Source organism: Streptomyces sp. NPDC096310, assembly GCF_044763125.1.
GTDB lineage: Bacteria > Actinomycetota > Actinomycetes > Streptomycetales > Streptomycetaceae > Streptomyces.
Genome location: NZ_JBIWFO010000004.1, coordinates 1 through 57127 on the forward strand (window position 1 = coordinate 1; position 57127 = coordinate 57127).

The window sequence follows — 57127 nt, forward strand, 5'->3', positions numbered from 1 at the left end:
GATGGATCGGCAGCGGCATCAGCTCAGGAGTCTCGTCACAGGCGTACCCGAACATCAGACCCTGGTCACCGGCACCCTGCTTGTCCAGCTCGTCCCCTTCCTCACCTGTGGCGGCACCCTCGACCCGCTTCTCGTAGGCCGTGTCGACGCCCTGCGCGATGTCGGGCGACTGCGCGCCGATGGACACCGACACGCCGCAGGACGCGCCGTCGAAGCCCTTCTTCGACGAGTCGTAGCCGATCTCCAGGATCTTGTTCCGCACGAGCTGCGCGATCGGCGCGTACGCCTTGGTGGTCACCTCACCGGCGACATGCACCAGACCAGTGGTGATCAAGGTCTCCACGGCGACCCGGGAGGACGGATCCTCCTGGAGGAGCGCGTCAAGAATCGTGTCGCTGATCTGGTCAGCGATCTTGTCGGGGTGACCTTCGGTCACTGACTCCGAGGTGAAGAGACGGCGGGACATGGGTCTCCTGATCATCGACGGTGCGGGATTCGGGTTACAGGGAAGGGAAGCGGGCGGTGTCACGGGATCCGCTCGGGGGTCCGTGGACGACTCACCTGTGCCAGTTCCAGGCCACCGGTCTCCGGCGCCCAGGCGGCCGACACCAGAGCGCCCGCCACGGAGACGGCGCAGCCGAGCAGCATCACCGCGCCGACGCCCCAGGCCTGGAGCCCCAGCGGGACGAGGAAAGTGCCCAAGGCCGCTCCGATCCGGCTCACCGCGGCGGCGAACCCGATGCCGGTGGCCCTGATCTCCGTGGGGAACACCTCACTCGGATAGACGGCCTGGAGCACACTCGACCCCGCGTGGAACAGGGCGAAGACGCCGAAGCAGAGCGCGACGACCCCCTGGTCCGCCCGGGGCCACAGCCCGAGGACGAGGAGAGCCGCGGCCGTGACACAGAACGGCCAGATCAGCAAGGCCCGGCGCCCCACCCTGTCGATGACGGCCACGCCCGTCACACAGCCCAGCAGCAGAAAGACATTGAGCAGCAGCTCGCCGAGACCGTTGCCCGGGGCACCGAGCTGTCGCAGCACCTGGGGCGCGAAGGTGGAGATGGCGAAGAACGGGGTCACCTGGCAGAGCCAGAACACGCTGGTGAACAGGGTGCGCCGGAGATAGAAGGGGGAGAAGAGGGTCGTGTGGTGGGTGCGTACCGGCAGGTCGTCGGCCGCGGGCCGGTCGAGCCCGTGGCCGAGCCACCGCCGGCTGATCGCCTCGGCCTCCGCGTACCGGCCCTTGCTCACCAGCCAGCTCGGGGACTCGGGGGTGCCCAGCCGGAGGAGCAGCACCACGAGGGAGGGCAGTGCGCTGCTGGCGAGTATCCACCTCCATGCGGACGCGCTGTCGGTGAGGGAGGCCATCGCGCTGCCGAGGCCGGTCGCCAGGGTGTAGCCGACGTACCAGAAGACGATGAGAGAGGCCAGGAGGCGCCCTCGTCGCGCGGGCGCCGCGAACTCCGCGACCAGTGCGCCGGCGATGGCGTAGTCGGCACCCACCGCGGCGCCCATGACCAGCCGTACGGCGAACAGTTGGGCGGGGTCCTGGACCAGGAGTTGCAGCAGGGAGCCGAGAAGGAAGACCAGCAGGTCGATGAGGTACATCTTCTGGCGGCCCACCTTGTCGGTGAGCCATCCGAAGACCAGGCCGCCGAAGAAGAGGCCGATCAGGGACGCCGATCCGATCAGACCGACCCACAGGGGCGTGAGGTGGAGGTCGTCGCGCGCCAGCGGCAACGCCGCCCCGACGACGCCGAGCACCCACCCGTCGCAGACCTCGCCGCCACCCGCGCAGACGGCGATACGGGTCTCGAACCGGCGGACCCGCCTGTCCTCCCGCCCGCCGGGGACGGACCCGCCGCGGCGGCCGGACCTGCCGCCGGGAGCCGAGTACACCTTCACGGCTGACACGTACGCCCTCCTCCGTCGTGAGTGCCGTGACCGCCAATGGGCCCGCGGCGAAGACTGATTCCCGTACGGACTCCGTTATCGGCTCGCCATCAGGTCCATCGAGAGGGCCGCCCTGTCCTGGGTGACCACATCGAGTTCGGCGCTCTCCGTCAGTACGGCGGTCCGCAGCTTCCTGATGCGATGGCAGGGCTCGATACCGAGTTCTTCCGTGAGCGTTTCGTGGAGCCGGTGGTAGGCCTTGAGGGATTCCGCGGTACGGCCCGACCGGTACAAGGCGATCATGTACTGGGCATGAAGATTCTCGTGCACCGGGTGCCGGGAGACGAGCATGCTCAATTCCGAAAGCAGGCGATGGTGCATACCGAGCCGCAGTTCGGCTTCGATGCACTGTTCCAGCAGGGTCATACGAAGATCCTCCATTCCCGTCACATAGGAATAGATGTACGGCCCCTGCTGAATGTCCAGAAGGGTTCGGCCGCGCCACAGGCCGAGTGCGGAACGAAGTGACGCGGAAACGTTGATGTCATCTTTTCGCGCTTGCGCGCGACGGAACTCCGTCAGATGCGCTTCGAGCACGTCCCGGTCGAGGGAGCCTTCCTCGACCTGAAGCGAATAACCCTGGTGGTGCGTCTCCAGGATGCGCTTGCTCTCGTCCGTCGTCCGGCCGGCCAGGTCGCCGGACAGCGCCTGCCGGATATGGAAGACCCGGGCGTGCACGCTCTGCACCGCGCTGCGCGGCGAGGATTCGCCCCACAGTTCCTGGACGCAGGCGTCGAGCGTCACCAGGGAGTTCGCATGGATCAGCAGGAGGGCCAGGAGCTGACGCGTCTTGGGTGCGGTCGGGAGCAGGGAACCGTTTCCGTCCGTCAGGGACAGCGGGCCGAGAACTGCGAACTTCATTGAACTCCCTCTCGCACGGATGTCTGATCAAAAGAATCCCACGGCAAAGGTGATCGGTCGGGACACCGGTGCGATGCTCGTTTCCGAGCGACCGACATACGCCCCGGAATAAAGCTAGCCGCGCGGAGATGACCGGTCCAGGAAGGTCCGGAGACTCTGTCATGCGTGCCCGAATTGAACACTTATGACCGTGATTCCGGATGGCTCGGTATCGAGCGGTGAGCGAATCGTAAGAACGCTCTGATTCACTGACGATGTTCCGTCGCCGGAAGTTCCGAAATCCCGCGTCACCATCCGCACACACCGTGCCGGCACCGGCGCTCACGATCATGAAAGGGATCCTCATGACGAAGAGTCTGGTCATATTCGACTGCGACGGAGTTCTGGTCGACAGTGAAACACTGAGCGCACGGGTCATGCTGGAGATGTCTGCCGAACAGGGGCTTGACTTCTCTCCGGATGAGGCGTTGGAATTCATTCGTGGGCGGAAAGTCGCCGAATGGGTCGCGCAGTTGGAGACACTGCTGGGCCGGGCGCTGCCACCCCGATTCGTCCCGGATTTCCGCGACGGGTGCACGAAACTGTTCGCCGCCGAACTGGGGCCCGTTCCCCATGTGCGGGAGGTCGTGGAGGGGCTTGGGCTGCCCTTCTGCACAGCGTCCAGCGCACCTCGGGAGAAGATCCTCAACACCCTGGGCCTGACAGGTCTGTTGCCCCACTTCCAGGACCGCGTCTACAGCGCCTACGAGGTCGGCACATGGAAGCCGGACCCCGGCCTCTTTCTGCACGCGGCGGCCGATCTCGGAGCGCTCCCCGAGCACTGCGCGGTCGTCGAGGACAGCCTCGTCGGGGTCCGGGCGGGGATCGCGGCCGGCATGGCGGTGTTCGCCTACGCACCGCCGCGGAACGCGACGGCGGCGCGGCTCGCCGCCGAAGGGGCGGTGACCTTCAGCTCCATGAAGGAACTCCCCGCTCTGCTGGACAGATGGGCCGCCGGGCTCCCGGCCGTGAATGCCGCCGGGCTCCCGGCCGTGGACGCCGTCCGGCTCCCGGCCGCGGACGCCGTCCGGTGACCTCCGCCCTGCCCTCCTGAGTGACCGAGCTCGCCCACTTGAGAAACCGAGTCGGAAAGGCACGATCCGTATGCCGAGTGTTCTTCACGAGCTTCAGCAGGCCGGTGAGGCGGCAGAGATCTGGTGGGACTCCTCACCCCTCGACTTCCCCCGCTGGCGCCAACGCCAGTTGGCCACCGCACCCGACAAGGACACCAGGAACCGCTGGCAGGAACAGCTCGACCGGTTCCTGTGTCCCGCGACACCCGGCCAGTCCCTGGTCCGCGGCATCACGACCAACCCGTCCCTGGTCGCACAGAGCGTCCTGGCCTCCCCCGAGAGCTGGCGCCACGACATCCAGGAGCTCATCCGCTACCAGCTGAGCCCCGATGTCGAGAGCACCTTCTCGCTCGTCTACGAGGAGGCCCTGCGCCGAGCGGCAAGCGAGATGCTGCCGATGTGGCACGCCACCGACGGACAGTACGGCTGGGTGTCGGGCCAGCTCGACCCCCGCCATATGCTCGATGCCGGCCTCATGCTGGAACAGGCCCTGCGCATCGCCCGGATATCCCCGAACCTCATGGTCAAGGTCCCGGGAACCAAACAGGGTTACCAGGTCATCCGGCAGTTGGTGGCGCGTGGTATCTCCGTCAACTCCACCCTCTCCTACACCGTCCCCCAGTTCGCCGCCTGCGCCCGGGCCGTGGAGGAGGGGCTGGCCGAGGCGCGCTCCCGGGACATCGGCACCGACCGGTGGCGTGCCGTCTTCACCCACATGATCGGCCGTTTCGGGGCCAACAAGGATCTGCGGTACGAGGCGGCCATCCGCGACATCGAGCTCACCTGGTCCGATCTGCGCTGGGCCGAGATCGCCATTCTCAAGCGCATCCACCGGCTCGTCCGGGAGAACGGTCACCCGGTCAAGCCGCTGCTGTCCAGCCTTGAGGTCGACGAGCCCCGTCAGGGCGGCGGAACGCTGAGCATGCATCTGGAGGAGAGCGCCGGGGGCGCGGTCGCGTACACCTGCAAGCCGCAGTTCATCGCGGACGTCATGCGCCGCGAGAGCGAGCTGCCCGTCTTCGACTCCGCGGCCATCGACCGGGAGGTGCCGGCGGAGGTCCTGGAGAAGCTGATGTGGCTCCCGTCGTTCCACCGCGCGTACGACCCGGCGGGCATGCATCCCGAGGAGTTCGCCCACTACGGGTCGTTCGTCTCCACGTACGCCGAAGTCATGGCGAACACGCGGAAGTTGATCGACTTCGTCGCGCACCAGTTCCAGACCGTGACGGCCTCCGCGCGACCCCTGCTGCTGGTCTGAGGAGCCCTCGCCCCCGCCCCGGACCGCCCGGCGGGTCCCGCGCCGTCTGTCCCACCGTTCCTCCGATTCCTGTCACCGAGGAGGTGTCATGCACAAGTCCATCGCCCTCTGGAGTCATCCCAGGTCGATGTCGACCGCGTTGGAGCGCTCGTTCATCGAGCGGCGCGACTTCACGGTCTTCCACGAAGCCTTCGCCTACGTGTTCTTCATGCACGAGGAGCGGGCCGCCATCCCGCACAAGAACCCCGACCCGGGTCACCCGCGCACCTATCCGGACATCAAGCGGATGATGGAGACCGCGCGCCTCGAAGGCCCGGTGTTCCACAAGGACTTCCCCTACCACTGCCTCGACCAACTGCTGGACGACCCCGGCTACCTGCTGGGCCAGGTGAACACCTTCCTGATCCGCGACCCCGAGGAAGCCGTCCTCTCGCACGCGACGGTGCACCCCGAACTCACCCGGGAGGTGCTCGGATACGAGCAGCTCGCCAGGACGTTCGACTTCGTGCGGGAGCTGACGGGCAGCACACCGGTGGTCGTCAACGCCGCGGACCTCGCCGCCCGCCCGGAGGCCACTCTCGCGGCCTACTGCGACGCGGTCGGGATTCCCTTCCTTCCCGAAGCCCTGCGGTGGAACGCGGGCGAGCAGCCGCAGTGGACCACGTGGAGCGGCTGGCACACGGACGTGGCCGCCAGCAACAGCTTCAGCAGCCCCCGGCGCGCCTACCGCTTCACCTACGGGTCACGGCCCGACCTGCGCGAGTTCGAGCGTCACTGCCGCCCCTTCTACGAGCACCTGGACCAGTACCGGCTCCAGCCGGCCAAGGAGGCAACCGCATGAGCGTGACCACCGTCATCGTCACCGGCGGAGCCAGCGGCGTCGGCCGGGCTCTGGTGGGCCGGCTGCTGGACGCGGGCAAGACCGTCATCACCTGCGACATCGACGAGCCGGGCCTGAAGTCGCTCGCCGACCAGCACCGGGGCCGGGCGCTGGAGACACATGTCGCCGACGTCGCGTCGCACGAGGACTGCGACGCCTTCATGGACCGGGTCCTCGCCACGCACCCCGAAGTGGACGGCCTGGTCAACAACGCCGGCCTCTACCTCGGGCAGCCGGTCTGGGAGTACGACGACCCCACCATCGAGCGGGTCATCGCCGTGAACATCAAGGGCCCGGTGTGGCTCTCCCGCCGCTTCGCGGGCCACCTGCTGCCCCTTGAGCGGCGCGGCGCCATCGTGAACCTGGCCTCGGTCGCGGGCGAGGTGGGCAGCTCCGACGCGCTCTACGGAACGGTCAAGGCCGGCGTCATCGGCCTCACCAAGTCCAACGCCATGAACTTCGCCCCGTACATCCGGGTCAACGTCGTGTCGCCCGGCCTCATCGTCAACACGGCCATCGCCGACCGGATACCGGACTACCGCTACGCCGAGTACAAGCGCCAGGAACAGCTCGACGGCGACATCCTGCCCGAGTACGTGGCCGACGTCTGCGCCTACCTGCTCAGCGACCGGTCCAGGACCCTGACCGGCGCACTGCTGCGCGCCGACAACGGCTCCTACCCGCGCTGATCCGGCCCGGGTGCGCACGCTCCCCCGCGCGCCCGCGCCCCTCCCCCCCCTCCCCTCCCCCCACGGCTTTCCTTCCGTATGTCATGGAGGCACCTCTTGACTTCCTCAACCGAGGGTTCCGGCAAGCCCCTCATCATGCTGCTGGGCATGGGCGACCTGAGCGCCAAGGTGCTCACCATGCTCCTCTCCGACCCGGCGACCAACCGGATCGTGCTGGCCGGACGGGACGCCGAGACCATCCGCAGGCGCGGAAACCTGGCCCTGTTCACCGCCGCCAACCTCGGCCCGCACGGAACGGTCGACACCGTCCACGTCGATCTCCGCGACGTGGACGCCACGGCCGACACGCTCGCCCGGGTCCGGCCCGACATCATCTTCATGGGCGCTTCGCTCCAGTCCTGGCGGGTCATCACCGCCCTGCCCAAGGAGACCTTCGAGGAGCTGGACACCGCGCAGTTCGGGCCGTGGCTGCCGATGCACCTGACGCTCAACCACCTGCTGATGCAGGCGGTACGGGCCTCGGCCATCGACGCCAGGGTGGTGAACGCCGCGTTCCCCGACGCGGTCGGCCCCGTCCTCGCCACGGTGGGGCTGGCCCCCACCATCGGCGTGGGCAACGTCGCCAACATCGTTCCCGCACTCACCCTGGGCGCCGCGCACCTGCTGGACGCAGACCCCTCGCAGGTCGAGCTCCGGCTCACCGCTCAGCACTACTTCAGCCACTACGTGCCGCGCTTCGGCCACGCCGGAAAGGGCTCGTACCACCTCGCGGCGACGGTGCGGGGCCGCACCGGCGCCGCGAAGCTGGACCACAGCGCCCTCTTCGGGCAGCTCGACAACCGGCTGAAGCGGGTCGGCGGCATCGACGGCCAACTGCTCACCGCCTCCTCGGCCGTACGGGTGCTCAAGGGCATGGCGACCGACAGCGGTGTGATCGCGCACGCGCCCGCGCCGGACGGCCTGCCCGGCGGTTATCCGGTTCGCGTCCACCGGGGCGGCGGCACGCTCGACCTGCCGGCGGGTCTCGGGCGGGACGAGGCGATCCGGATCAACGAGGAATGCCAGCGCGCCGACGGCATCGACCGCATCGACGAGGACGGCACGGTGCACTTCGCCGAACCGGAGATGGCGGTCATGAAGCGGCTCCTCGGTTACGAGTGCCCGAGCATGAAGCTCGGCGACGCGGGCGAATGGGCCGGTGAACTCGCTCTGAAGTACGCGGCGTTCGCGGACAAGTACCGCTGAGCCCGGCCCGGTGAGGCGCGTACCGCCCGTACCGCGCGTACCGCCCCCGTACCGCCTGTACCGCGCGTACCGCCCCCGTACCGCAACCGTCCACGAGATCCGGAGGTTCATCATGACCACGCCCGTAACTCGGGTCAGCCGCGCGGCTCCCGTCCCACAACGCGCACCACTCGCACCGGGTTCACCGGGTTCCCCCGGCCCGCGGGGCGCGGCGAGCCCGCAGAGCGCCGCCCCGGACGACTTCGAAGGCCAGTACATCCCCACCCTCGTGGATCTCTGGGACCAACTGATCGACTGGGAGCGGCGGCGGGCGAGCGAGCAGGACTTCTTCGTGGACCTCCTGAACGGTGCCGGGGCCCGCCGGGTGCTGGACGTCGCCACGGGCACCGGCTACCACGCCGTCACCCTGGCACAGCGGGGTTTCGACGTCACCGCGGCCGACGGAAGCGCCCAGATGATCGAGCGCACCCGGCGCAACGCCGAGCGGCACGGGCAGTCCTTCACGGTCCTCCAGGCCGACTGGCGCAGCCTGCGCCGGCACATCGACGGACGCTACGACGCGATCGTCTGCCTGGGCAGTTCGTTCCCGCACCTCTTCCAGGAGGACGACCGCCGGGCGGTGCTCTCGGAGTTCTACGAAGCCCTCAACCCGGGGGGCGTCCTCATGGTCGACCACCGGAACTTCGACGCGATCCGCCGGCACCGCTACCAGAGCACCGGAAAGTACTACTACTGCGGGACCGGGGCGCGGGTGACCGTGGCACACGTCGACGAGAAGCTGTGCCGGTTCCAGTACGACTTCCAGGACGGCGGCACCCACCATCTGGAGGTGTACCCCGTCCTCTCGGCGGAGCTCTCCGCGCTGCTGGCCGATTCGGGATTCGACACCGTCCGGACCTTCGGCGACTTCCAGGAGTCATTCGACATCTCCGCGGTGGATTTCGTCATCCATGTGGCACGGAAGCCGTGAGCACCGAAACGCGCGTCCCGAGCCGGCGGAAATGAAGCGGGCAGAAAGGCCACAACGGCAGTGAATACCAAGCAGAGCAACGGCAACCGATCCCATGCGATTGCCGGATTCGCCACCACAGTGCTGCTGACCAGCTTTGTGGCGGCGACCTACGGATTCGGCTTCTACCTCTTCGCGCAACTCGTCACCGACATGCGCAGGGACCTCGGCTTCGACTACACGGTGGTCGGGACCATCACCGCGGCGGGACAACTCGGCTTTCTGGTGTTCGCCCTGCTCGGTACCTGGCTGTCGACCCGCATAGGCGGCGGTCAGGTGATGATCGGCTCGGTCGCCCTGTGCGGAGTGTGTCTGGTGCTGCTGCCGGTCACCGACAGCATCGTCCTGATCGCGGTCCTGCTGACGATCATGGGCGGTACGGCGGCCTCCGTGTACGTCCCGCTGGTGGAGGTCGTGGGCCGGGTCATCGACTTCCGGCACCGGGGCAAGGTGCTGGGGCTCGTGTCCAGCGGTACCAGTTACGGAGTCGTCGTCAACAGCATGCTCGTTCCGGGCTTCGTCCAGGACGACAACTGGCGGGGCCTGTGGTACTCGGTCGGTTTCGGCACGCTGATGGTGACCGCGGTGGCCGCCTTCACCTTCCACCGGCTCGGGCTCTTCCGCCGCGAGGAGGACGTGGCCACCGGTACGCCGGACGACGCCGGCAAGGACGACAGCGCCCGCGCCGGCTGGCGCATGGTGCTGGTGCGCTGGGTCGTCATCGTCTGGACGATCAAGTTCCTCAACGGCTTCGCCTGCATGCCGTTCCAGAACTATCTCTCGCCGTATCTGCGTGAGGGTCTGGGATTCGACATCGACTTCGCGGCCCAGGTCTGGGGAACCATCGGCGTCATCGGAATGTTCGCCGGCTTCGCCGTCGGCTGGCTTTCCGACCGGATCGGCGTGCGCGCCTCTCTGGTGATGTGCTACGCGCTCTTCTTCACCTCTTCCGTCCTGCTGGTTCTCGCCCCGGTGGGATTTCTCCCGATGGTCTCCGGCGTCCTGTTCGCCCTCGCGTTCTACCCGATCTACGGGCTGGTTCCCGCCTATGTGTCGAAGTCGGCATCGGGGGCGGCGGCCACTGTGATCTTCGGTGTCACCAATGTGACCCAGGGAGTCGGCGGAATCGTCGGGAACTATACGGCGGGATTCCTCAAGAACGTCACCGGCGATTTCATGTGGTACTACGTCGTCGTCGCGGTGGTCGCGGTGATTCTCGGTTTCCTCACCCTCCAACTGCCCCGTGAGGGATCGGAAGAGAGCGCCATCGGGAAAAAGGCCCCGACCACCGTACCCCGCAAGGAGGCCGCCCCGTCCGTCAGTTGAGACCCACTCGTACGCGACCGCAGTCGACTCGACCACGATCGGAAGGGATCCGATGGAACAGCAAGCCATCTGCACCTGCTGGCCAGGGGCCACGGTGTGGCTGACCGGACTGCCCAGTGCGGGCAAGACCACCCTCGCCCACGAACTCGCCGGGCGCTTGCGCGACGACGGCCGTCGCGTGGAAGTGCTGGACGGCGACGAGATACGTACGTTCCTCTCCGCCGGGCTCGGCTTCAGCCGCGCGGACCGGCACACCAACGTACAGCGCATAGGCCTGGTGGCCGAGGTACTGGCGCGCAACGGCATCCTCGCCCTGGTCCCCGTGATCGCCCCGTACGCGGACAGCCGGGAGGCGGTACGCAAGCGGCACCAGGGCAGCGACACGCCGTATCTGGAAGTGCATGTCGCCACGCCGGTCGAGGTGTGCTCCGTGCGCGATGTGAAGGGCCTGTACGCCAAGCAGGCGGCCGGCGAGCTGACCGGGCTGACCGGGGTCGACGACCCCTACGAGGCCCCCGAGAAGCCGGACCTGCGCATCGAGTCGCACACCCGGTCCGTCGAGGAGTCCGCGACCGCGCTCCACGCGCTGCTCACCGAGAGGGGTCTGGCATGACGACGGCCGTCACCACCGGCGAGGGGGTCGGCAGCCCCTTCGCCCTCAGCCACCTGGATTCCCTGGAGTCCGAGGCGGTCCATATCTTCCGTGAGGTCGCGGGCGAGTTCGAGCGGCCGGTGATCCTGTTCTCCGGCGGCAAGGACTCCATCGTCATGCTGCATCTGGCGTTGAAGGCCTTCGCGCCGGCGGCGGTGCCCTTCTCGCTGCTGCACGTGGACACCGGACACAACTTCCCCGAAGTGCTCCAGTACCGGGACCGGTCGGTGGCCCGGCACGGGCTGCGGCTGCACATCGCTTCCGTACAGGAGTACATCGACGCCGGGAAGCTGCGCGAGCGCCCGGACGGGACGCGCAACCCGCTCCAGACCGTGCCGCTGACGGAGAAGATCCAGGCCGAGCGGTTCGACGCGGTCTTCGGTGGCGGGCGGCGCGACGAGGAGAAGGCGCGTGCCAAGGAGCGGGTGTTCTCGCTGCGGGACGAGTTCTCGCAGTGGGACCCGCGCCGCCAGCGCCCCGAGCTGTGGCAGCTCTACAACGGGCGGCACGCCCCGGGTGAGCACGTCCGGGTCTTCCCGCTCTCCAACTGGACCGAGCTGGACGTCTGGCAGTACATCGCCCGCGAGGGCATCGAGCTGCCGGAGATCTACTTCGCGCACGAGCGCGAGGTGTTCAGCCGCAGTGGCATGTGGCTGACCGCCGGTGACTGGGGCGGTCCCAAGGAGTCCGAGACCGTCGAGAGGCGCCTCGTGCGCTACCGCACCGTCGGCGACATGTCCTGCACCGGCGCCGTCGACTCCGACGCCACCACGCTCGACGCGGTGATCACCGAGATCGCCGCCTCCCGGCTCACCGAGCGCGGCGCGACCCGCGCCGACGACAAGATGTCCGAGGCCGCGATGGAAGACCGCAAACGCGAAGGGTACTTCTAGAGATGACCATCGACACATTGCGATTCGCGACCGCCGGGTCCGTCGACGACGGCAAGTCCACCCTGGTGGGCCGGCTGCTCCACGACTCCAAGTCGGTCCTCACCGACCAGTTGGAGGCCGTCGAGCACGCCTCCCGCAACCGGGGCCAGGAAACCCCCGACCTCGCCCTGCTCACGGACGGGCTGCGCGCCGAGCGCCAGCAGGGCATCACCATCGATGTCGCCCACCGCTACTTCGCCACCGCCCGGCGGCGGTTCATCCTCGCCGACACCCCGGGCCATGTGCAGTACACCCGCAACATGGTCACCGGCGCGTCCACCGCCGAACTGGCCGTGGTCCTGGTCGACGCCCGCAACGGCGTCGTCGAACAGACCCGCCGGCACGCCGCCGTCGCCGCCCTCCTGCGCGTCCCCCACGTCGTCCTCGCCGTCAACAAGATGGACCTGGTCGACTACGCGGAGCCCGTCTTCGCCGCGATCGCCGAGAAATTCGCGGCGTACTCACGCGAGTTGGGCATCCCCGAGACCACCGCCATCCCGATCTCCGCGCTGGTCGGGGACAACGTGGTGGAGCCTTCCGCGCACATGGACTGGTACGGCGGCCCCACCGTCCTGGAACATCTGGAGACGGTGCCGGTCGCGCACGAACTCGCCACGGCCCAGGCGCGTTTCCCGGTCCAGTACGTCATCCGTCCGCAGTCCGCCGCACACCCCGACTACCGGGGCTACGCGGGGCAGATCGCGGCGGGCACGTTCCGGGTCGGCGAGCAGGTCACCGTACTGCCGTCGGGCCGCACCAGCACCATCGAGGCGATCGACGCGCTCGGGCGGTCGGTGGAAGCGGCCCGTGCGCCGCAGTCGGTGACCCTGCGGCTCCGCGACGGGATCGACATCGCGCGCGGCGACCTGATCGCCCCCAGCGCGGTGGCGCCCGCCACGTCGCGGGACGTCACCGCGCTGGTCTGTCACGTCGCCGACCAGCCGCTCTCGGTGGGACAACGGGTGCTGCTCAAGCACACCACCCGTACGGTCAAGGCGATCGTGAAGGACATCCCGTCCCGGCTCACCCTGGACGACCTCTCCCAGCACCCCGCGCCCGGGCAGCTCGTCGCCAACGACATCGGCCGGGTCGTCGTCCGCACGGCCGAGCCGCTGGCCCTCGACGACTACGCGGACTCACGGCGCACCGGATCGTTCCTGCTCATCGACCCCGCCGACGGCACCACGCTCGCCGCCGGCATGGCCGAGGGCGTCGGGTGAGCCATGGCTGAGGAGATATCGCGTGTCGTGGTCGTCGGCGCGGGTGCGGCCGGAACGCTGGTCTCGGCCCGGCTGCTGGACTCGGCCGTCCTGGCCGGCCGCCGGGTGTCGGTCGATCTGGTCGACCCGGCGCCCCGCGCGGGGCCGGGCCTTGCGTACGCCACGGCCGACCCACGGCATCTGCTGAACGTCCCGGCCGGGCGGATGAGCGCCCGGCCCACGGACGGGGACGACTTCGTACGGTGGCTCTCCCGTCGGACGGGCCACACCCGCGTCGTCGCCGTCGAAACGGCCGCCGGCGCCGGCTGGCCCCACGACGAACCGGGCGCTGACGGAATCGCTGCGGTCCGGGCGGCTGACGGTGCGGGCGGCCGAGGTCGTCACCGCGCGGGCGGGCGAGGACGGGCGAGGCGTCACGGTAGTCCTGTCCGACGGCTGCTCGGTCACCGTAGGCGCTGTGGTGAACTGCGCGGGCACCGAGAGCCGGACCCGCGAACTGGCCGATCCGCTCGTCCGCTCCCTGCTGGATACAGGGACCGCCGCGCCCGGTCCCCACGGGCTGGGCTTCGACACCACGGCCGGGGGGCGGCTCGTCCCCGCGCCCGGACACCGCGCGGCCCCGGTGTGGACACTGGGGCAGTTGCGGCGCGGAAACCTGTGGGAGACGACGGCCGTCCCGGAGATCCGCGTCCAGGCCGTGGAGGTGGCCGAGGGGATACTGGCCCACGCCCGCGCCTCCCTGCCCGTCTGACCCGCCCGGCCGGAAGCGGGCCGGGCGGGCAGGGGGCTCAGGTGCCGCCGCGCGCGGCGGAGGGTTCGGCGGTAGCCGCCACCGGCCGGGTTCCGTGGCCGCGTACCAGCACGTACAGGAGCGCGGCCACGAACTGGAGGGAGGCGATCGCCAGCAGCAGACCGGGGGCGCCCAGCGCGGCGGCCGCCCCGGTGAGCGCCGCGCCGCAGGCCGCCGCGGACATCTTCAGTCCCGCTCCGACCGTGAAGACCTGCGGCAGTACGGGGGGAGGCGCGTGCTCGGCGCGGATGCGCAGGGTGGCGCCGAGCAGCGGCCCGTCGCACAGGCCGGCGAAGGCGAACAGCGCGACGCGCGCGGGGAAGGAGGGTACGAGCGCGGCGGCGGCCAGTGTCACACCCGTGCCCAGCATGGCGCAGAGGGCGAGTCGTTGCACGGTCGCGAGCGGCTGCCACCGGGCGAGTACCAGGGAGCCGATCAGCCCGCCCAGGGCGAAGGCGGTCATCAGATAGCCGCCGCCGACATGGCCCTGCCCGCCCTCTGCCGCTGTGATCCCGCCGCCGGCCGTCGTACCCGGGCCGTCCACCAGGAGCACCGCCGTCATGGCGAGCCCTCCGATACCGCCGAAGGCGATGACGGTCGCCACGGTGATGGCCCGCAGCTCGACGATCCGCCATACGGCCAGCAGCCCGGACGCCAGATCCGCCACCAGCGAAGGCCTGTCGGCGGGCCGGACGACCGGCGCGTACGGCAGGACAGCCACCAGGAGGGCGGCCACCGCGGCCCCACCGCCCAGGAGAGCCGTGGCCACCACCGGTGTCGCCGCCCCCGCGACCAGCGTCACGGCCGCGGCCCCCGTGACCGCCGCCGCGTTGAAGGTCGCCGCGTCCAGGGCGTACCCCCGCCGCAGGGACACCCCTTCGGTCAACAGGCCGGACAGCAGGGCGGACAGCCCGCCGGTGACGATCGGTCCGCAACTGCCGCCTGCCAGCGCCACCGCGAAGGTCACCGCGAACGGAGCCCGGCCCACCGTCGGCGCGAGCACGAGGATCGACGTCGCGAACACGGCGAGGGCGCCCGAGTACAGGAGCCGTGGGCACCGCACCCGCGCGGCCAGGCTTCCGGTCAGCGGGCCGGTCAGTACGTGCGGTGCCATCCACGCGGTGAGGAGGTAGGCCCCCTCGGCCGCACTACCGGTGCGGTACAGCGCGAGCAGGGCCACCGCGATCGGCATCCCCTCGTCCGCGAAGCGGGCCAGATACGCGGTGGTCAGGTAGACCGGCACGCGTAAACGCCGCCGTACGCCCTGCCCGCACGCCCCCTTCCCCCGTGCGTGCCGTTCCGACAACTCCTCGTCCCCCTCGGGTGGGCCGCTCTCTCACTTCTGGTCCTGGTCCTCGTCGTCCTGGTCCTCGTCCTGGCCCTCTTCTTCCATCGCCTCTTCGTGGGTGCGGACGACCTCGCCCTCCCGGATCTCGCCGCGCCACGCCTCCGGCTCCTCGTCGGTGAGCGATACATACCGCTGGAAATTCTTGAAGTCCAGTCGCAGACGGCGGCCTTGAGCCCGCCAGATGTTGCCGGTCTTCTCGAAGAAGCCCGACGGGTAGTACTCGACCACGAGCACGATCCTGGTCAGGTTCGGCGCCATCTCGTGGAAGCTGACCGCCCCTTGCGTGGTGCCTTTCGAGCCCTCGGACGTCCATACGATCCGGTCGTCGGGTATCTGTTCCAGGGTGGTCGCCCGGAAGCTCCGGGAGGACAGGCCCACTTTGGTCTTCCAGGCGCTGCTGGTGTCGTCGTCGCCGTCCTTCGACACGTTCGACACGCCCTTGGTGAAGCCGGAGAATTTGTCGTACGCGGTCCAGTGGTCGTACGCCGTTCTCAACGGCACTCCCACATCGAGGACTTCGACGATGTTCGTCACCTTCACGTCCCCGCTGCCCGGCCGGCCGCCGCTGCCCGTCAGGTCCTTGGCCTTGTCCACCACGGTGTCCTTGACGGATTTCGCCTTCTCGGAGAACAGCGCGCCGACGGATGTGTCGCCGTGCGCGATGCGGGAGCCGATCGCGGGCAGTTGACCGCCGTTCTCCGCGATGTCCGTCAGGTGTCCCGTCAGGTCGGACAGTTTGTCGCCCACTCGGCCGACGGTACGTTCCAGTCGGAGGCCGGCGTAGTGCGCGAGCTCCTCGCGCAGCCGGCCGGCGTTCGAGGTCGCCGTCTCGGCGGTGTCCTTCCGCGTGCTGGTCATGCCGAGTCACCTCTGGCGGCTGGTGCGGGGAGATGCGGTCTTCTTCCCCTTCTTCGCGTGCTTCTCGGAGGCCGCGGTCTTCTTCCCGGCCGGCCTCTCGGCAGGGGCCTTCTTCGCCGATTTCGCCGATTTCGCCGACCCGCCGGAGGGGCGGGAGGCCCGCCGGCGCTTCGCGGGCGGCGGTTCCTCTTCTTCCTCTTCTCCCTCTTCTTCTTCCTCGTCCTTTTCCTCGTCTTCGGCTTCCCCGGCCGGCTCCTGATCCTCGCCGTCCTCTTCGCCCTCGTCGCCCTGCTGTCCGAGGCGGGCCGCCCGGGCGCTGATCGTGTCGGCCAGCGATCCCATCGCGCGGTCCGTGACGGCGGACAGCGCACTGCCGGCGGCCGTCATGCCCTGCTCACGGAACTGCTCCGTCACCTCCGCGACCTGGGGCACCTCCGCCAGGCGGCGCGCTCCCTCGGCGGCCAGTTCCTGGGGGCCGAAACCCAGTCCCTTCCCGGACACCGCCGTGGCCACCGTCAGGGCGAGCCGGCCCTTCTTGGTCCGGCCCAGTACGTAACCGCCGAGGACGGCGGCCGCCAGAGCGAGTTTCGTCTGTTCATCCATGGGTCATCCACCTTCGCCAGGTCTCGGCGTACGACCGGCGCATGCGAGCGACACACGCCATCCGGGCTACCGTGTGCGGGACGAACCGCCACTGTCGTCGTCGGTGTCGTCCGGACCGGTTACGTGAACGTCGAGCACCCCGATATTGACCTCGACGACATCGAGCCCGGTCATCCGCTCGACCGCGTCGCGGACGCCCGACCGGATCTCGTCGGTGGTCCGGGGAATCGGATACCCGTACTCCACCACCACGCCCACGTCGACGGCCGCCTGCTTCTCACCGACTTCCACCCGCACACCACGCGTGACGTCGTCGGACCGGGACATCCTGTCCCTGGCGGCGCCGAGCGTCCGGGACATTCCGCCGCCCATCGCGTAGACGCCGGACGCCTCACGCGTGGCGATACCGGCAATGGAGGCCACCACCGAATCCGCGATCGTGGTCTTTCCCTGGACTCCACCGTGGTGGCCGTTCGACATCATGGTCGATCCGGCTTCATTGACTGTCATGACCCACTCACCTTCCCGAAGACAGGGGGCTTCCGACAAGCGGAGGAGGGATGCCACCGGCGGGAGAGGATTCGACGGTTTTCTCGCGGCCGCGCCCCCTTATCCACTGTGCTCCGCGCATCCGCATAACGCCATTCGGGTGATCATCGCCCAGTACCGCTCGGTCCTTCGGGCGCGTTCCACCGGATGAGGCCCTGCTCTGCTCCTTCGCAACTCCCGCCCCCTGAGGCACTCTTGACCCTTGGAAGCGCTCTCAGATACCTTCGGCACCGCTCACGATCACGCACGCTCACACGCATCCGCAGCACCCCCTCGGGGGCAGTTCGGAGGGGTCATGAGGACAGCCGTGGACGCACCCGCCGCGTTACGCCCGTACGCGCCGTACGCCCCACCCCCACACATGCCGCACATACCGCACATACCGCACATGCCGTCCGCGCCGTGCGGGCCCGCGGGCGGATGAGCGGGCCCACGGCGCCGGCCGAGGACGCCGGGACGGCCGAGGCCGTCTCGCGGACACGGGCCGTGACCGGCGGACTGCCCGGCGGGTTCGGGTGGTTCTGGTGCGGGCAGACGATGAGCGGTCTCGGGGACCGGCTCACCGCGTTCACCGTGCAGAGCGTCGCCATTCTGAGCCTCGGCGCCTCGGGCGCGCAGGTGGGGGTCCTGTCCGCGACGGGCTGGCTCGCCTATCCGGCGCTCGGGCTGGTCGCCGGGGTCGCCCTGGCCCACGTACGCCGCAAGGGGGTGATGGTCGCCGCGGAGCTGGTCCGGTTCGCGGCCTTCGTCAGTGTGCCGGTCGCCGCGCTGGCCGACCGGCTCACCCTGACCCACCTCGTGGTGGCGGTCGCGGTGGCGGGCGCGGCCACCGTGTTCTTCGACATCGGCGGCCAGTCCTATCTGCCCTCGCTGGTCGGCCGCGACCAGTTGGTCGCGGCCAACTCCCGGCTCTCCGGCGCGGACAGCCTGACCAAACTGGCCGGGCCCGCGCTGGCCGGAGTGGCCTTCGGGGTGGTCGGCCCGACGCCGGCCGCCGCGCTGGCCGCCGCGCCGTTCCTGCTGTCCGCCGCGGCGCGGGCGCCGGTCCGCGCCGCGGAGCTGTTGCCCGGGCGCCCGTATCCGCGCGAGCCGGTGGGCGCGCGGGTCCTGCGGGAGCTGCGCTTCGTACGGGACCACCCGCTGCTGCGGCTGCTGGTGGCGCGTGCCGCGCTGCGCGGCTTCGGTACGGGGGCGGTGGACGCCGTACTCCTGCTGTTCGCGTACCGCGGGCTCGGGCTGTCCAGTGTGGGCGGCGGGCTGCTGCTGGCGTCCGGCGCGGTCGGCGCACTGGCCGGGGCCGTCCTCGCGTCCCGGATCATCGGCCGGTTCGGTACCCGGGGCGCCCTGCTGCTCACCGGGCTCGAAGGCGTGTCGTGGCTGGCCGTGCCGCTCTGTCTCCTCTGGACGCCCGCGGCGGTCCCGGTGCTGGTCCTGGTCCGCGGCTTCTCCGCGGTGTGGCTGTCGGTCTGGGGCGTGCTGGACGCGAGCCTGCGGCAGGCGCTGGCCCCACCGGGCCGGCAGTCGACCGTCCACGCGGTGACCAGGACGCTCAGCTTCTCCACGGTGCCGCTCGGCTCCCTGGCGGGCGGCCTGGCCGGCGGGGCCCTGAGCGGCCGGCTGGGCTGGACGGCCGGGCTCGGAGTGGTGATCGCCGCGGGCGGCCTGCTCGCGGCGGCGAGCGTCCTGCTCTTCAGAAAGGAACCGCTGCGAGGCGACCACGCGCTGACGGCGCCGGCCGGGCCCCCCGGGTCCCGGCGCCCCGAGTGAGGAGAAGAAGCATGCATCCGACCACCACCAGGACACTGTCGGCGAAGGAGTTCGCCGACATCAAGCACACGGTGTCGATCCGCTCGCGCGCACGCAAGAACCTGCTGGCCGACCCCGGTTACGCGGCCCCGCTGCCGCAGGAGGTGAGCCTCCAGCTCACCTACCGGTGCAATCTGCGCTGCTCGCACTGTTACCAGTGGAACGAGCAGGGCTTCTTCCGTGACTTCAGCCCCAGCCGGCAGCGTACGGAACTCGACCTGTCCATCATCGAGGACGTGCTCGCCACCACCGCTCCGCTGCGCTCCAAGCTCTTCCTCTGGGGCGGCGAGCCCCTGATGCACAGCAAGTTCGGCGAGGTCGCCGCCCTGCTGGAGCGGTATCCCCGTACGGTCAACATGTGCACCAACGGGCTGCTGTTCAAGCGGAAGCTGGACGATCTGCTCCGTATCGGCGAGAACCTCAATCTGCTGGTCAGCCTGGACGGCCTCGGCGACGACCACGAGGCGCTGCGCGGCAAGGGCACGTTCCGCAGGACCGTGGAGAACATCGAGACCATGCTGCGGCTCCAGCGCGAGGGGCGGTTCCGCGGTGAGCTGTCCCTGTCGTGCATGGTCTCGCACGCCACCGTCGGCAAGATGTACGAGTTCATGGAGTGGGCCGAGGAACTCGGCGTCAACACCGTGTACTTCCAGTTCCCCTGGTACATCAGCCCCGAAGTCGCGGGCGCCATGGACGAGTTGTACGAGAAGTCGTTCGCCTGGCTCCGGCCGGACACCGGCACGAAGAGGCCCACCTGGCACTCGTACACCTACCAGCTGCCCGCGGAGCGGCTTCCGGTGCTGCGGGAATCCATGCGGCGCCTGGCCGAGCGGCCCTGGCGGGTCCGGGTGCGGTACCAGCCGCAGCTCGACGTCGACGAGGTCGAGGACTTCATCCTCGGCACGTCCCGCCCGGCGCAGCGGCGCTCCAAGTGCCTCGCGGTGTCCAACCGGATGGAGGTGCACGCCGACGGCAATGTCAGCTCGTGCAAGTTCTTCCCGGAGTTCGTGGTGGGCAATCTGTACGACACGCCGGTCACGGAGCTGTGGCAGAGCGAGGCCTTCCGGCAGGTGCGCCGGACGCTCGCCGAGGGCGGAATGATGCCCGTCTGCTCGAAGTGCATTCTTCTGTATCTCAACGGAGTGTGAGGGTGGGGATGAGTGTGACCGTGGACGAGATCGAGCTGAGGATCAAGGATGTGCTCGCCGGTGTGCTGCCGGACGACGCCGCCCGGGACGCGATCGGCCCGGACACCGATCTGATCGACGAGTACGGCCTGGACTCGCTCCAGGTGATCTCCTTCCTGCTGGGGATCGAGGACGCCTTCGACATCGAGCTGGACTACGAGAACCTGCGGCTGGACGATCTGCGGTCGGTACGGCAGTTCGTCGGGTACGTCGCCGGTCTTGGCGTGGCGGCGCGGTGACGGCGGGCCGGGGCGCCCCGGCGGACGCGGCCGGCCGGGAAGTCCCGGCGGGCCGCGCGGCTCCGGCGGCCCGCGCGGCCCACTGGGGCACGTTCGACGCGGAGCGGTGGTGGCGGGCCCCGGAGCTGGCCGCCCTGCCCGCGGTCGCCGTGCCGGGCGGCGCGGGCGCCGTGGCCGCGATGGACGAGCTGCTGGCCGGGTTCTGCGCGCCGGGCGATCTGCTGGTGACCCGGACGCCGATGGCGGCCGAGGTGCGGGAAGGGCTGGCCGTGTGCGGGATCCGCTTCGAGCCGTACGTCCTGCGGTCGGGGGCGGCGGCCGACGACCGCCCCCGCACCGTCGACGCGCTGATCGCCGCCGACAGCGCCGCGTGCGAGCGCGTCGCGGCCTGTCCGGACGTCCTGCCCTACGCGGTGCTCCCCGACACCGCCGCCCTCACCGGCCGACTGGGCCGACCCGGTCTGCTGCCGCCGGCGGCGGTGGTCGCCGAGGTCAACTCCAAGGCGTGGTCCAACGCGCTCGTCCGGCGGCTCGGGCTGCCCGGCGCCGGGCGCGTGGTCCGTACGACGGACGAACTGACCGCGACCGTCGCCGAGTTCGGCTGCCCGGTGCTGGTGAAGGACCCGTACGGGGTGTCGGGCCGGGACACCCTGGAGATCGCGGCGCCCGGTGTGCTCCGCGCGGTCCTGCGCACCCTGGACCGGCAGGTCGCGGCGGGGCGGCGGATCGAGCTGCTGGTGCAGCGCCGGTATGCCAGGCGGTACGACTTCTCCGGGCATCTGCGGATCGCCCGTACCGGCGAGGCCACCGTCCTGGGCGTGCTGATGATGACCAACCACCGCTTCCGGTACGCCGGTTCGCACCCCGCCGACCCCGGCTTCCTCGCCCGCCTCGACGCGGAGGGCTACTTCGGCACCCTCACGGCGGTGGCCGACGCGCTCGCCGCCGCCGGGTACTGGGGTCCGGTCGGCGTCGACTCCATGGTGGTCGAGGACGGGACCGTCGTCCCCGTACTGGAGATCAACGCGCGCCGCTCCCTCGGCCTGCTCTCGCTCCGCCTGGACCAGCGGGTCCGGGAGAGGGGTGACGGCCTGCGCGGCCACCTCCGGCAGCTGGACCTCGCCGTGCCTCCAGGCCGGTCCGTCGCCGATCTGAGCGCCGCGCTGCGCCGGGACGGCGCGCTGTACGGAGGGGGCGCGCGCCCCGGGGTGACTCTGCTGAGCGGCAGTACGCTGGCGGCCCCCGGCGGCCGGGTGCACTGCGCCCTGTTCTGCCGCCCCGAGGACGCGCCCGCGCTGCGGCGCCGGGTGCTGGCGGCGGCGGCCGACGCCGGGCTGACGCCCCGTGGCGTCGACGGTGGGGCGGCCGGCGGGGTGGCCGATGCGGCTTGACATCGGCCTGATCGGGGCGACCGCGATCGCCGAGCGCGCGGTGGTGGGGCCCAGCTCCCGGTGCGGCGACGTACGGGTGCGCGCCGTGGCCGCGAGCGATCCCGGGCGGGCCGCCGCGTTCGCCGCCCGGCACGGCATCCCCCGGGTGCACGCCGACTACGCGGCCCTGCTGGCTGACCCCGGCGTCAACACCGTGTATGTGTCGCTGCACAACTCGGCGCACCGTCCATGGGTGGAGCGCGCCGCGCGGGCCGGGCGCCATGTCGTCGTGGAGAAGCCGCTCTGTCTCGGTCCCGACGAACTGGCCGCGATCCGGGAGGCCGCGGCGGCCGGCGGGGTGCGGGTGGTGGAGGCGGTGCCCACGGCGGGCCATCCGTGGCAGGGCGCCGTCCGCGCCATGGTCGAGGACGGCCGGTACGGGCGGCTGCGCTCCGCACGGACCGACATCCGCTTCGGCGTCCCGGCGGCGGGCAGCTACCGGGAGCGGCCGGAGCTGGGCGGCGGGATCTTCCGCGACTGCGCGAGCTACTGGCTCCAGGCGGTCCAGTCCACCGTGGGGCTCGGCGCCGCGACGGGGCGCGGTACGGGGCGGTTCGACGGCCCGTACGGGAGCGACCGGTCCTTCGAGGCCCGCCTCGACTGGGAGGACGGCCGGGAGGCGGTGCTCCGCTGTGAGGTCGGCGAGGTGCACCAGGCCCGCCACGCGTTCGTCTTCGAGAGGGCGGAGGTGCGGCTGCGCAACTTTCTGCTGCCGACGATGGGCGCGCTGCCGCTGAATCTGGTGGTCAGGCGCGCGGACGGGACCAGGCAGGTGCTGGCGTTCCCGCCGGTGGCGTACTACGACTCCCAGCTCGACCGCGTCCGCGCGGCGCTGTCGGGCGGTCATCCGAACGACGACGGCGCGCTGGAGCGGGCGGGTGCGCGCGTCGAGCTGATGGCCTCGATCCACCAGGACGCGGTCCGCGCGTCGGAAAGGCAGACACGGTGAACAATCTGCACAAACGGCGCCCCGGGGAGCGGCAGTTCGACCGTATGCTCGCGGCGGCGGGCGTCGACCCCGCCTCGGTGCGCTCGCGCACCGAACTGGCGGACGCGACGTTCAACACGGTCTACCGGGTCCGCCTGGCCGGCGAGGGGCCGGGCCACCGCGGCCTCGTCGTCAAGATCGCGCCCGATCCGACCGGTCCGACGCTGCGTTACGAACACGGCATCATGCGGACCGAGGGGCTGTTCTACGCGGCCGCCGCGGGCCGGGCGCCGGTGCCCGAGGTGGTGTGCGCGGACTTCTCCCGCGAGCTGATCGACACGGACTTCCTGGTGCTCTCCGATCTGCCGGGCACCAACTGGCACGCGGCGCGGGAGGAGATCGGGGACGGCGAGCGGGCGGCGCTCCGGGGTGAACTGGGCGCGATGGTCGCGGCGCTGCACCGGGTGACGGGGCCGGCCTTCGGCTACCCGCAGGCTCTGTCCGCCGACCGGTCCGGCGCCCTCCCCTCGTCCCCGCCGGGCTGGCGCACCGTGTTCCTCGCGATGGTGGACGCCGTCCTGGCCGACGCGGAGACCTTCGGCGTGCGCCTGCCGGAGCCCGCCGCGCGGATCCGGGAGACGGTGCGGGCCTCGGCGGATCCGCTCGACGCCGTGACGACCCCGGCGCTGGTCCACTTCGACCTCTGGGACGGCAATGTCCTCGTGGACCGGGCCGCCCCCGGCGCGGCGCCCCGGATCAGCGGTCTGGTCGACGGTGAACGCGCCTTCTGGGGCGATCCGCTGGCGGATCTGGTCTCCCTGGCCCTGTTCGAGGACATCGAGCGCGACGAGGCGTTCCTGGGCGGATACCGGTCGGCGGGCGGCCGGGTCGACTTCGACGGGGAGACCCGGCGGCGGCTCGCCCTCTACCGCTGCTACCTCTACCTGATCATGCTGGTCGAGGCGGTGCCGAGAGGCTTCTCCGGTCCCGAGCAGGTGGCCAGGGACCGCTATGTGGCCCGGCATCTGCGCACCGAGCTGGCGGCCCTGCCAGGGGCCGGGACCGGGGGCCGGCCGTGATCGAGATCCTCACCTCCGGGGTGGCACTCGGCGTGCACGTACCCGGGCTGCTGCTGGCCGACCGGCTCCGCGAACAGGGCGCGGACGCCGAGGTCCAGGTACTGGAACGGCTGCTGCCGGAACGTACGCTGACGACCACGGCCGCCATGAAGTGGGCGTTCCACCGGGACTTCCGGTTCGCGCTGACCGGCCAGCGGGTGGCGACCGACCCGTCGGCCACGGTCGCGGACACGGCCGTCGAGGAGCTGATCGAGCGCTGGCGGGCCGAGCGGATCGACCGGTTCGTGGTGTTCTCCGGCTTCTGGCTGCCGATCGTCGAGCGGTACGTGTCCCGGTACGGGGCCGGCGCGCCGCCGGTCGATGTCTGCCATGTGGACTCGGTGGCCTCGCCGTCCTTCGTGAAGACCGGCCACCCCGCGCCCGGCGTTCGCCATATGTGGCTGGCCGACGCCGCGGGCGGGCGGATCCCGTACAGCATCCCCGTCACCCGGGAGCCCGCGCTGCCCTGGCGGGAGCGGGAGCGGCGGCTGCTGGTGCACGGCGGGGGCTGGGGCATCGGCACCTACCGGGAGCGGGCCCGGGAGCTGCGTGCGCACGGCTTCGCGCTGGACGTCGTGGCGTACGAGGAGGCCGACGTGACCGGCGACGACCCGGACGTCCGCTCCTTCATGGTCGACCCCGGGTGGCATCCATGGCTGGACGACGGCTATCCGCCGTTCGGCCGGGTCGTACCGGGCGAGCCGCCCCGCTTCACCCGCGGTGCCGGGCACCACGGCTCCTTCGACCTGACGCGGGCCGCGGTCGCCACCGTCAGCAAGCCGGGCGGCGGCACTCTGCTGGACTCGCTCTGGTCGGCGACCCCGGCCGTACTGCTCGAACCGTACGGCGGCCACGAGGAGCGCAACAGCGCGCTGTGGCTGGAGCTCGGCTTCGGCATCACGTTCGCGCGCTGGGCGGAGACAGGGTTCGACCTGGCCGTGATCGAGGAGCCGCACCACACGCTCCGGGAGGCCGCGGCGCATCTCCCGGACTACTCGCGGCTGCTGGCGGAAGAGGCCGCGTCATGACCGCGGGCTCGCTCGGCACCCTCCGTGAGACGGTCGACCTGGCGTTCAGCGCCCCTCCCGGAAGTGCCGAGGGCGTGTACGCGGCCACGTGGGGCCAGCGGGAGATGTGGCGCACGATCGCCAGGCACCGTCCGGGCGGCTTCTACCAGCTCTCCCAGATCATCCCGGTCGGGGCACCGGTCGGCCTCGGCACGGCCCTTGCCTGCCTGCGGCAGCTCGTGGTCCGGCACGCGTCGTTGCGTACCACCTTCCAGGAGGACGCGGGCGGGCTGTACCAGGTGATCCACCGGGACGGTGTGCTGCCCGTCCTGGTCCAGGAGGCGCCCGCCGAGGACCGGGAGCGGGCGACGGCCGCCGCGCTGGTGGCGGCGTTCCAGGCCGAGGAGCCGCTGCTGGACCGGGAGTTCGCGCCCCGGCTGGCCGTGGTGACCCGGGGCGGGGCCGCGACGTACCTCGTACTGGTCTGCTCGCACGTGGTGCTGGACGGGCACAGCGAGCGCGTGCTCGCCTCGGAGGCCAGAACGCTCCTGGCCCACGCGACAGCCACAACGGAACGCACGTCGGCCGTCCCTCCACCGCTCCCCCCGGTCGTGCACGGACCCGCCGAGCAGGCCGGCGTGGAGGCCCGCGCGCGCAGCCGCCGTACCTCGGCACGGTCCGTCGCCCACTGGCGGGCCACGCTCGCCGACGCCCCGCCCGCGCTCTTCCCCTCCCCCACCGAACCGGTGGACGGCGGCCCGGGCGCGCCGGTCTGGTGCGGCAGGCTCGCCTCCGGGGCGCTCGCCGAGGCCGAGGCGGCGCTCGTACGGTCCGGGCTCGGCTCCAGCGCCCTGTGGCTGAGCGCCACCGCCCGCGTCCTCGCCGCCCGCACCGGGCGCCCCGCGATGGCCTTCCGCCTGCCGGTCAGCAACCGCTTCGACCAGGCGCTCGACGGATACGTCGGCAACCTCTCCCAGCACACGGTGGTCACGGTCGACACCGCCTGCGGCACCTTCCCCGAACTGGCGCGCCGCGTCGAACGCGACCTGATGCGCGCCTACTTCCACGCCCGCTACGACCCGGCGGAGCTGGCGGAGGCCACCACGGACATCGAGACCCGGCGCGGCGCCCCGCTCGACCTGACGTATCTCTTCAACGACGTACGGAGCCAACGCGACAAACGCCCGGCCCCGACCCGGCCACCGGCCCGGCCCCCGGAGGTGACCTGGGAACTCCTCCACTCCGCGAACAGCGACATCAAGCTGCACATACGCGTCACGGAGAACGCCGGCCGCCCCCTGCTCGACATCGCGGCCGACACCTCCTGCCTCCCGAGAAGCGCGATCACCGACGCGCTCTTCGCCGTCGAACGACTCCTGGTCGAGGCGGCCCGCGAGGCGGGGCCGCGGAGCTTCGGTGGCTGATTCGGCGGCTAGGCGGTGCGGTTGCGGCCCACGTAGACGTTGCGCGCCCGGTAGAACGTGTCGCCGCCCGGTCCCGAGGAGCCCGAGGAGCCCTCCATCTGGAGGTTGATGATCAGCCACAGCGGTTTGCCGACGAACCCGGCGCCCCGGTGGACGGCCTTCCAGGTGCCGTCGAGGTAGTAGTGGATGTCCACGTCCGTGGCGTTCACCTTGGTGATCCAGGCGCGGTACGTGTGCCAGGAGCCGGGCGACGCGACGCCGACGACGGTGCTCGACACGTCCGAGGAGGTACGGAACGTGTTGAACCAGTTGTTGGTGTTGCCCTTGAACTCCAGGATGTCGCTCTCGGGCGGCCAGCTGTTGACGCCGGTCAGCCAGAACGCGGGCCAGGTGCCCGCCCCGCTCGGGGCCTGGAACTCGCCCTTGACCTCGTAGTCGGGGAACTGGTCGGTCACCACGATCTGGTTCTTCGCGTGCACCGCGCCCGAGTGGTAGCGGATCGGGAGGTGCGGTGTGGAACCGCTCGTGCCCTCGTCCCAGGTGATCCGGGTGGCCTGGAGGGTGAGCACTCCGGAGCCGAGAGAGATGTGGTTGTGGTCGGTGGAGCTGCCGTACATCCGTGCGCTGCCGTTGTGATCGCTTCCCCACGGATACAGGTAGTTCCACTCCGCCTCGAAGGCGCCGTAGCTGCCGAAGGACCCGTTGATCACGTCCTCCCACCCGGCCGCCGCCGTCGCCGCCCGCGCCGTACGGGGCGGGGCGGCCCCCAGGGCCATCGCCCCGCCCAGCGCCACGGCCCCGCCGAGGAATCTCCTGCGGCCGGCGCCGGGCGCGCACCCTTCGCCGTGGTCGCCGTGGCTGCCGTGGTTGCTGTGCGACTCGTTCCGTGCCGGTACGTCCCGCATGAGGTCTCCCCACGATGGAACAGAAAGCATCAGGACTCACCACATTCCCAAGGGGATCATCAGGCGTCAACGGGTGCGGCAGGCTCCGGGGCGGGTGTCCCGGTTCGCCCTGATCACCCGTCATGGCGTAGGGAGGGCCGACCATTCGGGGGAACGTCGAGCCGTAGAAGGCGTCGGACTCGCCCTCCGTCGTGACCGACCCGTTCCCATGTCCTATGTCCTGCCCGTGTGCCGTGCGCTCGCCCGGAACTCCGCCGAGGGGAACCCGATGATTTCGGGAGCCAACATCAAGTCCGACCACACCGCCACCCGAACCCGCGTCCCTGTCCGTGGCCGGGTCCGTCTCCGTGCGCGTCTCCTGTACGGCCCGGGAGCCACGGGCCTGTGCGCCCTGGCGCTGACGGGCTGTTCCTTCCTGGGCGGCACGGGGCCCGACGCCGCCTCGGACGACAAGGCCTCGACGACTGCCGTGACGCCCGCCGCCGCACGCCCCGCTCGGCCGAGCGCGCCGGCGCCCGTACCGGAGGCGCTGGAGCGCGTACGCGTCAATGTCGAGGACGGCGCCGTGGTCGGGGTCGGGATGCCGATGTCGCTGGTCTTCGAGCACCCCGTGCCCGTCGCCGAACGGGCCGCCGTCGAGCGGGCCTTGAGCGTCACCAGCAGCCCGCGCGTGACCGGCGCCTGGAGCTGGGTGAAGGACCGCGACCTCCTCGACGGCGGGCGCCTCGACTACCGCCCCCGCGACTACTGGCCCACCGGTACGAAGGTCATCCTCCGCGCGGGCCCAGGATCCGGCGCGGCCCCCGGCCCCGGGGGAGCGCTGAACCGGCGCTTCACGGTCGGCCGGTCCCTGGTCGCCACCGTCGACGTACGCGATCACTCCATGACCGTGGTCAGGGCGGGCGTCGCCACCCGGATCCCGATCACGGCCGGGGCGCCGGGCATGGACACCTGGAACGGTGTCATGGTCGTCGCCGGCAAGGAGCGCCGGCTGCTGATGGACTCCAGCACGGTGGGCTTCGGCGACGCGTACAAGGGTTACTACAACTACGCCGTCCATCTGACGTCCTCGGGCACCTACCTCCACGAGAACCCGATGGCCGACGCCCACGCGGGCCGCCGGAACGTCACCCACGGCTGCGTCGGGCTCCCCACGGACGGCACGGCGCGCCGCTTCTTCGACGAGGTGATCCCCGGGGACGTCGTACGGGTCACGGGCGCGCCGGAGGCGGTCGATCCCGGCAACGGGTACGGGGACTGGAACGTCCCCTGGAGCGAGTGGCTGGCCGGCAGCGCGCTGAGGTGAGTCCGGCGCGGACGGCAGGACGGCCGAACGGCAGGACGGCTCGGACCGCGCGGAGTGTCAGCGGGTGCTGAGCCAGTGCGGGTCGGGGACCACGGTCAGGACCGCCGAGACCAGCACGACCAGGGCCAGTACGGCCAGTTCGGCGCGGGCGGGGCGGCCCGCGTCGCCGCCCCGGCGCAGCCGGATCCTGGCCGCCAGCGCCAGCGCGCACACCACGGCCACCAGGACGAGCTTGGCGATCAGCACCCTGCCGTACGCCGAGGTGAGGACCACGTCCACGGGGAGCCTGCGCAGGGTGGAGAGCGTGCCGGTGGCGGCCAGCGCGGCGAGGAGCCGGCCCGCGTGGCGGGCGTACCGGGCGAGCAGTTCCCTGGCCCCGGCCGGATCGCCGCGCCGCAGCCGCATGGCGCGCAGCACGTACAGCAGCCCGCCGGTCCAGAGGGACGCCGCCGTGAGGTGGACGACGGTGAGCGCGATACCCAGCGTCGGGGTGTACGGCTCGGGGTGGGCCCGCAGCGCCTCCGCGCCGATGACCGCGGCGAGCGGGGCGAGGGCGAGGGCCGGACGGGTGAGGGTGGCGCACCCCGCGGCCAGCAGGAAGCCGTTGGCCATGACGAGCAGGAAGCGGCCGTCCGAGGTGCCGTAGACGGTGGCGAGGTCGAGTCCGCTGACCTGGGCCAGCAGCAGGATCTGCCCGGCCGAGGCACCGGCCCCGACGAGCGAGGCGGCCACGGCCCAGCGACGCGGCCCGGCTCCGGTGCGGACGGCTCCCATGGAGGCGGCTCCGGTGCGGGCGGGTCCGGTGCGGGCGAGCCGGGTGCCGGCGAGTTCGCCGAGGTGGACGGCGAGCGCGGCGAAGACGGCCGCGCGCAGCACGGTGGTGGCGCCCGCGCCGGGTATGCGCAGCTCCCCCGTACCCCGCGCTGCGACGCTCACGCCCAGCACCGCGACGACGACGGCCGCCAGCGCGCCGCCCGCCACGAGACCCACGGTGACCGGCGCGGCTCCGCGACCGGAACCGCGGGCGGTGTCCTCGACGGACGGGCCTGGAGATATCACCCGCTCATCATCTCCGCGGAGCGCGGAGGGCGGCAACGCGGACGGGCGGCGAGGGGTCAGCCGCGCCAGGGCTGGTAGTGCGGGTTGTCCTCGCAGAGCGCCATGGTCTCGGTCTTCTTGGCCGTGTCCACCGGGCAGGCGCCGACGATGCGCTCCCGGGAGACGCCGCCGGGGAAGGCGACCTCGTCGTCCCCGGAGACGGGCCGGGCGGTGCCCAGGGTCCGGTCGACGTCGATACCGCCTGGCGCGTCGATGTAGTAGTTGTAGGCGGGCTTGTCCCCCACCGTGGCCTTGTAGAGGTCGTGGTCGTAGCTGGCCGAGACGTACGGGGAGCCCTGCCCGGCCAGGGTGTGGCGGCCCAGGTCGTACCGGCCGCCCAGCGGCGCGTCGGGGTGGAGCCCCTGTTCGAAGACGAGCCGCGGCGCCCGGCCGTCGGCGCGGTAGAGCTGCTTGCAGTCGGTGCGCCAGGACGGCGCCGGGGTGATCCGCGCGACCTCGACCCGGTGGTCCACGGCGGCGAACATCCTGTCCTCGACGAGCGGGCACCGGTCGGGGGCCGGGGCGGGCTCGGCGGCGGGGCCGGGGCCCGTGGTCGGCGTGGCGGGACCGGCGGTGGGAACGGCTGGGGCGGCAGGGGCAGCGGGGCGCACGACGGCCGACGGGCCCGGCTCGGGGCCGGACACGGCCTCGGTGACCGAGGCGGGGACGAACACGGCGGCGGCGGAGAGGGCGACGGCCGCGGCCCGCCGCCGCAGGCGAGAAGTGGTCATGGGAGCACCCTCCTCGCTCCGCGGCGACGGGCCGTGGACCGTCACCCGGACGGGGGCGAGTTGCCGGGCCGTGGACGCTCCGGCCGGCGTACCTCCGGCGCGGGCCGGTCAGCGGAAGACGCCGGTGTGCCCGAGCGAGTAGCGGCCGGGCTGCGGGTAGACCGCCAGTCCGTGCGGACCGCTGCCGACCGGGATCCGGGCGAGCTGCTTGCCGCTGGTGGTGTCGATCGCGTACACCTCCTCGTCGTAACGCCCCGAGAGCCAGAGGACCTTGCCGTCAGAAGAGACGCCGCCCATGTCGGGGCTGCCGCCGTCCGGCAGCTCCCACTTCTTCGTCAGCTCGTTGCGTGTGAAGTCGAAGACGGACACGGAGCCCTCGCCCCGGTTGGAGATGTACATCTCGCGGGAGTTCCGGCTCACGTAGAGGCCGTGGGTGCCCTTGCCGGTGGGGAGCAGCTTCGGGGTGGAGAACTTCTTCCCGTCCAGCACCCACACCCCGTCGGCCATCATGTCCGCGATGTAGAACGTGCCGCCGTCCGGTGAGATCTTCACGTCCTGCGGCATGGCCCCCTCGAAGGGCAGCTTCTGCTCGCCGATGACCTTCATCTTCGCGGTGTCGACCTTGAGGAGTTCGCCGGAGAACTCGCAGGACACGATGAAGTACCGGCCGTCGGCGGAGAAGTCCGCGTGGTTGACGCCCGCGCAGGTGACCGGCTCGGTCTTGAGGATCTTCATGGTGTGCGGGTCGCGGAAGACCAGTTCCCGGTCGAGGGAGGCCATGACGACCGCGTACTTGCCGTCGGGCGTGAAGTACAGGTTGTACGGGTCGTGCACCTCGACCGGCTCGCCCGCCTTGCCGGTGGCCGGGTCGATCGGGGTGAGGGTGTGGCCCCGGTTGTTGTTGACCCAGAGGGTCTTGAGGTCCCAGGACGGCACGACGTGCTGCGGTTGCCGGCCGACCGGGATCGTCTCGATGACCTCGTACGTGGCCGGGTCGATGACCGAGACGGTGTCGGAGTTGGTGTTGGGCACGTACACCCGGGAGGGGAAGCCCTTGACGACGGGCGAGAGCATGCCGGGGCGGTCGGCGGCGTAGATGTCCTTGGGATCCTGTACGGGCGGCATGCCCGGCAGACCGGCGGGCACGGACCGCGCGGGGACGGCGGGGCGGGCGGCCTTGGTGACGGCCGCCTCCGTACGGGCGGGGGCGCCGGAGTCGCCGCACCCGGCGAGCAGGGCGGTGAGAGCGAGGGCGGCGGCAGCGGTCGCGAGCCGGGCGGTGGGGCGCGGGGCGCGGCGGGCGGTGGGGGGCATCAGGTCAGCAGCTCCGTGGTCGTCACCGCGCGCAGGCCGCGGCGTTCCAGTGCGTCGAGGAGGGCGGGCAGGGCGGCCACCGTGTCCGCGTAGCCGAAGTGCAGGCTCACCACGGAGCCCTCGCGGATCTCTTCGGTGACGGTACGGACGACGGCGGCGGCGCCCGGCGAGGTGAAGTCGAGGGAGTCGACGTCGTACGAGAGGGTGTGCGGGTAGCCGGCCCGTCGGGCCAGCCGCTGGACGAGCGGGGTGGCGTGCTGGGTGCGGGAGGGCCGGAACCAGGTGCCGATGGAGCCGGTGAGCCGGTGCAGCCGCTGGGCGCAGCCGGTGATCTCCGCGTACGCCGCCGCCTCGTCCATGTCGGAGATGTCGGTGTGGTGCAGCGTGTGGTTGCCGAGGTCGTGGCCGCCGTCGAGGATCCGGCGGGCGAGGGCGGGCTGTTCGTCGAGCCAGGTGCCGACGGCGAGGACGGTGACCCGGGCTCCGGCGCGTTCCGCCTCAGCGAGCAGGGCGGTGGCGGTGGCGGGGTCGCCCTGGCCGTGGAAGGTGAGGGCGACCCGGGCGCGGTCGCGTGGGCCGTGCTCGATCTCGGCGGGCCGGCCGGGGAAGCGCCGGGGCGCGGGGGCGGTACGGGTGGCGGGCCGCACCGAACCGGACCGGGCGCCGGGACCGGTCCCGGACGGATGTGCGGGTTGCTGTACAGAAGGGGGTGCTGTGTCGGAACAGCCGGTGGCGAGGGCGCCCGTGACGGCAGCGCCGGCTGCTGCGCGCAGTGCACTGCGGCGGTCGATCGGGATCACGACCCCATTTAAGGGGGAAAGAGGGTGAAAGGTGGCGATTGACCCGCTGCGGGGCCTTGCGCGGGTCGCCGGGCCCTGCCCCGGGGGGCGGGTGACGAGGGCTGCCCGGCGACCGCGGGGCCTGCCCGGCGGTTACGGGGCGGACCGCGCGCCGCTACGGAGCCTGACGGTCCGCCACGCGCATCTCGAACCAGGTGGTCTTGCCGCGCGGCAGCAGGTCCACGCCCCACCGGTCGGAGAGCCGGTCGACCAGGAAGAGTCCGCGCCCGCTGATGTCCAGGTCACGCACCGGCATCAGGCACGGCAGTCCGCGCGAGGGGTCGCGCACCTCGATCCTGATCCAGCCGCGGCGGCGCAGCATCCGTAACCCGAAGACGCGGGCACCGGTGTGGCGTACGGCGTTGCCGACGAGTTCGGAGACGAGGAGTACGGCGTACTCGGCGGTCTGCGGCGAGAGCTGCCACTGCCGGAGCACCACGCTGTGGGTGATCCGGCGGGCGGCGGCGGCGGATTCGGGCCGGGAGGGCAACCGCACCTCCGCCTCCGTCGGGTTGCCGAACAATTCCAGCGCTTTGAGCGCCTGTTCGTCGTCGACGGACGGTATCCACCGCTCGGCGGCGGCGTTTCCGCGCTGCCGCGGCTGCTCCGTACCTTCCAGGCCCGCCATGTCCCCCATCATGGCCGCACAGCGCCCTCCTCGTGGGCGTTCCAGTGTATTGAAACCCCCGGAACGAAGCATTCCGGGGGGCGTGATCGGCATATGCCCTTGGCAGAAATTGAGCTTGTGTACCTCTCCTGACCTGCGATGACGAGAACCGATTGAAAGATCACCAAATGTGATCACGAAGACTGCCTTAAGGCTGTCTTAAGGTCGCCGCAAGGGATGCACAGGGTTGACGTAACGGCCACGCATGTCCAACAGGGCGGTTCTCAGAGGAACTTCGCCTTGCCCGGACCGTCCTCCACGAAGGAGCGCATCCCGCGCTCGCGGTCCTCGGTGGCGAACAGGCCCGCGAACCAGGTGCGTTCGACGGCCAGTCCGCTCTCCAGGTCCGTTTCGAGCCCGGTGTCGACCGACTCCTTCGCCGCGCGCAGCGCGAGCGCGGGCCCCTGCGCGAGCTTCGCGGCCCAGGCGTGCGCCTGTTCGTACACCTCGGCCGCCGGGACGACCCGGTCGACCAGGCCGATCCTCAGCGCCTCGTCGGCCCGCACCTGACGGCCGGTGAAGATCAGGTCCTTGGCGCGGGACGGGCCGATCAGCCGCGCGAGCCGCTGGGTGCCGCCCGCGCCCGGGATCAGCCCGAGCAGGATCTCGGGCTGGCCGAGCTTGGCGTTCTCCCCCGCGATCCGGTAGTCCGCGCAGAGCGCCAGCTCGCAGCCGCCGCCCAGCGCGTACCCGGTGACGGCCGCGACGACGGGCTTGGGGATCCTGGCGACGGCCGTGAACGACTCCTGGAGCGCCCGGGAGCGTACGACCATCGCCGCGTGGTCCATCTCCCGCATCTCCTTGATGTCGGCGCCGGCCGCGAAGACCTTCTCGCCGCCGTAAAGGATCACGGAGCGCACGTCGTCCCGGGCGCCGGCCTCCACCGCCAGCTCGCGCAGCCGGTCCTGGAGGGAGACGTCGAGTGCGTTCATCGGCGGGCGGTCGAGCCGGATCGTACCGACGCCGCCGGAGACCTCAAGATTCACGAATGCCATGCGGAAGAGGTTAACCGGCGCTCACGGCAACGGGCCCGGTCGCGCACCGCACGGGTGCGCGACCGGGCCCGGGGCCGTGGCGGCCGGGAGCTACGCGGTCCACTCCGACCAGGACATGTTCCAGCCGTTGAGGCCGTTGTCCGGGGCGATCTGCTTGTCCTTCGAGTTCTTCACGATGACCACGTCGCCGATGAGGGAGGCGTTGTACATCCACGCCGACGGGGTGCCGTTGTTCCCGCCGCCCCGCAGGTCCCGCAGGCCGACACAGCCGTGGCTGACGTTCGCCGAGCCGAAGGTGCCCGCGGAGGCCCAGTAGTTGCCGTGCATGAAGGTGCCGGAGGTGGACAGGCGCATCGCGTGCGGCACGTCCTTGATGTCGTACTCGCCGCCGAAGCCGACCGTGGCGCCGTTCATCCGGGTCACCGCGTACTTCTCGCTGATGACCATCTGACCGTTGTACGTGGTGGTCGACGGGGCGCCCGCGGTGATCGGGATGGTCTTGATCAGCTTGCCGTCCCGGACGACCTTCATGGTCTTGGCGCTCGCGTCGACGGTCGAGACCTGGCTGCGGCCGATGGTGAACGACACGGTCTTGGCCTGCTTGCCGTAGACCCCGGGCCGGCCCTCGACGCCGTCCAGGTTCAGCTTCACGGTCACCTTCGTGCCCGGCGCCCAGTACTTCTCGGGGCGGAAGTCGAGGCGGTCGTTGCCGAACCAGTGGCCCTCGACGGGGACGGACGGCTCGGCCGTCACCGTGATGGCCTTCTCCACGGCCTCGGGGTCGGTGATGCCCCGCGTGAAGTTGACCGAGACCGGCATGCCGACGCCGACCGTGGCACCGTCCTCGGGCGTGTAGGTGCCGATGAAGGTGTTCTCCGGTACGAGCGTGGTGAACGTGGTGTCCTTCGCGGACGCGCGCCCGTCGTCGTCCTTGGCGATCGCGTGCACCTTGTAGCGGGTGCCGGACGCGAGGTGCTGGAGCGGCTCCCAGGCGGTGCCGCCGGCCGAGAGCTTCCCCTCGACCGGGTCGCCCTTGTCGTCCCGGACGGTGACGGTGGTCAGCTTGCCCTTGGCCGCGGAGACCTTGAGCGCCCCCATGGTGCCCACGGCCTTGGCGCCGTCCTTGGGTTCGATCGTCACCACCGCGACGGAGGCGGCGTTCTTCACCTCCGCCGCGCCCTTTCCGCCGTTCTTCCCGTCGTCGCCGGCACCAGAGCCCCCGCCGCACGCCGTCACCACCAGGAGCAGGGCTCCCAGCAGCAGGGCGAGCAGCCCCGTACTCCCGCGTCCGCGACCGCGACCGGACGCGGTCGATGTGGCCGATATCGGCAGTTCGTTCACCATGGTCGTCTCCCCTCGCACGGCCTGGCCCCGCCACGGCCCGCACCCCCGCGCGTCGAGTGCACGCGCATGCCGATAGATAATCACACGGCGAGCGGGACATAGATCTCTCTTATGTCACCATTCCGTCCCAACGGGCGGGGACGGCGCAGGTCATGGCGGTGGTACGGGGCGGAACCGGCAGGTGTACGGGGGCCGCGGACGGACGCGCGAGGGGCGGCGGAGGGCGTACGGAGGGGGTGACGGGGCTCGCGGCGGGGCGTGGTGAAGGTGTGGTCCGGTGCGACGGGGCCCGTCGGGGTCAGCGGACGGCCGAGCCCGCTCTCCACTTGTTCCACTCCATGTTCCAGCCACCGAGGCCGTTGTCAGGAGCGACCGTACGGTCACGGGAGTTGACCACCTCCACCACATCGCCGACCAGGGTCCGTTCGAAGAACCAGCCGGCCGGGGAGTCGGGGTCGCCGCCCTTGGTGTCGCGCAGTCCCACGCACCCGTGGCTGACGTTCTCGGAGCCGAACGTGTCGGCGGTCTCCCAGTAGTTGCCGTGCAGGAACGTGCCCGTGGTGGTCAGCCTGATCGCGTGCGGAACGTCCTTGATGTCGTACTCGGCTCCGAACCCGACCGATCCGCCGTTCATACGGGTCACGTCGTGCAACTCCGTGACCACCATCTTCCCGTTGTAGGTGGGGTTCTTGGCGTCGCCCGCGGTGACCGGCAGCGTCGACAGCGGCTCGCCGTCGCGCCGTACCTCCATGGTGTGGTCCTCCGCGTCGACCAGGGAGACCTGTGAGCGGCCCACGGTGAAGCCGACGGTCTTGTGCCGCATGCCGAACACCCCGGGCGCCGCCTGGACGTCCCGCAGCGCCAGCTCGACGGTGACCTCGGTGCCCGGCTGCCAGTACTCCCGCGGGCGGAAGTCGATCCGCTCCTTGCCGAACCAGTGGCCCGCCACCTCCACCGGCGGGTCCGAGGTGATCCTGATGGCGCGCTGGACGGCGGCGCGGTCCTGGACCTCCCGGTTGAAGTCGACGGAGATGATCATGCCGGTGCCGACGGTGGCGCGATTCTCCGGCGAGAAGTAGGCGGTGAACCGGTCCTCGGGCACCGCCGTGGTGAAGGTGGTGTGGCGGGCCGAGCGGTGCCCGGCGCCGTCCACGGCGACCGCGTCCACGCGGTACTTGGCCGCGAGCGCGACGACCGCGCCGGCGCTCGGGGTCCAGGTACGGCCGTCCGCGGAGAGCCGCCCCGGCAGTTCGGCCGGCCGGGCATCCTCCACCTGGGTCACCTTCACCCGTTCGAGCCGGCCGTCCGGGACGCCCACCGCGATCCGGTCCGTCCGCCCGACCCCCTTCGCGCCGTCCGCGGGGGTGACGGTGATGGTGTCGGCGGGGGTCCCCGCCTTGCTCTCCAGAAGGGCGGCCGGGCCGCCGGCGCACCCGGTCAGACCTGCCAACCCGGTCAGCGCGGCGATCAGTGCCGCCCGCGTCAGCAGGGCCGCCCCATGGACCCCTGCCCGCTTTGTCATGTTTCTCATGACCGCCCAACGACCACCCCCCTCCCGGGGAAACGTGAGGGCGGGGCCTCTTGGGGGCAGAACAGGAGGAGGACCACCGCGAGGAGCAGCCCACGGCCGGGACGCCGTGCGCGCCGGGGAGCGGGGCCCATGAGCCGCGGGAGGCCGGGCAGTGGCGAGCGCAGCCGAGCAGGAGACAGTCGACCAGGAACACGCCACAGGACATGCCGCGGAGGAGGAACCGCCGCCCGGCGCTCCCGCGCCCGTCGTCAGGCCGGGCGCCGCGACCCCCCTCGGGGCTCGCTACCGGGTGGCCGCCGACGGTGTGGCGGGCACCAACTTCGCGCTGTGGGCGGGCGGCGCCGAGGCGGTCGAGGTCTGTCTGTACGACGACCGCGGCACCGAGACCCGGCTGCCGCTGACCGAGCTGACCCATGAGATCTGGCACGGCTTCGTGCCCGGCGTACACCCCGGGCAGCGGTACGGATTCCGCGTCCACGGCCGCTGGGATCCCTGGACGGGGGCCCGCTGGAACCCGGCGAAGCTGCTGCTCGACCCGTACGCGCGCGCCGTCGACGGGGAGTTCGCGCTGCCCCCGGAGGTCTACGGGCATGTACGGGACTGGCCGCAGCCGCAGGTCGCCGACACCGTGCGCGACGACCGCGACTCCGCCCCCTTCGTCCCCAAGGGGGTCGTCGTCCACGACGGCGCGCCCGACGACGGCTGGACGGACGACCGGCGGCCCAAGACGCCCCTGGCCGACTCCGTCATCTACGAGCTGCACGTACGGGGCTTCACCAAGCTCCATCCGGGGATCCCGGAGAAGCTGCGCGGCACGTACGCGGGCCTCGCGCACCCGGCGGCGATCGGCCATCTCCGGCGTCTGGGGGTGACCGCGGTCGAGCTGCTGCCCGTCCACCAGTTCGCGCACGAGGACCACCTGCTGCGGCGCGGACAGCGCAACTACTGGGGCTACAACTCCATCGGCTACTTCGCCCCGCACGCCGGGTACGCGGCCACCGGCACGCGCGGCCAGCAGGTCGAGGAGTTCAAGGAGATGGTGCGCACGCTCCACGCGGCGGGGATAGAGGTCATCCTCGACGTGGTCTACAACCACACGGCGGAGGCCGGCGAGCGCGGCCCCACGCTCTCCCTGCGCGGCATCGACAACCGCGGCTACTACCGGCTGCCCGCCGACGCCCGCCGGTACACCGACTACACGGGCTGCGGCAACACCCTGCATGTGGTTCAGCCGCAGGTGCTGCGGCTCATCACCGACTCGCTGCGCTACTGGGTGACGGAGATGGGCGTGGACGGCTTCCGCTTCGACCTTGCGGCGGCCCTGGCCCGTTCCATGCACGACGTGGACATGCTCTCGCCGTTCCTCGCGGTGATCGCGCAGGACCCGGTGCTGCGCCGGGTGAAGCTGATCGCCGAACCGTGGGACGTGGGCAGCGGCGGCTACCAGGTCGGGGCGTTCCCGCCGCTGTGGACGGAGTGGAACGACCGCTACCGCGACGCCGTACGGGACTTCTGGCGCGGCGCCCTGCCCGACGTACGGGACCTCGGCTACCGGCTCTCCGGCTCCAGCGACCTGTACGCGTGGGGCGGCCGGCGGCCGTACGCCTCCGTCAACTTCATCACCGCGCACGACGGCTTCACGCTGCGCGACCTGGTGTCGTACGAGCGTAAGCACAACGAGGCGAACGGCGAGGGCAACCGGGACGGGACCGACGACAACCGCTCCTGGAACTGCGGGGCCGAGGGAGCGAGCGACGACCCCGCCGTCAACGCCCTGCGGTGGCGCCAGCTCCGGAATCTGCTGACCACGCTGCTGGTGTCGACGGGCGTGCCGATGCTGGTCGCGGGCGACGAGATGGGCCGTACGCAGGGCGGCAACAACAACGCGTACTGCCAGGACAGCGAGGTGAGCTGGGTCGACTGGTCGCTGCTCGACGAGGAGCCCCGTACCAGCGCTGCCGGCACGGACGGCGGGGACGGCGGGGACGGCACGGAAAACGGCCCGCTGGGGCTGCACCGGCTGACGGTCCGGCTGCTCGCCCTGCGCCGCGCCCACCCCGTGCTGCGCCGTCGCGCCTTCTTCTCCGGCCGCCGCCAGGCCCCGGACGGGCTGCGGGACCTGGCGTGGTTCACCCCGTACGGCGCGGAGATGACGGAGGCGGACTGGTACGCCCCGGCGTCGGCCCTCGGGCTCTTCCTCTCGGGACGCGACATCCCCGGGCGGGACGAGCGCGGCGAGAAGATCACCGACGACAGCTTCCTGACGGTTCTGCACGCGGGCGCGCGACCGGTGGACTTCACGCTGCCAGGACCGCCCTGGGCGGGCGTGTACGAGCTGGTGGTGGACACCGCGCGGACGGACCAGCGGGCGGCGCCGGGCACGGCGCACAAGGGGGGCGCGGTGGTACGGGTCCCGGCGCGGGCGGTGCTGCTGTTCCGGGTGGTCGCGTGACCGGAGGGCCGACTACGGGCCGGCGCTCCGTCAGCCGAGAATGCCCCGGTCGTAGCCGACCGCGACCGCCGCCGCGCGGTCCTTCACGCCCAGCTTGGCGTAGAGGTGGGTGAGATGGGTCTTCACCGTCGCCTCACTGATGAACAGTTCCGCGGCGATCCGGCGGTTCGACGTACCCCTGGCGACCCAGCCCAGTACCTCGCGCTCGCGGGCCGACAGGGGTTCGTCCCCGGCGGCCGGGTTCCTCACGTGGGAGACGAGGCGGGAGGCGACGGCGGGCGAGAGGACCGTACGGCCGTCGGCGGCGGCCCGTACCGCCGTGAACAGCTCCTCGCGCGGCGCGTCCTTGAGCAGGTAGCCCGTCGCGCCCGCCTCGATCGCGGGGAGCGTGTCGGAGTCCGTGTCGTACGTGGTGAGGACGAGGACCCTGGCGCGGGCACCCCCACGGGTGAGTTCGGCGATCGCGTCGACGCCTCCGCCGCCCGGCATCCGCAGGTCCATCAGGACGACGTCGGGGTCGAGGCGGAGGGCGAGGGCGACGCCCTCGACACCGTTCGCGGCCTCGCCGAGCACCCGGAAGCCGGGCGCGGACTCGAACATGCCGCGCAGACCGTCCCGTACGACCGGATGGTCGTCGACGACGATCAGGGTGATGATCCTGTCCGGTGCACCGGTCCCGCCGGTCCTGTCAGCCATGGCGTACCAACGGTACGCGAGCCGAGACCGCCGTCCCCTCCCCCACCGCCGACTCGATGGTGACCGTGCCCGCGAGGCGTTCCGCCCTGGTGCGCATCCCGGGCAGGCCGAAGCCACCCGTACCGGAGCGCGGGGGCGGCGTGAGCGCGTCGAAGCCGCGGCCGTCGTCCCGTATGTCGAGGCTGATCTCGTCGCCCATGTAGGAGAGCGTGACGCCCACGCGGCGCGCCTGCGCGTGCCGGGCGGTGTTGGCCAGGGCTTCCTGGGCGATACGGAGCAGGGTCGCCGCGACCTCGTCGTGCAGCGGCTCCTCCGTACCCGTGACGGTGAACCCGGCCCGCAGCCCGGAGCGTTCGGCCCAGGTGGCGACCGTCTTCCTGAGCGCCTTGGGGAGCGTGTCGTGCTCCAGCTCGGCCGGGCCGAGGTTCTGTACGGATCTGCGCGCCTGGCCGAGGCTGTGCCGGGCGAGGTCGGCGGCGCGCTCCAGATGGAGGCGGGCGAGCGCGTGGTCGGGGGTGGCGGTGACCACCTGGAGCTGGGTGATGATCCCGGCCAGGCCCTGCGCGATGGTGTCGTGGATCTCGGCGGCGAGCCGGCGGCGCTCGTCGGCGACACCGGCTTCCCTGGCCTGGACGAGCAACTGGGCCTGGAGGGCGGCGTTCTCCGCGAGGGCCTGTTCCAGCCGGGCGTTGGTGCGCTCCAGCTCGGCGATGGTGGCGGCCTTCTCCCGTACGCTCTCGGCCTCACGGGTCGCGAGATGGCCGAAGATGAAGACAAGGGAGCAGTGCAGCAGGAAGAGCGCCCCGAGGACGAACGCCTGGAGCGGGGACGTCGGGGGCAGCCCGCCCGACTGCGAGCCCGCCATGGTGACGGCGGTGACGAACATGCCGGTGCGGGCGTACCGCCGGGGCAGCAGCCGGTCGACGTCGAAATAGCCGAGGATGGCGTAGATCGAGTAGAAGGGGTGCAGCCAGGTGAGCGCGAACGCGAGGGCCGTACGGGCCACGTAGTACGCCCGGGACAGCCGGGACCGCGCGGGCACCCGGCCACGGGTCCGGTGCCACCACAGTTGGAGCGCGAAGGCCGCGAGCAGCAGCGCGGCGCTGGGGACGGGCGCGCGGTGGCTGTCGACGAGGGCCGAGATGCCGGTGGAGAGGGCGAGCGTGGCGTACGGGCCCCAGCGGAAGAACTGCTCCCAGCGCTCCTCCACGGAGACGGACGCAGGCGCGGACACGGACGCAGGCGCGGACCCGGGCGCGGACGCGGACCCGGGCGCGGACGCGGTGGTCGGGGTCGTCGCGGTGGTCGGGGTGCCGGGCATCCCCCCAGTGTGCCCGCGCGCCGCCGCGGTGGCCGCTCTCACCTGGACACCCCGCCGTTCACTCCCACCGGAACCAGCGGGCCGCCCCGGCCGTCAGCACGAGGGCCCACAGCGCCGTCACCCCGAGATGGCCCCAGCCCGGCCAGTCGCCGCGCATCGCCTGGTCGAGCGCCTGGGAAGCGGCGCCGAAGGGGGTGAGTTCGACGAGGTGGCGCAGGGTGCCCGGCATGGTCTGCACGGGCATCCAGACCCCCGCCGTGAACATCGCGGGGAAGAAGGCGGCGGAGCCGACGGCCCCGGCGATCTTCTGCGTACGGGAGACCGCCGACACCACCGCGCCCAGCGCGAGGGCGCTCACCGTGGCGAGGACCAGGGCCAGCGCGTAACCGGCGAGCTGGCCCGGCGGCTTGACACCGAAGGCGGTTCTGCCCACGACGATCACCAGGACGGCGGAGCAGAGCGCCGCGGCCCCGTGCAGCACGATCTGGGCGCCGAGCAGGGAAGCGGGCCGTACGGGGGTCGCCGACATCCGGCGCAGGATGCCGCGTTCGCGGTAGCCGGTGAGGACGGGCGGCATGGCCTGGAGCCCGGACATGATCATGGCGAGCAGAACGCCGACAGGCACGTAGAGGTCGATGACGCGTCGGCCGCCGAGCTCGTCCGAGGTCTCGCGGAAGGAGGGGATCAGCCCGAGGATCGTCGTCAGGACGGTCGGGAAGAGGACGACCCAGAAGAGGCTTCCGGGCTCGCGGAGGAAGAGCCGGGCCTCGGCCCTGACGACAGCGGCAGGGGCGGAACGGGACGGGGGCACGGGACCCGGGGCGGCGGGACGCGGGGCGGCGGGACGCGGGGCGGCGGGGTCGGTGGCAGGGGCGGGCATCGGCTCAGGCCTTCTTTCCGGCGGGGCTCGCGGGAGCGGGGGCGGTGGTGTCCGCCGTCCGCGTGAGGTCGAGGAACGCGTCGTCCAGGGTCGCCTCGGTGACCCGGAGCTGGTGCGCGGTGACGCGGTGCCGGGCGAGCAGGGTGATCACGGCGTTGACGGTGTCGTCCGTCCCGTTGATCACCACGCGGTCGCCCCGTGTGTCGACGGAGACCGCCTGCGGCAGCGCGGCCAGTTCGGTGTCGTCGAGCGGCGCGGAGGGGGTGAAGGAGATGACGGTGGCGGCGGCCGAGCGGCCGATCAGCCCGGACGGGGTGTCGAGCGCGGCGATCCGGCCGTGGTCGATCACGGCGATACGGTCGCAGAGACGCTGGGCCTCCTCCATGAAATGGGTGACCAGCAGCACGGTCACGCCGGAGGCCCGTACCTCCTCGATCAGGCTCCAGGTGTCGCGGCGGGCACGCGGGTCGAGTCCGGTGGTCAGCTCGTCGAGGACGACTACGCGCGGGTTGCCGATCAGCGCGAGCGCGATGAACAGCCGCTGCTTCTGGCCGCCGGAGAGCTTCGCGAACCGGGTCGTCAGCCGGCCGGTGAGGCCGAGCCGTTCGGCCAGGGGCCGCCAGTCGGCCGGCTCCGGGTAGAAGGCCGCGTACAGTTCCAGGGCCTCCCGTACGGTCAGTTTGGCCTGGAGCTCGCTCTCCTGGAGCTGTGCGCCGAGGATCCGGGTCACGCGGTCGTGGTCGGTGACCGGGTCGAGCCCGGCGACCCGCACCGTACCGGCGTCCGGGACCCGAAGCCCCTCGACGCATTCGACGGTGGTCGTCTTGCCGGCGCCGTTGGGTCCGAGGATCCCGAAGATCTCCCCCTCGTCCACGGTGAAGGAGACGCCGTCCACCACCGTTCGGCCGCCGTACGCCTTACGCAGGCCGTTCACTTCGATGATCGCCATGCGTACGAGGGTTCCGTGCGACGGGGACGGGCGACATCGGCCATCGCGCTCGACTCGCCATCATCCGATCAGTTGATGCGCTGGTACGACCGGACGAGAGTGGCAGGAAAACCACATGAGCGTTGTCAGTGGCGGACCGTAGGCTCGCTCTGATGACCGAGACAGACGCACCCGCCACGGACCGGCCCGGGGAACGCCCCGGGGAGCGGTCCTCCTCCGTCCGTTCGCTGCTGCGGCTGTGGCCGTACGTACGACCGGTGCGCAGGCGTCTCGCCATGGCGGCGGTCGTCGCGATAGTGGCCTCGTGCCTGGGGCTGGTGATGCCGCTCGTCCTGAAGTGGATGGTGGACGGCCCGGTGAAGGACCGGGACCCCGGCGGCGTCTGGCTCGGCGCGCTGGCGCTGCTCGCGCTGGGGGTCGCTGAGGCGCTGCTGTTCGGGATGCGGCGGTGGCTGGTGGCCCGGCCGCTGGCGGGGGTCGAGGCGGCGATGCGCGCCGATCTCTACCGCCATCTGCAGCGGCTGCCGGTGGCCTTCCACGACCGGTGGCCCTCGGGCCAGTTGCTGTCGCGCGGCACGACGGACCTGATGCTGCTCCGGATGTTCCTGGCGTTCCCGCTGACCTTCCTGCTGGTCAACGCGACGACGATCCTGGTCGGTTTTGTGATTCTGCTGCTCCAGGACTGGTCGCTGGGGCTGGTGCTGCTGATCCCCGTCGTCCCGCTGGTGATCGTCTGTTCGCTCTTCGAGACGCGGTACTCACTGGTCGCGCGGAAGGCGCAGGACCAGGTCGGTGATCTGACGACGGTGGTCGAGGAGAGCGTGCTCGGCATCCGGATCATCAAGGGGTTCGGCCGCCACCGCAGCCAGGCGCTGGCCTTCCGTGAGCTGGCGCGGCGGCTGCGCGCGACGGAGCTGGGCAAGGCGCGGCTGCTGGCCGGCATCTGGGCCGTGATCATGACCGTTCCCGAGCTGGCCATCGGCGCTGCGCTGGTGCTGGGCACGATCCAGGTGGCGGACGGCGGGCTCTCGGCGGGCACGCTGGTGGCGTTCCTGTCGACGGCGCTGGCGCTGCGCTGGCCGGTGGAGTCGATCGGGTTCCTGCTGGCGATGAGCCAGGAGTCGGCGACGGCGACCGACCGGTACTTCGAGGTGATGGACGTACAGGAGGAAGCGGAGGCGCAGGAGGCTGAGGCTCAGGAGTCGGCGGCGCAGGGGTCGGCGGCCGGGGTCCTCGCGGCGGACCCGGGCGGGGCCGGGGGCGGGCTGCGCTTCGAGGGGGTCTCGTTCCGCTACCCCGACGCCGCCGCCGACTCCGTGCCCGTCCTGGACCGGATCGATCTGCACATCAGATCCGGCGAGACTATGGCGCTGGTCGGCGCCACGGGGTCGGGCAAGACGACGCTGACCGCGCTCGTACCCCGGCTGCACGAGGCGACGGCGGGGCGGATCACCCTGGACGGGCAGGACATCACGGAGCTGCCCAGGTGGCGGCTGCGGGAGCTGGTGTCCGTGGCCTTCGAGGAGCCCACGCTCTTCTCGGCCACCGTCGGGGAGAACGTGCTGATGGGCGCGGCGGACGCCGGGGAGGACGCACTGCCGCGCGCACTGGACGTGGCACAGGCCGACTTCGTCGAGGCACTGCCGCACGGGGCGCGGACCGAGGTGGGCGAGCAGGGCCACAGCCTCTCCGGCGGCCAGCGCCAACGGCTCGCACTGGCCAGGGCGGTGGCCGGCCGGCCGCGCTTCCTGGTCCTGGACGACCCGCTCTCCGCGCTGGACGTGCACACCGAGGCGCGGGTGGAGGCGGCGCTGCGGCGCGTGCTGCGGGGGACGACCGCGCTGGTCGTGGCGCACCGGCCGTCGACCGTGCTGCTCGCCGACCGGGTGGCGCTGATCTCCGGGGGCCGGATCACCGCCGTGGGGACACATCAGGAGCTGCTGCGGAGCAGCACGGAGTACGCGTGGCTGATGTCGGGGGCCTCGGAACCCGTGCCGGAGCCCGTTGAGGAGAGTGTCCGATGACGACGTCGACCACGACGGACGCGCACGGCCCGGAGCCGGAGCGGAAGGCGGAGTGGGAAGCGGGCGCCGTCCGGTCCGTGTCACAGGATCAGGCCGGGGCGCCGCCGGCACCGGCGTCGCCGGCCCGGCTCGTATCCGGTCCGCCCGGCCCGGACGACGGAGCGGTCACGGAAGACGGTCCCGGCCCGGACGACGGCCCAGGCCCGGACGGCCCCTTCGGGAAGGACGCGCTGCCCGCGCCCCCGGGCGCCACCGGCGCACTGCTGCGGTCCTTGCTGCGGCCGCGGCGTACGCGGGTGGCGGTGGCCGCGCTGCTCCTGCTGCTCCAGCAGGCCGCGATGCAGGCCGGGCCGCTGATCGTCGCGTACGCCATCGACCGGGGCGTGCCGGCGTTCCGCGACGGGGAGTACGGGCCGCTGTACGCGGTCGGGGCGGGCTATCTGATCTGCTCGGTGGGGTCGGGCGCCCTCCAGTACGCGTTCATCCGGGCCGCCGCCCGGATCAACCAGGACGTGCTCCTGGATCTGCGCGGCCGGATCTTCCGCCACGCCCAGGCGCTGAGCGTGGACTTCCACGAGCGGTACACGTCGGGGCGGCTGATCTCCCGGTCGACGACGGATGTGGAGTCGCTGCGCGAGCTGCTGAGCGAGGGCCTTCAGGAACTCATCGGCGTGGTGCTGGCCTTCGTCTACATCTCGGCGATGCTGCTCTATCTGGACCTGGGGCTCGGCGCGCTGGCGGTGGCGTCCTTCGTACCGCTGTATCTGCTGGTACGGCTCTACCAGCGGCGGGCCGCCCTGGCCTACTCCCGGCGCTCCACCGCGATCGCGGCCGTCATCGTGAAGTTCGCGGAGACGATGAACGGCATCCGGCCGGTGCAGGCGTTCCGCCGCGAGCGGGCCAACGACGCGGACTTCCGGGCGCTCAACCACCGTCATGAGCGGAGCAACGGCGACGCGATCCTGGAGATGGCCCGCTATGTGACGGGCTCCCGGCTCGTCGCGAACACGGCTGTCGCCGGGATCGTCCTCTGGGGCGCGTACCGGGTGGCGGCGGGTTCCCTGCCGCTCGGGGTGCTCGCGGCGGCGGCGCTCTATCTGCGGCGGCTGTACGACCCGATCGACCGGCTCGGGATGTTCCTCAACTCGTACCAGTCGGCCGCGGCCTCCATGGAGAAGATCGCGGGTCTGCTGGCCCAGACGCCGTCCGTGCCCGAGGCGGCGCGGCCGAGGGAGCTGCCCGCGACGGAGAGCGGATTCCCCGGCCGGGCGGCCGTCTTCGAGGGGGTGCGTTTCGCGTACCGCACGGGCGGCGAGGTGCTGCCCCGCTTCGATCTGACCATCCCGGCGGGCCAGACGGTCGCGGTCGTCGGCACGACGGGCGCGGGCAAGTCAACCCTGGCGAAGCTGCTGGCCCGGTTCTACGACCCGACGGAGGGCCGGATCCTGCTGGACGGGGTGGACCTGCGCGAGCTGGACACGCCGGAGCTGCGGCGCGGGGTGGTGATGGTGACCCAGGAGGCGTTCCTCTTCTCCGGTACGGTCGCGGAGAACATCGCCATCGGCCGCCCGGACGCCGGCCGCGCGGAGATCGAGGCGGCGGCGAAGGCGATCGGCGCGCACGACTTCATCAGCGGCCTGCCGGACGGCTACGACACGGACGTACGGAAACGGGGCGGCCGGATCTCGGCGGGCCAGCGCCAGTTGGTCGCGTTCGCCCGCGCGCTGCTCGCGGACCCTGCGGTGCTGATCCTGGACGAGGCGACCAGTTCGCTGGACATCCCGGGCGAGCGGGCGGTGCAGCGCGCGATGGACACGGTGCTGGGCGCCCGTACGGCGGTGGTCATCGCCCACCGGCTGTCGACGGTCGAGATCGCGGACCGGGTCCTGGTGATGGAGCACGGCCGTATCGTCGAGGACGGCGCCCCGGCCGACCTGATCGCGGGCACGGGCCGCTTCGCGGGTCTCCACCGCGCGTGGCGCGACAGCCTGGCGTGAGCACGGCGGGGATCGACCCGGTGGACCGCCCGCCAGGATGTCAGTCACTGCCCTCGCGTACGATCGGGGCATGAGCCGATGGGAGCCCAACGCGCGCGGGCGGATCGAAGAGGCCGCGCTGGAGCTCTACGGCGAGCGCGGCTTCGAGCAGACGACCGTGGCGGAGATCGCCAAGCGGGCGGGGCTCACGGAGCGGACGTTCTTCCGGCACTACGCCGACAAGCGCGAGGTCCTGTTCGCGGGCTCGCGCGCGCTGGAACAGTTCATCGTGGACGCCCTCACCCGGATCCCCGACTCCACCGCGCCGATCGACGCGGTCGGCACCGCGCTCGAAGCCACCGCGGACCTCTTCCGGGAGCGGCGCCCCCACTCGCTGCGACGCCAGGCCGTCATCGCCGCCCACCCCGAACTCCAGGAACGCGAGCTGATCAAACTCGCGTCCCTCTCCGCCGCGCTCGCCGAGACGCTCCGCCGGCGCGGCGTCGGTGACCCGGCCGCGAGCCTGACGGCCGAGGCGGGCACCGCCGTCTTCAAGGTCGCCTTCGAACGCTGGATCGGCGGAAGCGGCCACCAGGACCTCTCGGAGCTCATCCGGGACTCCCTGGCCGAACTGAAAGCCGTCACCGCGGGCGCCCGGCCGGACTGACCCCGCAGGAACCGCGCTCCCCTCCGCGGGGGTTCAGCGCCGGGGCTCGCCCCCGGTGGCCGCCGCGGCCAGGTCCCGTACCTCGGGCGGCAGTTCCGCGTCATGGGCCAGCCGGGCCAGGGCGTGAGCGCCGTGGTGTCGTCGACCATCAGGCCGCACCACCGCAGCACCTGCTGCGCGATCCAGGCGGAGATACGTCGGGTCCACCGCGCCGTGAAGTCCGTGGTGTCCAGGCCCGCCCGCGCGCACCGCGCCTCGGCCTCGGCCATCCGCTCCCGGGTCACATCGCACGCGTACGGCATGAGGGACAGGGACGCGTACGCGACGAGCCCGATCACCCGGCCGTCGACCGCATCCGCCGTGAGGGCGCTCAGCAGCACCCCGAGCCCGCCGAACAGCGTCGCGCCCAAGAGGAAATACGCCAGAACCCGCACCGTCACGAGTTGCCTGGGCATGGGCCGTCGTACGGCCCCTGTCCCTGCCTCCGCGCCGGCCCCCGTACCCGCCAAAGACATGTCAGACCTCAAACCGCCCCGGAATGGAGGGCCGTTCATGGTGGCGTGCGTCGCCCCACCCCCGTTCTGGCGAGGGTAACGGTCGCGTCATGGGCCCAAGGGCCCAATCCAGGGTCCAGTCGACCGGATCGGGCCAACCGGATCCAGACAGGATGAATATCGAAATTTTGCCAAACCGGGAAAGACTCCGGTGTGTCGCGTTACCAACACTTGGGGTTCTGCAAATCTTCTCCCGACATCCCCACCCATTCCGTCCCGGAATCCGTCGCGGAATGAATCGCCGGAACGTGTTCCGGACAGAGGAGAACCATGCGCTACGGCAACGCCCTGCGAGAAGCGGTCCAATCGCCTCGCACGACACCGCTCATCGGAATTTACGACATGTACTCGGCCTCCATCGCGGCCCAGCACTACAACGGTTTCTTCGTCTCCGGATTCGGGTTCGCAGCCTCGCACTACGGGCTCCCCGACATCGGATACATCGCGTGGCCCGACATGGTGGCCTTCGCCGAACGGCTGCGGCTGGCCTTCCCCAGGCACCACATGCTGGTGGACATCGACGACGGCTATGTGGACCCCGAGGTCGCCTGCCACGTCGTGCAGCGGCTGGAGCGCGCCGGGGCGTCCGGAGTGATCCTGGAGGACCAGAAGCGGCCCAGGCGCTGTGGGCACGCGGACGGCAAGCTGATCCTGCCCCTGGAGGAGTACCTGGCCAAACTGGACCTGGTGCTGCGAAGCCGGGAGGACCTGCTCGTGGTGGCCCGTACGGACGCCACGGAGGAGGCGGAGATCGTACGGCGGGCCGAGGCGCTCGCGGAGACCGACGCGGACGTCGTCCTCGTCGACGGGGTGCGCAGCGTGGAGTGGATCCGGAAGATCCGTTCCGTCGTCGGCGACAAGCCGCTGCTGTTCAACCAGATCGCGGGCGGCAAATCACCACGGCTCTCGCTCACCGAACTGTCGGAACTCGGCGTCGATGTCGCCATCTACAGCACGCCGTGTCTTTTCGCCGCGCACGGTGCGATCGACAGCGCGCTCATCGATCTGAAGATGGAGGACGGGCGGCTGCCCGACACCCGGGAGACCGGCGCCATCGGAGTGAAGGGCGCCACCGAACTGCTGGAGAAGAACATCAGCAGACATCACGATCTCCAGAATTCCGTACCGGTTCCCGTCACCGTCTGAGCGGGGCTGCCGAAACTCGTGTCGCCGAACCTTTTCCGGGCCGGCACCGGCCGGCACCGGAGCACCACCGGTACACCCCGCCGGACGCTCGGCTCCACTGCGGGCGTCGTCGCTGTCGCGAGCGCGAGCATCCTGTGCGGCGGCTCCGTCGCCCAGGCCGACGACGACGAGGCACCGACGTCCGGCCCTGTCGCCGGACGGAACGTCGGGCTCGTCGTGATCGACAACTCCCATGCCGATTCCTGGCTGGAGGTCGACCGCACGCTCAACACACTGATCAGCAGCAAGGGGACGGCGGGGAGCGACCACGACGGGGGCGGCGGCGCGATCGACGTACGGACCGGGGACACCGGCACAGCCCCGGCCCCGGCTCCGGCTCCGGCACCCGCACCGGCAGCGGCACCCGCACCCGCTCCGGCGCCCGCGTCGGACCAGGCCGCGCCGCCCCCCGCACCCGCCACCGCGTCGGACCAGGCCGCGTCTCCCCCGGCGGCCCAGTCCCCTCCCCCCGCACCGGCCCCCGCACGGGCCGCCGCACCCGCACCCTCCCTGCTCGGATGGATCCCGCAGATCGGCCACCCCCCGTGGCAAGGCGACGACGGCGAAGGTGATTGATGTGACACAGGAGTCCCGGCCGATGTCCTGGCCGGGCCGGCTGAGGAAGGCGGTCGACCCCTATGTGGCCGCCCTCCTCGGTACGGTCGTCCTCGCGGCCCTGCTGCCCGCGACCGGTGGCGCCGCCGTGGCCGTCGGGAGCACCGCCGATCTCGCCATCGGACTGCTCTTCTTCCTGTACGGAGCGCGGCTCTCCACCCGCGAGGCCCTGGACGGCCTGCGCCGGTGGAAGCTCCATCTCGTCGTGGGCGCCAGCACGTTCGCGCTCTTCCCGCTGCTCGGTGTGGCCGCGGGCGGCGTCGTACCGTATCTGCTCAGCGAGCAGCTCCACACCGGTCTCCTCTTCCTCTGTGTCGTCCCCTCCACCGTCCAGTCCTCGATCGCGCTGACCTCCACCGCCCGGGGCAATGTGCCGGCCGCCATCTGCGCGGGTACGTACTCCAGCCTGGCCGGGATGGTCGCCACGCCGCTGCTCGCCGCAGGGCTGATCGGCTCCACCGCCGGCTTCTCGGCGGACCGACTGCTCGCCATCGCCGTCCAGTTGCTGCTGCCGTTCCTCGCCGGGCAGGCGCTGCGGCGCTGGATCGGAGGGTTCGTGGGGCGCCACAAGAAGGGGCTCGCCCTGCTGGACCGCGGCTCCATCCTGCTCGTCGTCTACACCGCCTTCAGCCGGGGCATGGCCGAGAACATCTGGCAGCAGATCACTCCGGCGCGGCTGACCGGCCTGGTGAGTGTGGTGGCCGCCCTGCTGGCGCTGGCGCTCGCGACGACGGCGTTCGCGGCGCGGCGGCTCGGCTTCGGCCGGGAGGACCGGATCGCCATCGTCTTCTGCGGCTCCAACAAGAGCCTCGCGACGGGGCTGCCCATGGCGGCGGTGCTGTTCGGGGCGGCGGCCGGACCGGTGATCCTGCCGTTGATGCTCTACCACCAGTTGCAGTTGATGGTGTGCGCGGTCATCGCGTCCCGCTGGGCCCGGCGGGCCCCGGAGCCGGTGGAGGCGACCGGGAGGACGGAGCTGCCGGAGTCCGCGCCGTCCGTTCCCCTGTCCCGGCCGGCCGCGCGGAGTACGGCGGTCTGAGCCGGGAGCCCCGCGGGCGCCCCGGCGGCACATCGGGAACACGCCACACTGCGACCGGACCCGGGCGGGCGACCGCCCCGGTCCGGTTGACGTCCTGTTCACACGGCCATGTCCGGACGAACGCCTGGCCACGGCGCCCCGATGATCGGCGAAACGTCCGCTTAACGAACAGGCAATTTCGGGCAGCGGACGAATTTTGGCCAACTTTTTGACGCGCTCCTGACAGAGACGCGTCGCTGCTGCGACTCTTCCCCCGTTCTCCGCACCACCGAGCCCGACCGAGCGTCAGCAGGCTCGGCCCAGCCCCGCCCAGCTCCGCGTGCACTGTCCGGGTGTCCCACCGAGCCGCCCGGTCCCCCCTCGCAGAAGGAGTTCGCGTGAGACCCACGCACAGACCCCGCCGGCGCGCCACCGCCACCGGCGCACTGATCGCCGCAGCAGCCCTTCTCACCGTCGGCGTGCAGGCCGGCACCGCCGTGGCGCAGCCGGACAGCGCGCCCGCGGCGCCGGTCGCAGGCAAGGCCGACCCCGGGGCGCTGCCGCGCTCGCTCTCCCCCGCCCAGCGCGCCGCGCTGCTGCGCGACGCCGACGCGGCCAAGGCGGAGACCGCCGGGGAACTCGGCCTCGGCGCCCAGGAGAAGCTGGTCGTACGCGATGTCGTCCAGGACGTCGACGGGACCACGCACACCCGGTACGAGCGCACCTACCGGGGGCTGCCGGTCCTCGGCGGTGACCTGGTCGTCGCCACGTCCAAGGCGGGCGCGACGCGTTCGGTGAGCAAGGCGTCCAAGGCCGCGCTCACGAAGATCGCCACCACGGCGGAGGTGGCGCCCGCGGCCGCCGAGAAGCAGGCGCTCGGCGCCGCCGCCGCGGAGGGTTCGAAGAAGACCGAGGCCGAGCACGCGCCGCGCCAGGTGGTGTGGATGGCGCAGGGCTCCCCGACGCTCGCCTACGAGACGGTGGTCGGCGGCCTCCAGCACGACGGCACCCCGAACGAGCTGCACGTCGTCACCGACGCCGCCTCCGGCGAGAAGCTGTACGAGTGGCAGGCCGTCAGGAACGGTGTGGGCAACTCCCAGTACAGCGGCCAGGTCACCCTCGGCTCCACCGCGTCGGGCTCGACGTACAACCTCACCGACGGGGGCCGCGGCAACCACCGTACGTACAACCTGAACCGCGGTACGTCGGGCACCGGGACGCTCTTCTCCAACTCCACCGACGTCTGGGGCAACGGGCTGCCGGCCAACCTGGAGACGGCGGGCGCCGACGCCGCCTACGGCGCGGCCGAGACCTGGGACTACTTCAAGAACGTGCACGGCCGCACCGGCATCAAGGGTGACGGCGTCGGCGCGTACTCCCGCGTCCACTACAGCAGCGGCTACGTCAACGCCTTCTGGCAGGACTCCTGCTTCTGCATGACGTACGGGGACGGCTCGGGCAATGCCAAGCCGCTGACCTCCATCGACGTGGCCGCCCACGAGATGTCCCACGGCGTCACCGCCGCCACGGCCGGCCTGGTCTACAGCGGCGAGTCCGGCGGTCTGAACGAGGCCACCTCCGACATCTTCGCGGCGGCCGTCGAGTTCTACTCGAACACCGCGAGCGACCCGGGCGACTACCTCGTCGGCGAGAAGATCGACATCAACGGCAACGGCACGCCGCTCCGTTACATGGACAAGCCGAGCAAGGACGGCGCCTCCAAGGACTACTGGTACTCCGGCATCGGCGGAGTCGACGTCCACTACTCCTCGGGCCCGGCGAACCACTTCTTCTACCTGCTCTCCGAGGGCAGCGGCGCCAAGACGATCAACGGGGTCTCGTACGACTCCCCGACCTCCGACGGGCTGCCGGTGACCGGCATCGGCCGGGAGAAGGCCGAGCAGATCTGGTTCAAGGCGCTCGCCACGAAGTTCACCACCACGACGAACTACGCGGCGGCCCGTACCGGCACGCTCGCGGTCGCCGGTGAGCTGTACGGCACGACCAGCGCCGAGTACACGGCCGTGCAGAACGCGTGGGCCGGCATCGCCGTCGGTCCCCGCCCGGGCGGCGGCGGCACCGGCCAGGCCTTCGAGTCCACGACGGCGGTCGCCATCCCGGACAACGGCGCGGCGATCACCTCGCCGCTCGTCGTCTCGGGCGTCACCGGCAACGCCCCGTCCTCCCTCCAGGTCGACGTGAACATCACGCACACCTGGCGCGGTGACCTGGTCGTCGACCTGGTGGGCCCGAGCGGTACCTCGTACCGGCTGAAGGCGTCGAGCAGCGGCGACTCGGCGGACAACGTGATCGAGACGTACTACGTCAACGCCTCGTCCGAGGTGGCCAACGGCACCTGGACGCTGAAGGTCCAGGATGTCGCGTCGCAGGACACGGGCCGGCTCAACAGCTTCAAGCTCACCTTCTGAGCCGTCGCCGTACCACCGGAAGCCGCCCGGGGCGCTCCTGCCCCGGGCGGCTTCACGCGCTCCCGCCGGGCCCGGGGTCATGCCTGCCGCGCCGCCGCCGGCGAGCCGCGGCTCCACCTGCCTGCCCGGCAGCCGCAGGTGAGCCGGTGTACGGTACACGGTGGCCATCGGCCGGCGGACCTCTCGAACCACTCCGTTCCGCTCGGCCCCTCGCGCCCCGTCGGCAGGAGCAGCACATGACCACCATCACCTACGACGACGTCAAGCAGGCCGTGGACCGGGTCGGCGGGCACGTACGCCCCGTGTCCCTGGCACCGGTGGACCCCGGTGGGCGGACCTGGCTGGCGCTGGAGCACCTTCAGTACACCGGCAGCTTCAAGGCGCGCGGCGCGCAGAACTTCCTGCGCGCCCACCGCGCCGGCGGCACCCTGCCGGACGCGGGCGTGACCATCGCCTCGGGCGGCAACGCCGGGCTCGCCTGCGCGTGGGCGGCGCGGCAGCAGGGCGTACGGGCGACGGTCTTCCTGCCGGAGACGGCCCCGCCGGTGAAGGTGGACCGCCTCCGGTCGTACGGCGCTGATGTGCGGCTGGCCGGGACCACCTACGGGGAGGCGCTGGCGGCGTGCGAGGAGTTCGGCGCCACGACGGGCGCCCTGTCCTCGCACGCGTACGACCATCCGCTGATCGCCGCCGGCGCGGGCACCCTGATGGAGGAGATCCACGAGCGGCTCCCCGAACTGGACACGGTGGTGGTGTCGGTGGGCGGCGGCGGCCTGTTCACGGGCGTCGCCACCGCCGCACTCCACCACGGCGTACGGGTCGTCGCCGTCGAGCCGGAGCACTGCCGCGCCCTGAACGCGGCGCTGGAGGCGGGCCGGGTGGTGGATGTCCCGGTCGACTCGGTCGCGGCCGACTCGCTGGGCGCCTCCCGCGCCTCCGCCATGGCCCTGGACACCGCCGGGCGGGAGGGGGTGCGCTCGGTCCTGGTCACGGACGCCGCGATCACGGCGGCCCGCGAGGCGCTGTGGCAGGACCACCGCATCGCGGTGGAGCACGCGGCGTCGACGGCGTCGGCCGCCCTCACCTCCGGACAGGAGGACGGGGGTTACGGCTATCGGCCCGCGCGGGGCGAGCGGGTGTGCGTGGTGCTGTGCGGCGCCAACACCGACCTCCGCTCGCTGGCCCCGGCCTCCTGACCTTCTCGTGCGGGTCGCTCGCGTGCGCGGCGGCGGCTCAGCGCAGCAGGACGCCCGCGCCCTCCCCGGTCGCCTCCGTCGGCAGCGCCACCAGCCCCAGGTCCGCGCTGGTGGCGAGCAGCGGGTGGGCGGGCAGGACACGGACGGTGTAGCCGTACGGGCCCGTACGGTCCAGGGCGAGCGGGCCCTCGTACACCCAGCGGCCGTCCAGGTCGGGGCCGCCCGCCGGTTTGAGCGGGAAGGCCCGCGCGTCCACGAGCGCGTCGTCCGAGCCGACCCGGCCCGCGACGGCCTGCACCTCGACGTCGTCGGGCCGGAGTTCGCCGAGGCCGACGCTCACCCGGAGGGTGAGGGTGGAGCCCAGCTCCGTGCTGCCCCCGGCGCCGGTGGCCGCCACCGCCTCCACATGGTCGACGGAGACGTACGGCCAGAGCGTGCGCGTGCGGTACTTCCAGGCGGCCAGTTCGGCGGCCCGGCCGGGGTCGAGCGAGCGGTGGGCGCGGGCGGCCGGGGCGTAGAGCCGCTCCACGTACTCGCGCACCATCCGCCCCGCGAGCACCTTCGGCCCCAGGGTGACCAGGGTGCGCCGGACCATCTCGATCCAGCGGTCCGGCAGTCCGTCGGCGCCCCGGTCGTAGAAGCGCGGTGCGATGCGGTCCTCGATGAGTTCGTAGAGGGCGCCGGCCTCCAGGTCGTCCCTGCGGTTCTCGTCGGCGGTCCCGGTGTCGGCGGTGGGAATCGCCCAGCCGAAGTCGGGCTCGAACCACTCGTCCCACCAGCCGTCCAGGACCGACAGGTTGAGACAGCCGTTGAGCGCGGCCTTCATGCCGCTGGTGCCGCACGCCTCCAGCGGGCGGAGCGGGTTGTTGAGCCAGACGTCGCAGCCGGGGTAGAGCTTCTGCGCCATGCCCATGCCGTAGTCGGGCAGGAAGACGATGCGGTGGCGTACGCGCGGGTCGTCGGAGAACCGCACCAGCTCCCGCACCAGCCGCTTCCCGCCGTCGTCCGCCGGGTGCGCCTTGCCCGCGACGACGATCTGGATCGGCCGCTCGGGATGGAGCAGCAGCTCCGTGAGCCGGTCCCGGTCGCGCAGCATCAGGGTGAGGCGCTTGTACGAGGGGACACGGCGGGCGAAGCCGATGGTCAGGACGTCGGGGTCGAGGACGCCGTCGATCCAGCCCAGTTCGGCGTCCTCGGCGCCGCGCAGCCGCCAGGAGGCGTGCAGCCGCCGGCGCACCTCGGTCACGAGCCGGCCGCGCAGCGCGCGCCGTACGTCCCAGAGCTCGGCGGCGGGGGTGCCCGCGAAGTCGGTAAGGCCGCTGGGATCCGGCCGGCCGGCGCCGTCCCGCCGGGTGCCGAGGCGGGCCACCTCGGGCGCGGTCCAGGTCGGTGCGTGCACCCCGTTGGTGACGGAGACGATGGGCACCTCCTCCGGGTCGAAGCCCGGCCAGAGTCCGGCGAACATCCTGCGGCTGACGGCGCCGTGCAGGGTGGAGACGCCGTTGGCGCGCTGGGCGAGCCGCAGCCCCATGACCGCCATGTTGAAGAGGTCGCTCTCGCCGCCGGGGTAGCTCTCCATGCCGAGTCCGAGGACCCGTTCGACGGGCACGCCGGGCAGTTCGCCGTCGTCGCCGAAGTGACGGGCGACCAGCTCGCGGTCGAAGCGGTCGATGCCGGCCGGGACGGGGGTGTGCGTGGTGAAGACGGTACCGGCGCGCACCGCCTCCAGCGCGGCCTCGAACCCCATCGCCGTACCGGACTCCGTACCGGAGAGGGCCTCGGCCGGGGTGCTGACGAGTTCGCGGATGCGCTCCAGGCCGAGGAAGCCCGCGTGCCCCTCGTTGGTGTGGAACACCTCGGGCGCGGGGTGGCCGGTGAGCCGGCAGTAGGTACGCAGCGCGCGGACGCCGCCGATGCCGAGCAGCATCTCCTGGAGGAGCCGGTGTTCGCTGCCGCCGCCGTAGAGCCGGTCGGTGACATCGCGTTCGCCGGGGCCGTTCTCCTCGACGTC

General features: G+C 71.7%; 50 protein-coding genes and 2 pseudogenes (1 of these 52 cut by a window edge). 30 read left to right on the forward strand and 22 right to left on the reverse strand.

The annotated features are described in order from the left end of the window. The 3 genes from ACIQ7D_RS11070 to ACIQ7D_RS11080 all read right to left on the reverse strand — a co-directional run. Nucleotides 1-466 (reverse strand): S-adenosylmethionine synthetase N-terminal domain-containing protein (locus tag ACIQ7D_RS11070; protein ID WP_403936111.1); only part of this gene is annotated, 466 nt, incomplete at its 3' end. 59 nt (nucleotides 467-525) lie between these two features. Then, nucleotides 526-1914, reverse strand: coding sequence for an MFS transporter (locus tag ACIQ7D_RS11075; RefSeq protein WP_403936113.1), 1389 nt, complete (start codon nucleotides 1912-1914; stop codon nucleotides 526-528). Between the two features lie 75 nt (nucleotides 1915-1989). Next, complete coding sequence (locus tag ACIQ7D_RS11080) at nucleotides 1990-2814, reverse strand: BTAD domain-containing putative transcriptional regulator (RefSeq protein ID WP_403936115.1); 825 nt, start codon at nucleotides 2812-2814, stop codon at nucleotides 1990-1992. Nucleotides 2815-3158: 344 nt separating this feature from the next. Between ACIQ7D_RS11080 and ACIQ7D_RS11085 the strand changes: the two genes are divergently transcribed. The 12 genes and pseudogenes from ACIQ7D_RS11085 to ACIQ7D_RS11140 all read left to right on the forward strand — a co-directional run bounded on the left by ACIQ7D_RS11085 (nucleotide 3159) and on the right by ACIQ7D_RS11140 (nucleotide 13888). Beyond that, nucleotides 3159-3887: an HAD-IA family hydrolase gene (locus ACIQ7D_RS11085; RefSeq protein ID WP_403936117.1), complete on the forward strand. Its 729-nt coding sequence runs from the start codon at nucleotides 3159-3161 to the stop codon at nucleotides 3885-3887. A gap of 70 nt (nucleotides 3888-3957) precedes the next feature. After that, complete coding sequence (locus ACIQ7D_RS11090; RefSeq protein WP_403936119.1) at nucleotides 3958-5184, forward strand: transaldolase family protein; 1227 nt, start codon at nucleotides 3958-3960, stop codon at nucleotides 5182-5184. Between the two features lie 88 nt (nucleotides 5185-5272). Continuing rightward, nucleotides 5273-6025, forward strand: a complete 753-nt coding sequence (locus ACIQ7D_RS11095) for a hypothetical protein (RefSeq protein ID WP_403936121.1) — start codon at nucleotides 5273-5275, stop codon at nucleotides 6023-6025. After that, complete coding sequence (locus tag ACIQ7D_RS11100; RefSeq protein WP_403936123.1) at nucleotides 6022-6753, forward strand: SDR family NAD(P)-dependent oxidoreductase; 732 nt, start codon at nucleotides 6022-6024, stop codon at nucleotides 6751-6753. The genes ACIQ7D_RS11095 and ACIQ7D_RS11100 overlap by 4 nt, the downstream gene beginning before the upstream one ends. Before the next feature lie 96 nt (nucleotides 6754-6849). Next, nucleotides 6850-7998 carry a hypothetical protein gene (locus ACIQ7D_RS11105; protein WP_403936125.1) on the forward strand — a complete coding sequence of 383 codons (1149 nt, stop codon included), beginning with the start codon at nucleotides 6850-6852 and terminating at the stop codon, nucleotides 7996-7998. A 112-nt stretch (nucleotides 7999-8110) separates the two neighbouring features. Then, the gene (locus tag ACIQ7D_RS11110; RefSeq protein WP_403936127.1) at nucleotides 8111-8968 is read left to right on the forward strand and encodes a class I SAM-dependent methyltransferase; all 858 of its coding nucleotides are present in this window, start codon (nucleotides 8111-8113) and stop codon (nucleotides 8966-8968) included. Between the two features lie 60 nt (nucleotides 8969-9028). After that, nucleotides 9029-10333: an MFS transporter gene (locus ACIQ7D_RS11115; RefSeq protein ID WP_403936129.1), complete on the forward strand. Its 1305-nt coding sequence runs from the start codon at nucleotides 9029-9031 to the stop codon at nucleotides 10331-10333. Nucleotides 10334-10385: 52 nt separating this feature from the next. After that, nucleotides 10386-10946, forward strand: coding sequence for an adenylyl-sulfate kinase (gene cysC / locus ACIQ7D_RS11120; RefSeq protein WP_403936131.1), 561 nt, complete (start codon nucleotides 10386-10388; stop codon nucleotides 10944-10946). Beyond that, nucleotides 10943-11878, forward strand: a complete 936-nt coding sequence (gene cysD / locus ACIQ7D_RS11125) for a sulfate adenylyltransferase subunit CysD (protein ID WP_403936133.1) — start codon at nucleotides 10943-10945, stop codon at nucleotides 11876-11878. The genes cysC and cysD overlap by 4 nt, the downstream gene beginning before the upstream one ends. A 2-nt stretch (nucleotides 11879-11880) precedes the next feature. Continuing rightward, the gene (locus ACIQ7D_RS11130; protein WP_403936135.1) at nucleotides 11881-13137 is read left to right on the forward strand and encodes a sulfate adenylyltransferase subunit 1; all 1257 of its coding nucleotides are present in this window, start codon (nucleotides 11881-11883) and stop codon (nucleotides 13135-13137) included. A gap of 3 nt (nucleotides 13138-13140) precedes the next feature. After that, nucleotides 13141-13389: pseudogene (locus tag ACIQ7D_RS11135) on the forward strand (FAD/NAD(P)-binding protein); the annotation flags it as partial. Between the two features lie 109 nt (nucleotides 13390-13498). Continuing rightward, nucleotides 13499-13888, forward strand: coding sequence for a hypothetical protein (locus ACIQ7D_RS11140; protein WP_403936137.1), 390 nt, complete (start codon nucleotides 13499-13501; stop codon nucleotides 13886-13888). Nucleotides 13889-13925: 37 nt separating this feature from the next. On the opposite strand, the gene ACIQ7D_RS11145 is transcribed toward ACIQ7D_RS11140, so the two are convergent. The 4 genes and pseudogenes from ACIQ7D_RS11145 to ACIQ7D_RS11160 form a co-directional block, all read right to left on the reverse strand. Beyond that, complete coding sequence (locus ACIQ7D_RS11145; RefSeq protein ID WP_403936139.1) at nucleotides 13926-15170, reverse strand: MFS transporter; 1245 nt, start codon at nucleotides 15168-15170, stop codon at nucleotides 13926-13928. Between the two features lie 96 nt (nucleotides 15171-15266). Next, nucleotides 15267-16133, reverse strand: a pseudogene (locus ACIQ7D_RS11150) (SRPBCC family protein); the annotation flags it as partial. 6 nt (nucleotides 16134-16139) lie between these two features. Next, nucleotides 16140-16736, reverse strand: coding sequence for a hypothetical protein (locus ACIQ7D_RS11155; protein ID WP_403936141.1), 597 nt, complete (start codon nucleotides 16734-16736; stop codon nucleotides 16140-16142). 66 nt (nucleotides 16737-16802) lie between these two features. Then, on the reverse strand, nucleotides 16803-17246 hold the full coding sequence (locus ACIQ7D_RS11160) for an Asp23/Gls24 family envelope stress response protein (protein WP_403936143.1): 444 nt from the start codon (nucleotides 17244-17246) through the stop codon (nucleotides 16803-16805). A 459-nt stretch (nucleotides 17247-17705) separates the two neighbouring features. On the opposite strand from ACIQ7D_RS11160, the gene ACIQ7D_RS11165 reads away from it, so the two are divergent. From ACIQ7D_RS11165 to ACIQ7D_RS11200, 8 genes are read left to right on the forward strand one after another with little or no spacing between them, the layout of a single operon-like run. Further along, nucleotides 17706-19052, forward strand: coding sequence for an MFS transporter (locus ACIQ7D_RS11165; RefSeq protein ID WP_403936145.1), 1347 nt, complete (start codon nucleotides 17706-17708; stop codon nucleotides 19050-19052). A gap of 11 nt (nucleotides 19053-19063) precedes the next feature. Continuing rightward, entirely contained in the window at nucleotides 19064-20239 is a 1176-nt protein-coding gene (locus ACIQ7D_RS11170; protein WP_403936147.1) for a radical SAM protein, read from the forward strand. A gap of 8 nt (nucleotides 20240-20247) precedes the next feature. Beyond that, nucleotides 20248-20517 (forward strand): acyl carrier protein, encoded by a 270-nt coding sequence (locus tag ACIQ7D_RS11175; protein ID WP_403936149.1) that lies wholly within the window; start codon nucleotides 20248-20250, stop codon nucleotides 20515-20517. Next, nucleotides 20514-21908 (forward strand): hypothetical protein, encoded by a 1395-nt coding sequence (locus ACIQ7D_RS11180; RefSeq protein ID WP_403936151.1) that lies wholly within the window; start codon nucleotides 20514-20516, stop codon nucleotides 21906-21908. The genes ACIQ7D_RS11175 and ACIQ7D_RS11180 overlap by 4 nt, the downstream gene beginning before the upstream one ends. Further along, nucleotides 21898-22896: a Gfo/Idh/MocA family protein gene (locus ACIQ7D_RS11185; protein WP_403936153.1), complete on the forward strand. Its 999-nt coding sequence runs from the start codon at nucleotides 21898-21900 to the stop codon at nucleotides 22894-22896. Before ACIQ7D_RS11180 ends, ACIQ7D_RS11185 begins: the two co-directional genes overlap by 11 nt. Continuing rightward, nucleotides 22893-23954, forward strand: coding sequence for a phosphotransferase family protein (locus ACIQ7D_RS11190; protein WP_403936155.1), 1062 nt, complete (start codon nucleotides 22893-22895; stop codon nucleotides 23952-23954). The genes ACIQ7D_RS11185 and ACIQ7D_RS11190 overlap by 4 nt, the downstream gene beginning before the upstream one ends. Beyond that, nucleotides 23951-25021, forward strand: coding sequence for a hypothetical protein (locus ACIQ7D_RS11195; RefSeq protein WP_403936157.1), 1071 nt, complete (start codon nucleotides 23951-23953; stop codon nucleotides 25019-25021). The genes ACIQ7D_RS11190 and ACIQ7D_RS11195 overlap by 4 nt, the downstream gene beginning before the upstream one ends. Further along, nucleotides 25018-26424: a condensation domain-containing protein gene (locus ACIQ7D_RS11200; protein ID WP_403936159.1), complete on the forward strand. Its 1407-nt coding sequence runs from the start codon at nucleotides 25018-25020 to the stop codon at nucleotides 26422-26424. Before ACIQ7D_RS11195 ends, ACIQ7D_RS11200 begins: the two co-directional genes overlap by 4 nt. A gap of 8 nt (nucleotides 26425-26432) precedes the next feature. On the opposite strand, the gene ACIQ7D_RS11205 is transcribed toward ACIQ7D_RS11200, so the two are convergent. Next, nucleotides 26433-27329, reverse strand: a complete 897-nt coding sequence (locus tag ACIQ7D_RS11205) for a family 16 glycosylhydrolase (protein WP_403936161.1) — start codon at nucleotides 27327-27329, stop codon at nucleotides 26433-26435. 268 nt (nucleotides 27330-27597) lie between these two features. On the opposite strand from ACIQ7D_RS11205, the gene ACIQ7D_RS11210 reads away from it, so the two are divergent. Beyond that, complete coding sequence (locus ACIQ7D_RS11210) at nucleotides 27598-28635, forward strand: L,D-transpeptidase (protein ID WP_403936163.1); 1038 nt, start codon at nucleotides 27598-27600, stop codon at nucleotides 28633-28635. A gap of 57 nt (nucleotides 28636-28692) precedes the next feature. Here ACIQ7D_RS11210 and ACIQ7D_RS11215 read toward each other — a convergent pair whose 3' ends face one another. The 8 genes from ACIQ7D_RS11215 to ACIQ7D_RS11250 form a co-directional block, all read right to left on the reverse strand. After that, a complete protein-coding gene (locus ACIQ7D_RS11215) occupies nucleotides 28693-29763 on the reverse strand; it encodes a CopD family protein (protein WP_403936943.1) in 1071 nt (356 codons plus the stop codon). Then, nucleotides 29751-30464: an ADP-ribosyltransferase gene (locus ACIQ7D_RS11220; protein ID WP_403936165.1), complete on the reverse strand. Its 714-nt coding sequence runs from the start codon at nucleotides 30462-30464 to the stop codon at nucleotides 29751-29753. Before ACIQ7D_RS11220 ends, ACIQ7D_RS11215 begins: the two co-directional genes overlap by 13 nt. 108 nt (nucleotides 30465-30572) lie before the next feature. After that, a complete protein-coding gene (locus tag ACIQ7D_RS11225; protein ID WP_403936167.1) occupies nucleotides 30573-31778 on the reverse strand; it encodes a hypothetical protein in 1206 nt (401 codons plus the stop codon). Further along, entirely contained in the window at nucleotides 31778-32578 is an 801-nt protein-coding gene (locus tag ACIQ7D_RS11230; protein ID WP_403936168.1) for a polysaccharide deacetylase family protein, read from the reverse strand. Before ACIQ7D_RS11230 ends, ACIQ7D_RS11225 begins: the two co-directional genes overlap by 1 nt. A 154-nt stretch (nucleotides 32579-32732) precedes the next feature. Beyond that, entirely contained in the window at nucleotides 32733-33257 is a 525-nt protein-coding gene (locus ACIQ7D_RS11235; RefSeq protein ID WP_403936170.1) for an ATP-binding protein, read from the reverse strand. Nucleotides 33258-33508: 251 nt separating this feature from the next. Next, a complete protein-coding gene (locus ACIQ7D_RS11240; protein WP_403936172.1) occupies nucleotides 33509-34279 on the reverse strand; it encodes an enoyl-CoA hydratase/isomerase family protein in 771 nt (256 codons plus the stop codon). Between the two features lie 90 nt (nucleotides 34280-34369). Next, nucleotides 34370-35620: an Ig-like domain-containing protein gene (locus ACIQ7D_RS11245; RefSeq protein ID WP_403936945.1), complete on the reverse strand. Its 1251-nt coding sequence runs from the start codon at nucleotides 35618-35620 to the stop codon at nucleotides 34370-34372. Nucleotides 35621-35921: 301 nt separating this feature from the next. Beyond that, nucleotides 35922-37154, reverse strand: coding sequence for an Ig-like domain-containing protein (locus tag ACIQ7D_RS11250; RefSeq protein ID WP_403936174.1), 1233 nt, complete (start codon nucleotides 37152-37154; stop codon nucleotides 35922-35924). Between the two features lie 151 nt (nucleotides 37155-37305). Between ACIQ7D_RS11250 and glgX the strand changes: the two genes are divergently transcribed. Next, nucleotides 37306-39606, forward strand: a complete 2301-nt coding sequence (glgX, locus tag ACIQ7D_RS11255) for a glycogen debranching protein GlgX (protein ID WP_403936176.1) — start codon at nucleotides 37306-37308, stop codon at nucleotides 39604-39606. A 30-nt stretch (nucleotides 39607-39636) separates the two neighbouring features. On the opposite strand, the gene ACIQ7D_RS11260 is transcribed toward glgX, so the two are convergent. The 4 genes from ACIQ7D_RS11260 to ACIQ7D_RS11275 are packed head-to-tail and all read right to left on the reverse strand — an operon-like array spanning nucleotide 39637 to nucleotide 43452. After that, nucleotides 39637-40302 (reverse strand): response regulator, encoded by a 666-nt coding sequence (locus tag ACIQ7D_RS11260; protein WP_403936178.1) that lies wholly within the window; start codon nucleotides 40300-40302, stop codon nucleotides 39637-39639. Next, complete coding sequence (locus ACIQ7D_RS11265; protein ID WP_403936180.1) at nucleotides 40295-41623, reverse strand: sensor histidine kinase; 1329 nt, start codon at nucleotides 41621-41623, stop codon at nucleotides 40295-40297. The genes ACIQ7D_RS11260 and ACIQ7D_RS11265 overlap by 8 nt, the downstream gene beginning before the upstream one ends. Before the next feature lie 58 nt (nucleotides 41624-41681). Then, nucleotides 41682-42503: an ABC transporter permease gene (locus ACIQ7D_RS11270; RefSeq protein ID WP_403936182.1), complete on the reverse strand. Its 822-nt coding sequence runs from the start codon at nucleotides 42501-42503 to the stop codon at nucleotides 41682-41684. A 4-nt stretch (nucleotides 42504-42507) separates the two neighbouring features. Further along, nucleotides 42508-43452, reverse strand: coding sequence for an ABC transporter ATP-binding protein (locus tag ACIQ7D_RS11275; protein WP_403936184.1), 945 nt, complete (start codon nucleotides 43450-43452; stop codon nucleotides 42508-42510). 152 nt (nucleotides 43453-43604) lie between these two features. Between ACIQ7D_RS11275 and ACIQ7D_RS11280 the strand changes: the two genes are divergently transcribed. The 3 genes from ACIQ7D_RS11280 (at nucleotide 43605) to ACIQ7D_RS11290 (ending at nucleotide 48119) form a co-directional block, all read left to right on the forward strand. Then, nucleotides 43605-45476 carry an ABC transporter ATP-binding protein gene (locus ACIQ7D_RS11280; RefSeq protein WP_403936186.1) on the forward strand — a complete coding sequence of 624 codons (1872 nt, stop codon included), beginning with the start codon at nucleotides 43605-43607 and terminating at the stop codon, nucleotides 45474-45476. After that, nucleotides 45473-47473, forward strand: coding sequence for an ABC transporter ATP-binding protein (locus tag ACIQ7D_RS11285; protein WP_403936187.1), 2001 nt, complete (start codon nucleotides 45473-45475; stop codon nucleotides 47471-47473). Before ACIQ7D_RS11280 ends, ACIQ7D_RS11285 begins: the two co-directional genes overlap by 4 nt. Nucleotides 47474-47543: 70 nt before the next feature. Further along, complete coding sequence (locus ACIQ7D_RS11290; RefSeq protein ID WP_403936189.1) at nucleotides 47544-48119, forward strand: TetR family transcriptional regulator; 576 nt, start codon at nucleotides 47544-47546, stop codon at nucleotides 48117-48119. Nucleotides 48120-48152: 33 nt separating this feature from the next. On the opposite strand, the gene ACIQ7D_RS11295 is transcribed toward ACIQ7D_RS11290, so the two are convergent. After that, entirely contained in the window at nucleotides 48153-48278 is a 126-nt protein-coding gene (locus ACIQ7D_RS11295; protein ID WP_403936191.1) for a hypothetical protein, read from the reverse strand. Nucleotides 48279-48943: 665 nt separating this feature from the next. Here ACIQ7D_RS11295 and ACIQ7D_RS11300 point away from each other — a divergent pair. The 5 genes from ACIQ7D_RS11300 to ACIQ7D_RS11320 all read left to right on the forward strand — a co-directional run bounded on the left by ACIQ7D_RS11300 (nucleotide 48944) and on the right by ACIQ7D_RS11320 (nucleotide 55116). Further along, nucleotides 48944-49819: an oxaloacetate decarboxylase gene (locus tag ACIQ7D_RS11300; RefSeq protein ID WP_403936193.1), complete on the forward strand. Its 876-nt coding sequence runs from the start codon at nucleotides 48944-48946 to the stop codon at nucleotides 49817-49819. Nucleotides 49820-49837: 18 nt separating this feature from the next. Then, nucleotides 49838-50434 (forward strand): hypothetical protein, encoded by a 597-nt coding sequence (locus ACIQ7D_RS11305; RefSeq protein ID WP_403936195.1) that lies wholly within the window; start codon nucleotides 49838-49840, stop codon nucleotides 50432-50434. A 22-nt stretch (nucleotides 50435-50456) separates the two neighbouring features. Further along, nucleotides 50457-51512, forward strand: coding sequence for a bile acid:sodium symporter family protein (locus tag ACIQ7D_RS11310; protein WP_403936947.1), 1056 nt, complete (start codon nucleotides 50457-50459; stop codon nucleotides 51510-51512). 377 nt (nucleotides 51513-51889) lie between these two features. Next, entirely contained in the window at nucleotides 51890-53920 is a 2031-nt protein-coding gene (locus ACIQ7D_RS11315) for a M4 family metallopeptidase (protein WP_403936197.1), read from the forward strand. Nucleotides 53921-54156: 236 nt separating this feature from the next. After that, nucleotides 54157-55116, forward strand: a complete 960-nt coding sequence (locus tag ACIQ7D_RS11320; protein WP_403936199.1) for a threonine/serine dehydratase — start codon at nucleotides 54157-54159, stop codon at nucleotides 55114-55116. 37 nt (nucleotides 55117-55153) lie between these two features. Here the strand turns inward: ACIQ7D_RS11320 and glgP are convergent, their stop codons facing one another. Continuing rightward, a protein-coding gene (gene glgP, locus ACIQ7D_RS11325) for an alpha-glucan family phosphorylase (RefSeq protein ID WP_403936201.1) crosses the window boundary here: on the reverse strand, nucleotides 55154-57127 show its 3' portion. It continues 726 nt past the right edge of the window; 1974 of the gene's 2700 nt are visible here — the last part of the coding sequence; its start codon lies off the right edge, out of view — the gene reads right to left on this strand; it ends in the stop codon at nucleotides 55154-55156.

What these genes read in the sequence shown, in the direction of transcription:
- ACIQ7D_RS11080 (WP_403936115.1), bottom strand. Translation starts at nt 2,814, where the DNA reads ATGAAGTTCGCAGTTCTCGGCCCGCTGTCCCTGACGGACGGAAACGGT.
- ACIQ7D_RS11085 (WP_403936117.1), top strand. Translation starts at nt 3,159, where the DNA reads ATGACGAAGAGTCTGGTCATATTCGACTGCGACGGAGTTCTGGTCGAC.
- ACIQ7D_RS11090 (WP_403936119.1), top strand. Translation starts at nt 3,958, where the DNA reads ATGCCGAGTGTTCTTCACGAGCTTCAGCAGGCCGGTGAGGCGGCAGAG.
- ACIQ7D_RS11095 (WP_403936121.1), top strand. Translation starts at nt 5,273, where the DNA reads ATGCACAAGTCCATCGCCCTCTGGAGTCATCCCAGGTCGATGTCGACC.
- ACIQ7D_RS11100 (WP_403936123.1), top strand. Translation starts at nt 6,022, where the DNA reads ATGAGCGTGACCACCGTCATCGTCACCGGCGGAGCCAGCGGCGTCGGC.
- ACIQ7D_RS11110 (WP_403936127.1), top strand. Translation starts at nt 8,111, where the DNA reads ATGACCACGCCCGTAACTCGGGTCAGCCGCGCGGCTCCCGTCCCACAA.
- cysC (WP_403936131.1), top strand. Translation starts at nt 10,386, where the DNA reads ATGGAACAGCAAGCCATCTGCACCTGCTGGCCAGGGGCCACGGTGTGG.
- cysD (WP_403936133.1), top strand. Translation starts at nt 10,943, where the DNA reads ATGACGACGGCCGTCACCACCGGCGAGGGGGTCGGCAGCCCCTTCGCC.
- ACIQ7D_RS11130 (WP_403936135.1), top strand. Translation starts at nt 11,881, where the DNA reads ATGACCATCGACACATTGCGATTCGCGACCGCCGGGTCCGTCGACGAC.
- ACIQ7D_RS11155 (WP_403936141.1), bottom strand. Translation starts at nt 16,736, where the DNA reads ATGGATGAACAGACGAAACTCGCTCTGGCGGCCGCCGTCCTCGGCGGT.
- ACIQ7D_RS11160 (WP_403936143.1), bottom strand. Translation starts at nt 17,246, where the DNA reads ATGACAGTCAATGAAGCCGGATCGACCATGATGTCGAACGGCCACCAC.
- ACIQ7D_RS11165 (WP_403936145.1), top strand. Translation starts at nt 17,706, where the DNA reads ATGAGCGGGCCCACGGCGCCGGCCGAGGACGCCGGGACGGCCGAGGCC.
- ACIQ7D_RS11170 (WP_403936147.1), top strand. Translation starts at nt 19,064, where the DNA reads ATGCATCCGACCACCACCAGGACACTGTCGGCGAAGGAGTTCGCCGAC.
- ACIQ7D_RS11175 (WP_403936149.1), top strand. Translation starts at nt 20,248, where the DNA reads ATGAGTGTGACCGTGGACGAGATCGAGCTGAGGATCAAGGATGTGCTC.
- ACIQ7D_RS11185 (WP_403936153.1), top strand. Translation starts at nt 21,898, where the DNA reads ATGCGGCTTGACATCGGCCTGATCGGGGCGACCGCGATCGCCGAGCGC.
- ACIQ7D_RS11200 (WP_403936159.1), top strand. Translation starts at nt 25,018, where the DNA reads ATGACCGCGGGCTCGCTCGGCACCCTCCGTGAGACGGTCGACCTGGCG.
- ACIQ7D_RS11205 (WP_403936161.1), bottom strand. Translation starts at nt 27,329, where the DNA reads ATGCGGGACGTACCGGCACGGAACGAGTCGCACAGCAACCACGGCAGC.
- ACIQ7D_RS11210 (WP_403936163.1), top strand. Translation starts at nt 27,598, where the DNA reads ATGATTTCGGGAGCCAACATCAAGTCCGACCACACCGCCACCCGAACC.
- ACIQ7D_RS11220 (WP_403936165.1), bottom strand. Translation starts at nt 30,464, where the DNA reads ATGACCACTTCTCGCCTGCGGCGGCGGGCCGCGGCCGTCGCCCTCTCC.
- ACIQ7D_RS11225 (WP_403936167.1), bottom strand. Translation starts at nt 31,778, where the DNA reads ATGCCCCCCACCGCCCGCCGCGCCCCGCGCCCCACCGCCCGGCTCGCG.
- ACIQ7D_RS11235 (WP_403936170.1), bottom strand. Translation starts at nt 33,257, where the DNA reads ATGATGGGGGACATGGCGGGCCTGGAAGGTACGGAGCAGCCGCGGCAG.
- ACIQ7D_RS11240 (WP_403936172.1), bottom strand. Translation starts at nt 34,279, where the DNA reads ATGGCATTCGTGAATCTTGAGGTCTCCGGCGGCGTCGGTACGATCCGG.
- ACIQ7D_RS11250 (WP_403936174.1), bottom strand. Translation starts at nt 37,154, where the DNA reads ATGAGAAACATGACAAAGCGGGCAGGGGTCCATGGGGCGGCCCTGCTG.
- ACIQ7D_RS11260 (WP_403936178.1), bottom strand. Translation starts at nt 40,302, where the DNA reads ATGGCTGACAGGACCGGCGGGACCGGTGCACCGGACAGGATCATCACC.
- ACIQ7D_RS11265 (WP_403936180.1), bottom strand. Translation starts at nt 41,623, where the DNA reads ATGCCCGGCACCCCGACCACCGCGACGACCCCGACCACCGCGTCCGCG.
- ACIQ7D_RS11270 (WP_403936182.1), bottom strand. Translation starts at nt 42,503, where the DNA reads ATGCCCGCCCCTGCCACCGACCCCGCCGCCCCGCGTCCCGCCGCCCCG.
- ACIQ7D_RS11275 (WP_403936184.1), bottom strand. Translation starts at nt 43,452, where the DNA reads ATGGCGATCATCGAAGTGAACGGCCTGCGTAAGGCGTACGGCGGCCGA.
- ACIQ7D_RS11280 (WP_403936186.1), top strand. Translation starts at nt 43,605, where the DNA reads ATGACCGAGACAGACGCACCCGCCACGGACCGGCCCGGGGAACGCCCC.
- ACIQ7D_RS11285 (WP_403936187.1), top strand. Translation starts at nt 45,473, where the DNA reads ATGACGACGTCGACCACGACGGACGCGCACGGCCCGGAGCCGGAGCGG.
- ACIQ7D_RS11290 (WP_403936189.1), top strand. Translation starts at nt 47,544, where the DNA reads ATGAGCCGATGGGAGCCCAACGCGCGCGGGCGGATCGAAGAGGCCGCG.
- ACIQ7D_RS11300 (WP_403936193.1), top strand. Translation starts at nt 48,944, where the DNA reads ATGCGCTACGGCAACGCCCTGCGAGAAGCGGTCCAATCGCCTCGCACG.
- ACIQ7D_RS11310 (WP_403936947.1), top strand. Translation starts at nt 50,457, where the DNA reads ATGTCCTGGCCGGGCCGGCTGAGGAAGGCGGTCGACCCCTATGTGGCC.
- ACIQ7D_RS11320 (WP_403936199.1), top strand. Translation starts at nt 54,157, where the DNA reads ATGACCACCATCACCTACGACGACGTCAAGCAGGCCGTGGACCGGGTC.